Below are 57,671 nucleotides of genomic sequence, written 5' to 3' on the forward strand. Positions count from 1 at the left end.
GGTCTACAACTACGTGAACGAGCTGACGGGCCGAATCAAGCGGCATAGCAATCCGGGAATGGGGTGATTTCAGGGTAAACGTGCGGCCGTAGCCTGAGAAAGAAGGCCAGCGAAACGGATGATGAAAAGGAACGGCGGCAGCCTCACGGATTATCCACATTTTTGAGGTTTTGTCGTCGTTCAACACGCCGGCGGATTCCCAAAATCTTAGAAAGTTATCCACATAGTTATCCACTTCATTGGCGAAAGCCCGTGGATAACACTCGATTTTCCTGTGGAAAACCTGCGGATAAGCCGTTGATAAGTGGCCTCAAAATGTTGAAAAATCAAGGGTTCCTCTGCAACTGTGGATAACCCGGGTACTTATCCACATACCATTCGAAAGTTATCCACATTTCTGGAAAACTTTGAAAGCAAGCAACAGTAAGGACCAAACGAGTTATCCACATTATCCACAGGGCTTATTATTACGATTACTTGTTTATCTTCTTTAGATGACCATGATCGTCATAAGCAGACCTTGCCTTTGGGGATAACTCACCGACCGCACAGGTAGAATTGGGTTCATCAAGTTTTATCGTTCACCAACACGTTAGGGATAAGAATTCTTATGAAGGCAGAAGTCAACTCCGCGTCCCTCGCCGATGCAGTCGCATGGACCTCACGCGTGATTCCAGCACGTCCCGCAACTCCGATCCTCTCCGGCGTCAAGCTAGAGGCAATCGACGGAACGCTGCAGCTTTCGGCATTCGACTATGAGGTCTCCGCACGTCACCACATTGAGGCAGGCGTCGATGAGCCGGGAACGGCAGTGGTTCTGGGCAAGTTGCTTGCCGATATCGCCAAGAGTCTGCCGGCCGAGAAGGCATATCTGAGCACTGAGGGATCCAAGCTGACCGTGACGTCCGGAAAGTCGTCGTTCTCGCTGCAGCTTATGCCTGAGACCGAGTACCCGGATCTGCCGATCGTGCCGGCCAAGCTCGGTCAGGTCGATGCCAATGTCTTCGGCAATGCGATCACGCAGGCGTCGGTGGCCGTGGCCCGCGAGGAGAACCGTCCGGTGCTGACCGGTGTGAAGATGCAGTTCACGGGCGATCGCGTGGTGATGACCGCGACCGATCGTTTCCGTCTGTCTCGCGCCAGCTTCACTTGGACTCCGCAGGATCCCGAGCTCGACACGGTGGCGCTGGTGCGCGGTTCGCTGCTGCGTGATGTGGCGCGATCCCTTGATACGAGCCAGAATGTGGTGCTTGACTTCGACCAGGAGAAGCAGTCGCTGATGGGCTTCGAGAACGCCGGCCGTGTGTCCACCGCGCAGCTGATCGACGGCGAGTTCCCGGCGGTCGACCGTCTGTTCGCCGACGAGTATCCGATTCATGCGGTGCTCAACCGCGGCGATCTGATCGATGCGATCCGTCGAGTCTCCCTGGTGGCCGAGCGCAACGCCCCGATTCGCATGGTGTTCGCCGGAGACGAGGTGGTGCTCTCCGCCGGTGCCGCCGACGAGTCGCAGGCTACCGAGTCGCTGGCCGTGGATATGGATGGCGAGGAGATCACCGTGGCGTTCAATCCGAGCTACCTGGTCGACGGTCTGTCCGCGATCTCCGAACCGTACGTGCGCATGAAGATGACCACCGCCGTGAAGGCCGTGGAATTCAACGGGCAGAAGGAGGCCGACGGCGAGGAGTCGCTCGACTACCGTTACCTGCTCGTGCCTATGCGTTTCACCGACTGATCGCTTTCACTTCGTTGGGTGTAGNNGGCCGACGGCGAGGAGTCGCTCGACTACCGTTACCTGCTCGTGCCTATGCGTTTCACCGACTGATCGCTTTCACTTCGTTGGGTGTGACATGTAACATCGCGCCACACCCAACCAAACCAACCAAATTTCGAAAAAGGTAACATTTTTCATGTTCGTTTCTCGCTTAGCGTTGGATGACTTCCGTTCCTGGCATCAGCTCGTGCTCGATTTCGCGCCGGGACTGAACGTGCTGTTCGGTGCCAACGGCATGGGCAAGACGAACATCGTCGAGGCGATCGAAGTCCTCTCGACGGGCGGCAGCCATCGTGCCAACGGCTCGGTGCCGCTGGTCAAGGCCGGCGAGAAGACAGCCGTGATCCGCGCGAACGTGAACGAGACCGCGGCGGAGGTCACCGGCGTCGGCGCGGTCTCGAGGGCCGGCGCATCCGATGCGGAAACGGGCGACTCCCCCACCGAAACCGTTACCTACGAGGTGTCCATTCCGGTTCGCGGCGCCAATCGCGCCCGCATCAACTCCGGCAAGTCGCTGTACATGCGCGACGTGGTGGGCCGTGTGCCGTCGGTCACCTTCTCCCCCGAGGATCAGCGGCTAGTCTCCGCCGACCCCGCCACGCGTCGCGCGTTCCTCAATCAGTCGGCCAGCCAGTTGCGACTCGACTACTACGAGACGCTGCAGCGGTTCAATCAGACCGCCAAGCAGCGCTCCACGCTGCTGCGTCAGCTCAGCCAGCAGCAGATCGCCGGTCGTCCCGTGGACGCGGCGCTGAGCGGACTGGAGATCTGGACCGGGCAGTTCATCGAATCCGGTGTGGCGCTCACCCGCATGCGCCGGCAGATCGTGAAACAACTCAGCGAGCCGTTCTCGCGCATCTACCGCCAGCTGGCCGGCGATCGCAATCGGGTCCGACTGATCTATGCGCCGTCGTTCGAGGAGGTGCTGAGCATTCCGCAGGCGCTGGCGCAGGAGACGGATCATGTGTCAACGAACGTTGACAGCGATTTGCTTGGTGTCGCCGACTCTGGTAACGCCCCCGCCGGTAGCGGCGTCTCCCCCGATCTCGACATGCAGGTGCACGCGGCGATCAGCCGGCACTTCCAGCGCATCTACCCCGGCGAGGTGGCGCAGGGGCGGAACCTCATCGGACCGCATCGCGACGATCTGATCGTGGAACTCAACGGCATGACGGCGCGCGAATACGCGTCGAACGGCGAGATGTGGACGCTCGCGCTCGCCCTGCGCATGGCCGTGTTCGAGATGCTGTCCGCCGAACGGGGAACGACGCCGATCCTGATCCTGGACGATGTATTCGCCCAGCTCGACGACTCGCGGCGTCGTCAGATCGTTGATTTCGCAAGGAAGCAGAGCCAGGTGATCATCACCATGGCCGCGCGCGGCGATCTGCCGGACGGACTGGAGAACGGCGACGGCGATGCTGCCGACGGCTCCGGAAACGACGTGAACGGCGCGGTCAATCTGATCGACGTGGGTGAACTGGCAGAGCGCATGGAGGCCATGTTCGCCGTGCCCGACATCAGCCAGTTCATGACGAAGACGGATACGAACGGAGACGGGGCCGCTGGTGTTACGTCCCGTGAAACTGAGACCGGCAAGGGCACCGACCGATGAGCACCGCACCGATCGCCGAGATCCTCAAACTCGATCCGCGTCGACTCGAATCCGAGGTTTTTGAACGCTACACGCAGCGTGCCGCCGGCATCGCCAAGCGCAAGGAGCGCGCCGAGGAGGCGTGGCTGAACTTCGGCAAGCCCGGCCGTGACCCGAATACGCTCGGCGCGGTGCTCGCCGGCATCGCCAAGCGCGACCACTGGCGTCCGCATCTGATGATCGCGCAGCTCGGCCAGCACTGGGACCAGGTGGTGGGAGCCGGCATCGCACGGCACACGAGCGTGGCGTCGTACAACCGCGGCGTACTCACCATCCGCGCGGAATCGCCGGTCTGGGCCACGCAGCTCACGTACATGATCCCGCAGCTCAAGGAGAAGATCGCCTCGCGTCTGGAAGGCATGCCGATCGACCGCATCGTCGTCACCGGTCCCCGCGCCGACACCGTCCGCCACGGCTCCAACGACCGCCTCACCGGCCAATGGCGCCCCCGCGGCCGGTACTGAGGGTGAATTCGCAGTGTCAAATCCCCGTTATCGACGATTCGCAGCGCCAAACGGAGGAATTGGGGTGGAGGGAACTTCCGTTTCGCGCTGTGAAGAGCGGATTTCGGGTATTTGCCACTGTGAATCACGCAATATGGGCGGACGCGGTGCCGTCGATAGCGCAGGAAGTGAAGAGTGGGCGGATATTGCGGCGTAGAGGGGTGAGGGTCCTGAGATGGTAGTACCCTAATCTCAGTATGTAAAACGCGCGGAAGGCCCCATATTTCGAGATTTTGGGCATGGTGCCCTTAGGGGAAACCTCAAAACCTGTGGAAAACGTGAGAGCGGGCCCGTCGTGCGTCAGGGCTAGATGGAAAGGATAGTTGGTGGCAGACCAGACCCAGGATTCGCCCGAAGAAACCAACGAAGGCGTGCCAACGAACGCCGATCAGAACATTGACAATCCCGCCGGCGACGCCGCGGACGAGATCAGCGAAGCCGACATCAAGAACGGACAGCTTGACGACTCCCTCGCACCCCAGCACTACGACGCCAGCGACCTCAAGGTGCTCGAAGGCCTCGAGGCCGTGCGCATCCGCCCAGGCATGTACATCGGCTCCACCGGCCCGCGCGGCCTGCACCACCTCGTGTACGAGATCGTCGACAACTCCGTTGACGAGGCGCTCGCCGGATACGCCACGCATATCGAAGTGAGCATCCTGCCGGACAACGGCATCCGCGTGGTCGACGACGGCCGAGGCATCCCGGTCGACATCGTGCCGGGCGAGGGCATCTCCGGCGTCGAGACGGTCATGACCAAGCTGCACGCCGGCGGCAAGTTCGGCGGCGGCGGATACGCGGTCTCCGGCGGTCTGCACGGCGTGGGCATCTCCGTCGTCAACGCACTGTCCACCCGTGTGGACGTCGAAGTGCGCCGTCAGGGATTCCACTGGACCCAGACGTACATCGACCAGAAGCCGCAGGCCCGACTCAAGCAGGGCGCGGCCATGGGCCCCGACGAGCACACCGGCACGTCCGTGACGTTCTGGGCCGATCCGGCGATCTTCGAGACCACCGAATACGACTTCGAGACGCTGCGCTCGCGCTTCCAGCAGATGGCCTTCCTCAACAAGGGCCTGAAGATCTCGCTCACCGATCTGCGCACCGTGGACCAGGCCGGCGACGAGGTGACCGGCGAGGACTCCGAGACCCCGGTCGAGGAGCGCCACCAGAGCGTCACCTACCAGTACGTCAACGGCATCAAGGACTACGTGGACTACATGGTCAAGTCGAAGAAGGCCACGCCCGTGGTCGACGACGTGATCGACTTCGCCGCTGAGGACCTGAAGCTCGGCATCTCCGCCGAGGTCGCCATGCAGTGGACGAGCGCCTACTCCGAGTCCGTGCACACCTTCGCGAATACCATCTCCACCACCGAGGGCGGCACCCACGAGGAGGGCTTCCGCGCCGCGCTCACCACGCTCGTGAACCGCTACGCCCGCGAGAAGAACATCCTCAAGGACAAGGACGAGAACCTGTCCGGCGACGACGTGCGCGAGGGACTGACCGCCGTGGTGTCGGTGAAGCTCACCACCCCGCAGTTCGAGGGCCAGACCAAGACCAAGCTCGGCAACTCCGAGGCCAAGACGTTCGTGCAGCGCGTGATGACCGACAAGTTCGGCGACTGGCTCGACGCCAACCCCGCCGGCGCCAAGATGATCATCCAGAAGGGCATCGAGGCGTCCCGCGCCCGCATCGCCGCCAAGAAGGCCCGCGAATCGACTCGTCGCAAGTCCATCTTCGAGACCGCCGGTATGCCCGACAAGCTCAAGGACTGCCAGTCGAACAACCCCGAGGAATGCGAGCTGTTCATCGTCGAGGGTGATTCTGCAGGCGGTTCCGCCATCCAGGGCCGCAACCCGGAGACGCAGGCCATCCTGCCGCTGCGAGGCAAGATCCTCAACACCGAGCGTGCGTCGATCGACCGCATCATGAAGTCCGACACCATCGAATCGCTGATCACCGCGGTGGGCGGCGGCTACGGCGAGGACTTCGACCTGAGCAAGGTGCGCTACCACAAGGTCATCATCATGGCCGATGCCGATGTGGACGGCGCGCACATCGCCACGCTGAACCTGACGCTGTTCTTCCGCTACATGCGACCGATGATCACCGCCGGATACGTGTACGTGGCCATGCCGCCGCTCTACCGACTCAAGTGGACGCGCGGCGACCACGACTACGTGTACACCGACGCCGAGCGCGACGCCAAGCTCGCCGAGGGCAAGGCCGCGGGACGTCAGCTGCCCAAGGGCGAAGGCATCCAGCGCTACAAGGGTCTGGGCGAGATGACGTACCAGGAGCTGTGGGAGACGACCATGGACCCCGCGCACCGCATCCTCAAGCAGATCCACATCGAAGACGCGGCCGCCGCCGACGAGACGTTCTCCATGCTCATGGGCGACGACGTGGAACCGCGCCGACTCTTCATCCAGCGCAACGCGAAGGACGTTCGCTTTATCGATGCCTGATCGGCATCGATAAAGCGAACGTAGACGCCGGAGAAAGCTGAATGTCCGGTGGACATTCAGCCCGGCGTCCCGAGCGCTTCCGACGAAGCGCGAGGCCAGCCCAAACTTCTTTGGTTCCCCCTCGGCGAGGGGAGCCGAGCGAAACACGTCAGGGCCCGCACGGGTCCACATATGACAAAAGGACACTAATTGGCAGACGAAACCAACAGCAGCGGCAACGAGGCTGAGCAGAACGACGAGCGTGCCGAACGCTCGCTCGAGCCCACCAGCCCGCAGGCCGGAGAGAAGCTGGAACTCGACGAGAACCGCATCCAGCACACCGACATCCAGCAGGAGATGCGTCAGTCGTACCTCGACTACGCCATCTCCGTGATCGTGGAACGCGCCCTTCCGGACGTGCGCGACGGCATGAAGCCCGTGCACCGCCGCATCGTGTACGCGATGTACGACGGCGGCTACCGTCCCGATCGTGGCTATTCCAAGTGCGCGCGACCCGTCGCCGACGTGATGGGCAACTATCACCCGCACGGCGACGCCGCGATCTACGATTCGCTCGTGCGTATGGCCCAGCCGTGGTCCATGCGATACACGCTCGTCGACGGACAGGGCAACTTCGGTTCGGCCGGTGACGATCCGCCCGCGGCAATGCGTTACACGGAGTGCCGCATGATGCCGCTCGCCATGGAGATGGTGCGCGACATCGACAAGGACACCGTGGACTTCGTGCCCAACTACGACGGTCGCACGCAGGAGCCCACCGTGCTGCCTGCGCGCTTCCCGAACCTGCTCGCCAACGGTTCGTCCGGCATCGCCGTCGGCATGGCCACCAACATCCCTCCGCACAACATGCGCGAGCTGGGCGAGGCCGTGCACTGGGCGCTCGACCATCCGGACGCCAGCCGCGAGGAGCTGCTCAACGCGCTCATCGGCATCATCAAGGGACCGGACTTCCCCACCGGCGCGACGATCCTCGGCCACAAGGGCATCGAGCAGGCGTACCGCACCGGTCGTGGTCTGATCACCATGCGTGCCGTGGTGAACACGGAGGAGATCAAGGGCCGCATGTGCCTGGTGGTCACCGAGCTGCCGTATCAGGTGAACCCGGACCGTCTGGCCGCGTCCATCCGCGAAGGCGTGCGCGACGGCAAGATCCAGGGCATCGCCGACATGCGCGACGAGACGTCCGGCCGTACCGGTCAGCGACTCGTGCTCGTGCTCAAGCGCGACGCCGTGCCGAAGGTCGTGCTCAACAACCTGTACAAGCATTCGCAGCTGCAGCAGACGTTCGGCGCGAACATGCTGGCGCTGGTCGACGGTGTGCCGCGCACGCTCTCGCTCGACGCGTTCATCCGCCACTGGGTGAACCACCAGCTCGAAGTGATCGAACGCCGCACCCGCTACCTCAAGCGCGAGGCCGAGGAACGCGACCACATCCTGCAGGGCCTGCTCAAGGCGCTCGACGCGATCGAGGAGGTCATCCGACTCATCCGCTCCAGCCAGGGCCGTGAGGACGCCCGTCCGAAGCTGATGGAGTTCCTCGACATCGACCAGGTGCAGGCCGACGCGATCCTGTCCATGCAGCTGATTCGACTGGCCAACATGGAGGCGCAGAAGATCATCGACGAGCATGAGGAACTCATGCGCAAGATCGCCGACTACAACGACATCCTCGCCAAGCCGGAACGCCAGCGTCAGATCGTGGGCGACGAGCTCGACGAGATCGTCGACAAGTACGGCGACGAGCGTCGCACCAAGATCCTGCCGTTCAGCGGCGAGGTCAACATGGAGGATCTGATCGCCGAGGAGAACGTGGTGGTCACCGTCACGCACTCCGGCTACATCAAGCGCACCAAGGCCGACGAGTACCGCGCCCAGCACCGCGGCGGCAAGGGCATCAAGGGCGCCAAGCTGCGCGAGAACGACGTGGTGGACCACTTCTTCCTCACCAGCACGCACAACTGGCTGCTGTTCTTCACGAACGCCGGCCGCGTGTACCGCATCAAGGGATACGAGGTGCCGGAGGGCTCGCGCGACTCCAAGGGCTCGCACGTGGCCAACCTGCTGCAGCTGTCGCCCGACGAGAAGATCCAGCAGGTGCTGTCGATCCCGAACTACACGGTGGCCGACTACCTGGTGCTCGCCACGCGCAGCGGCAAGGTGAAGAAGACCCGTCTGGCCGACTACGATTCGCCGCGTCAGGGCGGCCTGATCGCCATCCGTCTCATGGAGAGCGAGGGTGACGACGGCGTGGTGGCCGACGAGCTCGTGGGCGCCAACCTGTGCAACGCGACCGACGACATCATCCTCGTTTCTCGCAAGGGCATGAGCCTCAAGTTCAAGGCCGACGACGAGCAGCTGCGACCCATGGGCCGTCAGACCGCCGGCGTGCAGGGCATGAAGTTCCGCGACGGCGACAGCCTGCTGGCCATGGACGTGGTGTCCGGCGACACCGACAAGGATCTGCTCGTGGTGACCGACGAGGGCTTCGCCAAGCGCACCGCGATCAGCGAGTACCGTCTGCAGGGCCGTAACGGCTTCGGCGTGAAGGCCATGCAGCTGGCCGAGGGCCGCGGTTCGCTGGTGGGCGCCGTGGTGGTGGCCGAGGACGATCAGATCATGGCCATCATGAAGTCCGGCAAGGTGATCCGCTCCGACGTGGCCGAGGTGAAGCGCACCGGCCGTAACACCCAGGGCGTCACGCTCGCCAAGCCCGACAAGGGCGACGAGATCATCTCCATCGCCCGCAACGAGGAGAAGGACGACGACGAGGAGTCGGAGGCCACCTCGGACGTGCAGCAGGCGCAGGATGCGGAGGCTCCGGCCGAGGCCTGACGTCATTCCTTAGGCTCCCCTCTCTGAGGGGAGCTGTCGGCATGGCCGACTGAGGGGAGTATTGGGCTTATAGCAAGTTGAGCCCTCCCCTCAGTCCGCCTTGCGGCGGCCAGCTCCCCTCCCTTGGAGGGGAGCCTGTGCCTCTTATTCTTGGCTCCCCTCTATGAGGGGAGCTGTCTGCGAAGCAGACTGAGGGGAGACCGGGTGATGAGTCAACGGTCTTACCCCCTATTTCCAGCCCCGCAAACGCACCGTGAGAAAACGGCAACGAAACGTGGGCGTTCCAATCGTCACGTCCCAAAAGGCTGGTAACCTCGGGGCAGCAGCAGGCAGCGCCGATCGACGATCGCGCTGCGACATTGCGTTAGCGAATTCCCAAAGGAGATTCAATGAGCGACGAACAGTCAGTGCCACAGGAGGAGACCGTGGCCGAGGCTCAGCCGGTGCAGCCGGGGCATCGTACGTCCCGCTCCGCGGCGTCTTCCCCCAAGCCGCTGATCAGCGAGGAGCAGGTGGCCGAGCATGAGGCCGGCGCCGAACCCGCTCCCGCGGCGTTCAAGCCCGCCGGCAGGCCCGCCAAGTCCAAGAACGAGCGCAAGTCCAGCGTTCCGCGCGCCCGTCGCATGAAGCTTTCCCTCACCAAGATCGACCCGTGGTCGGTCACCAAGGTGTCGTTCCTGCTGTCCATCGCCGGTGCGCTGATCCAGGTGATCGCCGTGGCCCTGATCTGGCTGCTGCTCAACTCCATCGGTCTGTTCGACAACATCACGCAGATCGTCTCCACCACCGGTCTCGACAGCGGCGGTCTTGACATCGCCAGCTTCTTCGGCATCGTCAAGGTGCTGAGCGCCGTGACGATCTTCTCGATCTTCGAGATCGTGCTGGTCACCGTACTCGCCACCATCGGCGCGTTCCTGTACAACGTGGTGAGCTCGCTTGTGGGCGGTGTGCACCTGACGTTGGGTGACGACTGATCTGTCGTATACGTAGATAGATAGCGTAAGGGCCTTTCCGAATATCTCGGAAAGGCCCTTACTTTTTGGTTGTCAGCCCTCCCTCAGTCGCGCAGGGCGCGACAGCTCCCTCCCTTGGAGGGAGCACAAAGGGTGGGCGGGACGGTCAGTAGTGGTCGACCATTTTCCAGCCGTGGGTGATGACCTCGGCGTACTCCTCGTCGGGGTCGAGGCGTCGCAGTTCCTCGCTCAGGCACTCGACCATGGAACGACGCGGCAGTGAGATGCGCTGCTCGGCCTGGCCCGGCTGGCTGATGATCGCCGTGGTATCCTCGCCGCGTTCCAGGCTGGTTACGCCGTCCTCACGGTGGAAGTACACGCCGATCAGCGTATCCTGCTCCGTGCGTTCGATGCGCGTCGGCGCCTTGAGCGCCACGGCCAGCCAGGAGGCCACCAGATCCACGCACAGACGGTTGCCGCCACGCACCACCACGGACTCGACGGGCAGGTACGGCGGCTGGTCGAGCATGGACGCGAGCACGCCGCGCCACACGGTCAGGCTCGTCCACGACATGTCGGTGTCTCGCGGCGACCAGTTGGCGCGCAATGCGGTGAACAGCGCCTCCGGATTCGGGGACTCCATCGCATCGGTCACACGGCTGGTGGCCATGCGTCCGATCGGGTCCTCGGCCAGATTCTCCGGGGCCTTGCCCGGCCACCACGCCACGATCGGCGAATCGGGCACCAGCAGCGGAATCACCAACGTGTCGAGATGACGGGTCAGGCCGTTCGTCGGTCGCAGCACGATCACCTCGCCCGCGCCGGCGTCGGCGCCGAAGCGCACCTGCGCGTCAAGACGGGATTCGCTGATCTCCGGGTGCGCGACCAGTGCGATCACGCGGCACGGATGCTCGCGGCTGGCGGTGTTGGCCGTCTCCACCACGTCTTCCAGATGATCCTCGTCGGTGGAGATCAGCAGTGTGAGCACACGGCTCTGCGCGGACTCGCCGCGCTCCTTATGCAGCTGGTCGATACGGCGCGAGATCTCGGCCGTGGTGCTGTTCGGCAGTTCAACGATCATTGTTCGCTCCTCGTTTCGTTCTCATGCATGTCTTGCGTTGCGGCGGATCGTCGATCACGGCAGTCGCCAGGCGCGGCCGTCGGCGGCGAGCATCTCGTCGGCCTCGGCCGGACCCCACGTGCCGGCGCGGTACTGCTGCGGCTGGCCGAGCGTGGACCAGTACTCCTCGATCGGGTCGAGGATGCGCCAGCTGAGCTCCACCTCCTTGGTGGTCGGGAACAGCGGCGGATCGCCGAGCAGCACGTCGAGAATCAGTCGTTCGTACGCCTCGGGGGATGCCTCGGTGAAGGAGCTGCCGTAGCTGAAGTCCATGTTCACGTCGCGCACCTCCATGGCGGTGCCCGGCACCTTGGCGCCGAATCGCAGCGTCACGCCCTCGTCGGGCTGCACGCGGATCACCACGGCGTTCGAGCCGAGCTCACGCGTGGCGGTGGACTCGAACGGCAGATGCGGGGCGCGCTTGAACATCACGGCGATCTCGGACACGCGCTTGCCGAGGCGCTTGCCGGTACGCAGGTAGAACGGCACGCCGGCCCAGCGGCGGGTGTCCACGTCGAGGCGGATGGCCGCGTACGTCTCGGTGGTGGACTTCGGGTCCACGCCATGCTCCTCGAGGTATCCGACCACCTTCTCGGAGCCCTGCCAGCCGCCCGCGTACTGGCCGCGCGCGGTGTGATGGCTCAGATCCTTGGGCAGGCGCACGGCGGAGAGCACCTTGGTCTTCTCGGCGGCCAGATCGGCGGCGGAGAACGAGACCGGCTCCTCCATGGCGGTGAGCGCGAACAGCTGCAGCAGGTGGTTCTGGATCACGTCTCGCGCGATGCCGATGCCGTCGAAGTAGCCGGCGCGCGAACCGATGCCGAAGTCCTCGGCCATGGTGATCTGCACGTGGTCCACGTAGTTCGCGTTCCACACCGGCTCGAACATCATGTTCGCGAAGCGCAGGGCGAGCAGGTTCTGCACGGTCTCCTTGCCGAGATAGTGGTCGATGCGGAACACCGAGTTCGGGTCGAACACCTCGGACACCACGCGGTCGAGCTCCTGGGCGCTGGCCAGATCATGACCGAACGGCTTCTCGATGATCACGCGACGCCATGCGCCCTCCGGCGACTTGGCCAGACCGGACGCGGCGAGCTGACGGGACACCACGGGGAACGCGCTCGGCGGCACGGACATGTAGAACGCGTGGTTGCCGCGGGTGCCGCGATCGCGGTCGAGTTCGGAGACGGTGTCCGACAGGCGGGTGAACGCGGCGGCGTCGTCGAACGCGCCGGAGACGAAGCGCAGGCCGGACGCGAGCTGCGCGAACGTGGCCTCGTTGAACGGGGTGCGGCAGCGGGCGCGCACGCACTCCTCCACGTAGTTGGTGAAGTGCTCGTCGGTCCAGTCGCGGCGGCCGAAGCCGATCAGCGCGAAGCCGGCGGGCAGCAGGCCGCGGTTGGTCAGATCATAGACCGCGGGCAGCAGCTTCTTCTTGGCGAGGTCGCCGGTCACGCCGAAGATGACCAGCGAGCACGGGCCCGCGATGCGGGGCAGACGCAGATCATGCGGATTGCGCAATGGGTTGGTGAAGTCTGGCATGACTCTCCTCCTTGAAAGCGAATGATGGCCGCTGCGTTGATTCAACACGGGCGTGGCTTCTGTCTAACAGAATCCACGCCGGTCGAATAGTCTGTTGCCGGGGTTTGGACGGTGACCGTCCCAAGCCGGCATGCGCCGAGCAGTCCGATATGCGTGCGCGTATCGGAGTATCTCATACGTGGCGGGTGTTCGCTGGGTTGGATGGTTCGATGTTCGGTTATGGTTCGTTTGGTTCAGTTGTACTGGTCTCGGTCGTGCTGCGACGTCGGTCATATTGTCTTGCCGGGCCGGCCGATCATGCGGGCCGCATGCTCCGATCGTGTCCGTTTCCATGAACGACGGCGTATGCCGACGCTGACGCGATCGACATGTCGATGATTGATCGAAGTCGTACGTGAAGCTGGGGCATGGATCATGTGGCTCGGACGGCTTCTGGCCCCCTAAGTGCATAAAGATACTACGAATCCGACCGTGATGGGAGGGATGATCCACGGTATGGAGGCCTTATTTGCTGCGGGCGATATCGGTGTATGGTGCGTGACATCTGCGGCGGGATGTGCGGGGTGGTGCCGCGGGGTGTATGGAGCGGCGCGGTGGGGTGTACGGAACGGAAGTGGTGGGGCGTGCGGAGATTTGCGTCATGCAACTGGTGGAAACGTTTCGTGTGTGCGAATGTCGTCGGGAATATGCTATATCCAACCGATATATCGGTTGGGAACTGTGGAAAGACCGCGGTCGCAACCGATCGATTGACGACGATAATCAAGGTTTTTCAAAGGAGAACAGCCATGAGCGTTGCACAGATGACCAGACCGACGATGAACGTGACCGTGCAGTCGAACATCGATGACGGACCGGCCGAGTCAGCGGCGGATCGCCATCGATACGATGCGCACGCGCTGCGCGATCTGACCAGCAGGATCGTACAGGGCTACGGACTGAGCGCGCACGACGGCGACGTGGTGGCCGACGTGCTCTCGTTCGCCGACACCCATGGCATCGACTCGCACGGCCTGCAGCGATTCCAGCTCTACGATGCGCAGATGGGCAACAAGATCGACCCGGCCGCGCAATCCGAGATCGTGGTCGATACGCCGGTGAGCACCGTGATCGACGGACACCGACGCATGGGGCAGCTCAACGGCCGGCAGGCCATGGACATGACCATCGCCAAGGCCAAGAAGACCGGCATGGCCATCGCCGCGGTCCGCCACTCCTGCCACTACGGTGCCGCCGGATACTACGCCAACCTGGCCGCCGAACAGGGGCTCATCGGCTTCTCCGTGACCAACACCGAACCCGCCGTCTACCCGCTGTACGCCAACGACGTATGGCTGGGCACCAACCCCATCGCCTGCGCGATCCCCACGCGGCCGCACGCGTTTTTCTTCGACGCGAGCACGTCCGTGGTGGCGTACGGCAAGGTGGAGCTCTACTCCAAGCAGCGCAAGGATCTGCCGGCTGCATGGGTGGTGGACCCGAACAACCAGCCGATCCACGACTCCACCGACGCGCTCGGCCGGCTCATGCGCTACGACAACGAGGCCGGACTGCTCGCCACCGGCGGCAACAGCGAATACACGGGCGGGCACAAGGGGTACGGATTCTCCGTGCTTGTGGAGTTCTTCTCCGGCATCGTCTCGCAGGGCGCGACCACCGACCGCACGGCGGTGGGAGATCCGGTGGAGGGCATCAGCCACGGATTCATGGCGATCGATCCGCGCATCTTCGGCGATGCCGACACGATCCTGCGCAACTTCTCCGAATACCTCGATCAGATCCGCGCCCTGCACGCCGTGCCGGGCAAGCGCATCTACGTGCACGGCGACAAGGAGGCCGAGGCGTACGAGGACCGCATGACGAACGGCGTGCCGCTGTACCACAAGACCGTGGCGGAGCTGCGGGGCATCTGCGACAGGCTCGGCATCTCGTACGCGGGCGTGCTGGACCACTGAGGAAAGAAGACTCGCTCGTATACTGAGAGGTCGGATATTTGCGGGATCGGTAACCGAGTGAGGCGGGCGGAATCATGGCGGAAAGCAAGCGCGACCGGGCGTACAACTACCTGCGCGAGCAGATCGTGCTGTGCCGCATCAAGCCGGGCGAGGCGCTGGACGAGAAGCGTGTGGCCGCAGAGCTCGGCTTCAGCCGCATGCCCGTGCGAGAGGCGGTGAACAAGCTCGCCGAAGAGCATCTGGTGAGCATCTTCCCCTCGCGCGGCGTGATCGTCAACCAGATCTCGCTGGCCGACTTCCAGGAGATGCTCGATGTTCGTTTGCTCATCGAACCATATCTGCTGCATCTGGCGATGCCGCGCGTGGAACGTTGCGATCTTGAGGAATTCCGGGCCGCGATGATTGCGCGCATCGACAATCCCGAAGTCGAGGCCGACTCGTTCGGGCATGACTTCGACTACACGTTCCACATGTACTTCGCGCACAAGGCCGGCAGTCGATACCTGACTTCTCTGATGAGCACGCTCATGACGCAAAGTCAGCGCATCCGGTTCTTCTCGGCCGTGGCGCCCGAACGCATCACCGAATCGTACCGGGAGCATGTGGCGATCATCGACGCCGTGCTCGCCGGGGATGAGGCGGCGGCCGCGGCGGCCATCCGGGTGCATCTCGACAACACCCGTGAAGGCTATCTGCGCATCTCCCGAACCCAGGAGAGCTTCTTCCGCGCGTAGGCGGGGGCGAACGGTTTCGGTGCGGTAGTGTGGTGCGCATGGCTGAGGCAAGGAAAAAGAAGATCCGCAAGTCCCCCGAGGAGCGTCGGGCGGAGATCGAGCAGGCGGCCGTCAGGCTCATCGGCGAACGTGGCTACAACGGCATCTCGCTCAAGGACGTGGCCGACGAGGTCGGTATCAGCCAGCCGGGGCTGCTGCACTACATCGGCAACAAGGAAGGGCTGCTGTCGCTGCTGATCACCGACGTCTACGACACGTCGGGCTCGCCCGAGGACTTTCTGGAATCCGGCCTGCCGGGAAGCGATCCCGAAGCGCCCCACTTCCCCGCCTACCTGCGCTATCTGGTGCGGCATAACGCCACGCGACGCGCCATGGTGCAGCTGTATATGGTGCTGGAGACCGAGTCGTTCAATGAATCGCATCCGATGCATGAATACTTCAGGGAACGTCCGGCCAGCGTGTGGGAGCATTATTCACGCTATCCGTGGAAGCTGCCGCCCGAGGTCGGCGACTGGGAGAACATGCGACAGACCGTGCGCATGGTGACCGAGATCATGGACGGCATCCAGCTGCGCTGGCTGCGTGAGCCGCCGATCGACTATTACGACGAATGGCTGTCGTTCGAGCGACTGCTGTTCCCATCGCCGGTGTGGGACTCGTATCGGTAGGCGGGTGTGCCGGACGGGCGGAGAGTTGAGGCATCGGCTGAGGCCGATGCCGTTTTTTTATTTGTCACCTCATCAGTCGACTGTCGTCGACAGCTTCCCCTCGAGGGGAAGCCGGCATTATGCGCTTCACGTCTCCGGCCGCAGGCCGGGCTTCCCCTTGAGAGGAAGCTGTCAGCGAAGCTGACTGATGAGGTGATTATGCTCCAATATTGAGTAGATATCGAATTGCAGTTAGATATATAATATCACGCTGTTTTCTAGCAATTATTTGCCATATATCGTTGCTATATCAACGATTTATACACACTAATACACTCTATGTCGCTTTATTTATCCATTTGACATACTATCTTGGCGTGTCGTATAGTATGCTTATCTAATGAACGTTCGATAAACATTGCGAACAAGCAAAGGCGAAGGTTGCCGGTCGGACGTTCGGACGTCATACGCGCGCCGCAGACGCGCTGAGCACATGTCGGTCCGTCAAGGAAGACACGGAAGACTGAAGAACAAACAAGGTCGTTTAGAAAGGCTCGAATTCAAATGGCCGCAACCGCAACCCTGTCCAAGGAAGAACGGCTCGCCGCGCACAACGCCGCGATCGCCGCCGCCGACAAGGATCCCTCACTCTCCCCCGAAACCGGCAAGCCGGTCTCCAAGTCCACGCTGTTCCGCTTCGGCGCCGGATTCCTGGTGTTCGGCATCCTGTGGATGAGCGGTCTTGGCATCGTCTCCTCGGTGCTGCTGCCCGAACACTACAAGGCCATTGAAGGCGCCGACCCCGAGGCTCTGGTCGGCATCGTCAACTCGTTCACCGCTGTCGCGTCGCTGGTCTCCAACCTGCTGTTCGGCAACTTCTCCGACCGTTCCCGCTCCCGCTTCGGCCGCCGCACCCCGTGGATCGTGTTCGGTGCGTTCCTCGGCGGCGTCATGCTGTTCCTCACCGGCACCACGCACAACGCCGTGCTGCTCATCATCTTCTACTGCGCCTGCATGTTCGGCCTCAACTGCATGATCGCCCCGCTGGTCGCCATTCTCTCCGACCGTGTGCCCTCCGGCGTGCGCGGCACCATGAGCGCCTTCTATGGTGCCGGCTCCACCATCGGCGCACCCATCGGCACCATGATCGGCGCCCTGTTCATCACCAACCTGATCCCCGGCTTCGCCGTCGCCGGCGTGCTCATGTTCCTTGGCGGCGCGGTCGCCGTGATCATCATGCCGCGCGAACAGTCCGCCGACTACCTGCCCAAGGAGGAAAGCTCCGTCAAGGACGTTCTCGCAAGCTTCCGCCCGCCGAAGTTCTCCACCGCCCACGACTTCTACAAGGCGTTCGCAGGCCGCTTCTGCATGCTCGTCAGCTACCAGATGATCAACGTGTACCAGCTGTACATCATCCAGAACTACATCGGCCAGAGCGTGAAGCAGTCCGCCGTCACGATTTCCGTGGTCTCCTCGATCATCATGGTCGTCTCGCTCGTCGGCTCGTTCATCTCCGGCCCGGTCTCCGATCTCATCGGTCGCCGCAAGGTGCCCGTCATCGTCGCATCCGTGCTGTTCGCCGTCGGCATCGCCATGCCGTGGATCTTCCCCTCCTCGATGGGCATGTACCTGTTCGCCGGCATCGCCGGTCTCGGATACGCCGTCTACTCCGCCGTCGATCAGGCGCTGCTCGTCGACGTGCTGCCGAACAAGGAGGAGGCCGGCAAGGATCTCGGCATCCTCAATCTGGCCACCACACTCGGCCAGATGTGCGGACCGATCATCATGAGCGCCATCGTGGTGAACGCCGGCTACTCGTTCGCCTTCCCGGTCTCCATCGCGCTGGCCATCATCGGCTGCTTCTTCATCCAGATCATCAAGGGCGTCAAGTAGACCGCAACCGCTCGTCACCCGCCGCCAAAATCACCCATCGGACATCCACGAAAGGAAACGAACGATCATGACCACATGGATCGCCACCACGCAAAACGACAAACTCGTCGACCGCAGCGCCGACGTCAAGCACACCAACGCCACCGCCGCGTTCGATCTCACGCTCGACGGCACCGAACACCAGACGCTGCGCGGCTTCGGCGGCTGCTTCAACGAACTCGGCTGGCTGCCGCTGCAGACCGTGACCGGCGAGGAACGCGACCAGATCATCAAGGAACTGTTCAGCCCCGACGAAATGAACTTCACGTTCAACCGTGCACCCGTCGGCGCCAACGACTTCGCCGACCACTGGTACAGCTACGACGAGGTCGAAGGCGACTACGAGATGGAGCACTTCTCCGTGGAACGCGACGAGCAGACGCTCATTCCCTACATCCATCGCGCGCAGGAATGGCAGCCGAACATGCAGCTGTTCTCCAGCCCGTGGAGCCCGCCCACGTGGATGAAGCGCCCCAAGGCCTACAACTACGGCCGTCTGGTGCAGACCCCGGAAAACCTCGCCGCATACGCCAAGTATCTGGTCAAGTACGTGCAGGCGTACGCCGAGCATGGCATCGACGTGACCCAGCTGCATGTGCAGAACGAGGTGTTCGCCGACCAGAAGTTCCCGAGCGCCCTGTGGGATTCCGACGCGCTCAAGACGTTCATCCGCGACTACCTCGGCCCCGCGTTCGAAGAGGCCGGACTGAACACCGACATCTGGCTGGGCACGCTCAACGGCCCGGAAGACATGGCGTGGACCGGCGGCGGCTACGGCATGAAACTCAACAACTACAACCGCTTCGTCGACAACATCCTCTTCGATGAGGGCGCGCGCCGGTTCATCAAGGGCATCGCCTACCAGTGGGCCGGGCAGAACTGCATCGCCCGCACGCACGAATCATGGCCGGAGATCGAACTCATCCAGTCCGAATCCGAATGCGGCGACGGACAGAACACGTGGGAGTACGCGGAATACGTCTTCCACCTGATCAACCACTATCTGCGCAACGGCGCCACCGCCTACACCTACTGGAACATGATCCTCGACGATCAGGATTCCACATGGGGCTGGTGGCAGAACTCGCTGTTCACCATCACCGCCGACACGCACGAGGTGCGTCGCAACCCCGAATACTACGTGATGCGCCACTTCTCGAAGTACGTGAAGCCCGGCGCCACGGTGCTCGGCACCACCGGACACTTCAACTCCATGGCCATCGCCTTCCGCAACCCGGACGGCACGATCGCCGTGGTGGCGCAGAACGCGCTCGACTACGAGATGCCGTTCACGTTCGCCGATCCCGCCGACGCTTCGCGCGGATTCGAGGTCACCCTCGCCCCGCGGTCGTTCAACACGTTCGTGCTGTGAGGCGGGGCTGGTTCACGATTTGAGGGGGTCTTCGGATCGTGAACCAGACCTGGCGTGGCCTCCCATGGAATGCGGACTTTTCCGGTGACGTGAAAGCGTTAGGATTTCAAGGAAAAGCGAGAAGCCGCCGATGAGCGGCTTTGGGAGAGGCCGGTTCACGATTTGAGGGGGTCTTCGGATCGTGAACCGGAAATGAGGCGTTCGGGAGGCGACATGACCTACATGCAGGCGTTATTGGGGTTCGCGCTGGTGGCGGGATCCATGGCTTTGGTGCCGGGACTCGACATGATGATGGTGCTGCACGAGACGATCAACACCACGCGTGCCCGCGGACTCGCCGCCGTATGGGGCATCTCCTGCGGCGTGCTGGTCTGGGCCGTGGCCGCGGCGGTCGGGCTGGCGGCGCTGATCAGCGCGTTCCCCATGGCGTATGACGCGATCCGCGTGCTCGGCGGACTGTACCTGTTCTATCTGGCGTTCAGCATGGCGCGGAAGAAGAAGGGCGGGGACGGCAAGACCGAGCCCGTTGAAGTCAAGACCGACGGCGGTTCCGCTGCCGGAATGATGAAAGCACTGCGCGGATCGACGTTCAGGGAATGCGCGCAGTCGTTCTGGCGCGGCTTCCTCACCGACTTCTTCAACCCCAAGATCGGCGTCTTCTACATCGCCATCATCCCGCAGTTCCTGGTGCCCGGCGTGGGCAATCTGGAAATGGGCATCTCGCTCGGCATGGTGCACTTCGTCGAAAGCGTGATCGTGCTCACCACCGTGGCCTACGCGGCGTCGTTCTTCGCCGGCCGGCTGCGCAATGAGCGTTCGCAGCGCATCCTCGGGCTGGTGTCCGGCGGCATCATGGCCATCCTGGGCGGCGTGACCATCGCCGACGTGGTCAAAAGCCGACTGTAAGAGTTAGTTCAACGGTTGTTCAAACGAAGACTCCCGTCGGGTGAATCCCCGGCGGGAGTCTTCGTATAACCTCGTATAATGATCAGTTCAATGACATAACTATCGATTCGGCCGACAGCTCAGTGAACGAGAAACGAGCGATCACTTGCCGCCGAACGCGCCCTTGAACGGGTCGTCGGTGTCGAAGACCGGCTTCTCGGTGAGCGGGTAGAGCTCGTCGAGCGTGTACGTCTTGTATTCGGTGGGGCTGACGGCCAGGATGATCTGGAAGTCGCGCTCGCAGAACTCGCACAGGAACTCACGGCACATGCCGCACGGCGAGCAGTACGCGGTGATCGGGCCCTCGGCGCTGCCGACGACCACGATGCGCGTGAACTCGCGGTGGCCCTCGGACACGGCCTTGGCGCAGGCCGTGCGCTCGGCGCAGATGGTGGGGGCGAAGCCCATGTTCTCGATGTTGCAGCCCGTGTACACCGTGCCGTCCGTGGCCTCGAGCGCCGCGCCGACCTGGAAGTGCGAGTAGGGCGTGTACGCCAGCTTGCGCGCCTCGATGGCCTTGGTGATCAGTTCCTCGGTGGTGATCGTGCTCATGTCATGCTCCTTCGTTTGCTTCATCGCAGTTGGGATTTCGGTTCCGCGCTCATTGTACGTGCCGGAGATAGCGGTGAAACGCTGTGCATTGGGAAAGTGAACGGACGTGCAGGGCGCGGCGGCGGTGAGGTGAACGGATGCGTGGGGGTGGTGGCGTGGGGCGATGACGGTGTGGGGCGAGGTGCGGAGCCCTCCCTCAGTCCGCCTGAGGCGGACAGCTCCCTCCCATGGAGGGAGCACGATGGGAGGGAGCATTATGGGTTATTGCGCGGCGGCGTATCGGGCCAGTTCGTGGCCGAAGCGGTAGGCCTCGGGATCATAGGTGGCGTCGCCCTGCAGGCGGATGGCGCCGTAGGGATGATCGTCCACGGTCGGGCGGGACAGGCGCCCTGTCGCGATGAACTCGGCCCAGAGCCCGTTCATCACCGACGCGAGATATTGCGACGGATGATGGCCAAGCACCTGCTCCACCTTGACCGCGTCCAGGTTGCCGAAGAAGTACGGAATATCCGCGCAGTGCGTGCACGCGTTGTCGGCGGACGACTGCTGCGCGAAATCGTACAGCCACGTGCGATCGCCGACTCCGGCCATGCGGCGGGCGTTCGCGATGCTCGCCAGTCCCACGTAGAAGGTCATGGTCGTCATGATCTGGCCGGGAATGTATTCTTCGCCGCCGAGCTTGTCGATCTCCGCAGTGAAGTGCCCGATGGCGTCGTCGCTCAGTCCGGCCTTCTTGAACGCGCTTATCGTGTCGGCCAATGTCGGACCGTTCGGCATGGTGAACTTCATCTCGTTGCGGGTCGTGCCCATGAGCACCGACACGTCATTGCCGGCGCCGGCGGTCTGGGATGCGGCGATCGGTCGGGTCAGCACTTCGCCATCCACCACGGGAACGTAGATCATGCCGCTCTTGTCGAGCAGCCCGTCGTGCAGCACGCCGAGCAATGTATCGGCGTCGAGCACCGCCGACGGCACGCCCTCGGTGTGATTGGTCTTGCGTTCGTTGTCGAGAATCGTGTCGTGATCGATCGTACGGAAGCCGTCGATGGTCGGTTCGACGCCGAGCCGTTCGGCCAGTTTGCGCCCGCCGATCATCGCGTCCTCGACGGTGGGCGTGCCGAACGATCCGGATTCGCTGATCACGCCGCGGAACAGGCCTCGTGCTTTGGGCGACGACGCCAGCACCATCACATTGCCGCCGCCGGCCGATTGCCCGGCGATGGTCACACGATCCGGGTCGCCGCCGAACGCCGCGATGTTGCTGCGCACCCATTCCAACGCCTTGATCTGGTCGAGCGTGCCGCGGTTGAGTGGGGCGCCCTCCATCCAGCCGAAGCCGTCGAAGCCCAGACGATACGACACCGTGACCGTGACGATGCCGCGCGCGTTGAACGTGCTGCCGTTGTACCACGGCGACGCGGGCGAGCCGGCGAACCAGCCGCCGCCGTGAATCCACACCAGAACAGGCAGCTTGGCCGAGCGGTCGCGCGGCGCCGGAGTGAACACGTTGACGTTCAGCACCGATTCGCCGGGAATGGACGGCTCGGGAATCGTGACCAGATCGCCGAACGGGCGACGCTGCGGCGTGGGGCCGTAGTCCACGGTCTGCCTGACGCCGTCCCACGGTTCGGGGTCGACGGGCGCGGTGAAGCGGTGCTCGCCGAACGGCGCCGCTGCGAACGGAATGCCGAGGTACGCGGCCGATGTGGCGTTCTGCCATCGGCCCTGCACCTTGCCGTGCGTGGTCTGCACGACTGGCGCCGGGGTCAGCGGTTCGTAGAGGAATGTCTGAGGCATGATCGTTTTCTCCTTTGCAAACGATGATGTGATGCGTGTTCCTCAGTCGGGCAGAGCCAGGCGAGCTGCGGGCTGGCTCAGCGGTAGCCCTCCCAGAGAGGAAGCGGGAAGAGAACATCTTCGCAGCGGGCCCACATCTTCTGGAAGTCCTGGCCGGGGGTGCGCAGCCAGCGCAGCTGCGCGCCGTCCATCATGCTGAAGCCGGCGAGCAGCACGTCGGCCGGATCCACGCCGTCGGGCACGGCCCAGTCGATCTTCAACGCCTGCTCCACGCCGTTGCGCTCGCGCTGGGCGAAGTAGTCGTGGGCCGGATGATTCGGGTCCAGGGCCTCCGCGCTCAGCGTGGAGAACATGTGCACCAGCTGGGGGCGCTTGACGTTGATGGCCACGTTCTCGCGGAACATGGCGGCGATCGACGGCTTTTCGGCGTGCTCGAGCGAGGCGAGCAGCTCGTTGGTCTCCTTGTCGTACATCTCGGTGAGCACGAGCTCGAGCAAACCCTCCTTGCTGCCCACATAGTGCAGCACGCCGGCCTTGGTGAGCCCCACCTTGGTGGCGATCTTCTGGATGGAGGTGCCGTAGTAGCCGAAAGTGCCGAAGTATTCCACGGTGGCGGCGAGGATCTTCTCGCGGCGGTCGGGTTCGCGGTTGGTGGTGCGGTGATGCGTGTTGGTGGTGGCCGTCGTTGCTGAAGTCATGGCCTTCTTCCTTTCCTCTGCCGACTGATCTTCGCCGATTGATCGGTGCCGACTGAATCTCTGCCGACTAAATTACTGCCGACCGAATCTTCGCCGGCGTGCGCCTGTCGCGTCTCTCGTCTCTCCGTCGGAGCATTTGAGACAGGCCGTCTGCGTCGCTGCCTATCCATCATAATCAATACCGTTCGGTCGGTAGACCGGCGGTGTGCTTTTTGGCGCAGATGTTATGGAATGCCGAGTTTTGTGGTTTCTTCATCCCGTGAAGAGCTTGTTGCGTATTGCAAACATTGGGATCTCAATGGAGACCTCTGCCAGTGCGACAAGAAAAACCACAAAACTCGGGGTTCTACGTCGTGGGATGGTGAAAATCGGGACGGCGAGAGCTGGAGGCGGCCGGTGTGATGCAGATCGTGACGATGGGAATGAGCCAAATGGTGTCGAACGGTGTCGAAAAGTCGGACTGAAGTTAGCGTGTCGTAAGTTTCGTCATGATATATTATTGCTTACCGACCGGTTGGTTCAAGATTTCGTCGTCGAGATCGGAATCAGCCAGGGGTCCACGTTTACCAACAAACCAACGCAACCAATGCATCCACGACGGCGGCATGGCGGCCGACGTCAGACAGGAAACGAGGCACAATGAGCGAGAGCACCTACCCCAGCGTCAACGACCTGACCCTCGAGGAGAAGGCCAGCCTGACTTCCGGTGGCGACGCCTGGCCAGCCTGACTTCCGGTGGCGACGCCTGGCATCTGCAGGGCGTTGAGCACAAGGGCATCCCCGGTTACATGATCACCGACGGCCCCCACGGACTGCGCAAGGCCAACGCCTCCAGCACCGGCGAGACCGACCTCAACGATTCCGTGCCCGCCACCTGCTTCCCGCCGGCGGCCGGCCTGTCGAGCGCATGGAACCCGGATCTGGCCTTCCAGGTGGGCGAGGCCATGGGCGAGGAGTGCATTCAGGAGAAGGTGGCCGTCATCCTCGGCCCCGGCGTGAACATCAAGCGCAACCCGCTGGGCGGCCGCTGCTTCGAGTACTGGTCCGAGGACCCGTTCCTCGCCGGCCATGAGGCCGCCGGCCTGGTCAAGGGCGTGCAGTCCAAGGGCGTGGGCACCTCCCTCAAGCACTTCGCCGTGAACAACCAGGAGACCGACCGTCTGCGCGTCTCCGCCAACGTCTCCCAGCGTGCGCTGCGCGAGATCTACTTCCCGGCCTTCGAGCACATCGTCAAGGACGCTCAGCCGTGGACCATCATGTGCTCCTACAACAAGATCAACGGCGTGCACTCCGCCCAGAACCACTGGCTGCTCACCGACGTGCTGCGCAACGAGTGGGGCTTCAAGGGCATTGTGATGTCCGACTGGGGTGCCGACCACGACCGCGTCGCCTCCCTGAACGCCGGCCTGAACCTGGAGATGCCGCCGAGCTACACCGACGACCAGATCGTGTACGCCGCGCGCGACGGCCGCATCCAGCCCGAACAGCTCGACCGCATGGCCCAGGGCATGATCGACCTGGTGAACAAGTCCCGCGCCGCCATGAGCATCGACGGCTACCGCTTCGACGTGGACGCCCACGACGAGGTGGCCCGTCAGGCCGCCGTGGAGTCCATCGTGCTGCTGAAGAACGACGACGCCGTGCTGCCCGTGGCTGCCGACGCCAAGGTCGCCGTGATCGGCGAGTTCGCACGCTCCCTGCGCTACCAGGGCGGCGGCTCCTCGCACATCACCCCCACCAAGATGACCGGCTTCCTCGACACTCTCAAGGACCGTGGCATCGACGCCGCCTTCGCCCCCGGCTTCACCTTCGCCGATGAGCCGCAGGATCCGGCCCTGACCGCCGAGGCTGTGGAGACCGCCAAGGGCGCCGACGTGGTGCTGCTGTTCCTCGGTCTGCCCGAGGCGGCCGAGTCCGAGGGCTTCGACCGCGAGACCCTCGACATCCCCGCCAAGCAGGTGGAGCTGCTCAAGGAGGTGTCCGCCGCGAACAAGAACGTCGTGGTGGTGCTGTCCAACGGCTCCGTCGTCTCCGTGGCTCCGTGGCGCGACCACGCCAAGGGCATCCTTGAGACCTGGCTGCTCGGCCAGTGCGGCGGTCCGGCCATGGCCGACGTGATCTTCGGCGTGCAGAGCCCGTCCGGCAAACTGTCCCAGACCATTCCGATGAACATCCTCGACGATCCGTCCATGCTCAACTGGCCCGGCGAGGAGGGTCACGTGGACTACGGTGAGGGCGTGTTCGTCGGCTACCGCTACTACGACACCTACGGCAAGGAGGTCGCCTACCCGTTCGGCTACGGCCTGAGCTACGCGAGCTTCGAGATCTCTGACGTGACCGTGGCCAAGACCGGCGCCAACACCGCGTCCGTGACCGCCACCGTGACCAACACGTCCGACGTGGACGGCGCCGAGGTCGTGCAGGTGTACGTCGCGCCGGGCAAGGCCGACGTGGCCCGTCCGAAGCACGAGCTCAAGGGCTTCGTCAAGGTGTTCCTTGCCGCCGGCGAATCCAAGACCGTCACCGTTGACCTCGACGAGCGTGCGTTCGCCTACTGGTCCGAGAAGTTCAACGACTGGCACGTGGAGTCCGGCGAGTACACGGTCGAGGTGGGCGTGAGCTCCCGTGACATCGTCGCCACTGGCGTGGTTGATCTCGACGGCGACGGCAAGACCGCGCCGCTGACCGAATGGTCCACCTTCGGCGAGTGGAAGGCCGACCCGGTCGGCTCCAAGATCGTGGCCGACCTGGTCGCCAAGGCCGACGCCGGTGAGCTTCCCAAGCTGCCGCAGAACGACATGATGGACATGTTCCTCAACTCCATGCCGATCAACAGCCTCACCACGCTGCTCGGCGAGCCCGGCAAGCAGACCACCGCCTTCCTGCTCGACGAGTACGCCAAAGTCACCGCCTGATTGCCTGACCGTCGTCATACTTTTTCCTGATCCTTCCCCTCGAGGGGAAGGTGGCCGACGCAGTCGGTCGGATGAGGTGACCGACATCTTCAGCAGGTGATCGACATATTGCAGTGCTCCCTCCCCTGGAGGGAGCACTTTGCGTTTAGGGCGGTCGGGGGCTGTGCGACAATCGGACGTGAAATATGAACGTTGCCGAAAGACAAGAGGGGGAATCGTGGCTGAGTCGACCGGCGGAAAGAAGAGGGTGCGCAAGAACCCGGAGGAGCGCCGTAGGGAGATCGCAGAGGCCGCCGCGAAACTGATCAGCGAACGTGGCTCCAACGCCGTGTCCATCCGTGATGTTGCGGATGAAGTGGGCATGAGCCATTCCGGCTTGCTGCACTACATCGGCGACAAGAACGGTCTGATCCGTATGGTGATCGACGATGTATATGCTGGTGGCGGTACGGTCGACGATTTTCTACGATCGGGGCTTCCGGGTTCCGACCCTGAAGGACCGCTGTTTCCCGCCTATCTGAGATTCCTGGTTCGGCATAATGCGCAACGGCGGTCGATGGTGCGACTGTTCTCGGTGTTGTCGGTTGAGTCGCTGTCGGTCTCGCATCCGCTGCATGAGGATTTTGAACGTCGTTTTGACGATATCTGGCAGGATTACCTGCCGTTTCCGTGGCGTATCCCGCCTCAGGTCGGCGACTGGGGGACGGTGATGCGTCCGCGTGTGCGGCTGTGCATGGAGACCATGGATGGAATCCAGCTGCGTTGGCTACGTGATTCCCCGATCGATCTGTACGATGAGTGGCTGCAGTTCGAGTCGATCATGTTTCCCTCCCCTTTGTGGGACGGGTATAAGTAGAGGTTCAAAACCTATATCTGGATCCAGAAATTTTATATTTATCGACCGGTATGTCGATAAATTATCTCGCTAAAGAATCAGCGTTTTTCTCGGCATAATCTCTTTCGACACTCCGTTATCTACCAAGTTGACGATAGTGTGCTGCCTGCTTATAGTTTTCCTTACCGGACAAGTGGTCGATAAGGTGTCGGCGCTGATGGCCTTGCCTGCTGATCGCCCATCTGTCTACTTCGTAATCGATGAGGATAAAAAGGAGTATCATCATGGATTCGTCATACACTCCATCCGTGAATCTGTCCAAGGAGAAGCGTCTGGCCGCCCATAACGCTGCTGTCTCTGCCGCCTCGGAAAATCCCGTGCTCAGCCCGGAAACCGGTCGTCCTGTATCCAAGCTGACCTATGCGAGATTCGGTGCTGGATTCCTGCTGTTCGGCGTGTTGTGGATGAGCGGTCTGTGCGTCGTCAGTGCAGTGATCTTGCCGCAGCATCTCAAGGAGATCAACGCCGGATCGCCTGAAGCGCTGATGGGTGTCATCAATGCGTGTACGGCCGTTGCATCATTGCTCGCCAATGTGATCTTCGGCAATTTCTCCGATCGGTCGCGTTCCCGTCTGGGCCGCCGTACTCCGTGGATCATCGCCGGTGGCTTCCTTGGGGGTGTGACGCTGTTCTTGACCGGAATCATGACCAATCCGGTTTTGCTTACGATCTGCTACTGCCTCTCCATGGTCGGTCTGAACATGATGATCGCTCCGTTGGTTGCCGTGATCTCGGATCGCGTGCCGCAGGGTACCCGTGGAACCATGTCCGCGTTTTATGGTGGTGGTTCGGCCATAGGCGCGCCTATTGGCACCATGCTCGGTTCGCTGTTCATCACCAACATGTTCCCCGGCCTGATCGTGGCCGGCGTGCTTATGGCGCTGTCGGGCGTCGTTTCGGTGGCGATCATGCCCCGCGAGGAGTCCGCGGACTACCTGCCTCAGAGCGAGGGTGGTCTCAAGGACGTGCTGGTAAGTTTCCGACCTCCGAAATTCGGTGACAATCATGACTTCTACAAGGCATTCGGTGGCCGCCTGTGCATGCTGCTGAGTTATCAGATGATCAGCGCCTATCAGCTGTACATCGTGCAGGATTATGTGGGAATGGGGGTGCAGGAGTCCGCGGTGGTCGTCTCCGTGATGTCGACCATCACGCTGATCGTCGGTCTGATCGGTTCCCTCGGCGGAGGCCCGATCTCTGATCTCATCGGTCGTCGTAAGGTGCCGGTCGTCGTGGCGTCGCTCTGCTTTGCCACGGGTGTCGCTATGCCGTTGGTCATGCCGAGCGCGATGGGCATGTATCTGTTCGCCGGCATCGCTGGTTTGGGGTATGCCGTGTATGGTTCCGTGGATCAGGCGCTGAATGTCGATGTGTTGTCCAGCAAGGAGGAGGCCGGCAAGGATCTGGGCATTCTGAATCTGGCCACCACTCTTGGTCAGATGGCCGGCCCCATCATTACGTCGTCCGTCGTGGTAGCCACCGGTACATACATGCCCGCGTTCTTCATCTCCATCGCCTTCGCCGTGCTCGGATACGTGTTCATCATGGCGATCAAGGCCGTGAAGTGATGTGCTGAAGAAGTCGGGGCACGCATGAGATGTTTGTCTCCCGACTTGTGGAACGTTGTAAAAGACTGTAGTATTTATCTACCGAATGGTTAGTAGATAATTATGTGTGATTTTTAGACTTCGATGAGGAAGGAAACCTATGACCGACAACAAAACCAAGGATCAGAACAAAACGTCATCCGTAATGCCGGAGGACACCTCCGCCATGCCGTTCCGCGATCCGTCGCTGAGCGTGGACGAACGCATCGCCGATCTGCTGGGCCGCATGACGCTCCGCGAAAAGATCGGCCAGATGATGCAGCTCGACGCACGCGGCGATCTTGACGACGAGATCCTGCGCGTGAACGTCGGCTCGATCCTGCACACCAGCCCCGAGAACCTGTATCGCGCCGCCGATCTGGTGAAACGGACGCGACTGCAGATCCCGCTGATCATCGGCGAGGATCTGATCCACGGCTACTCGTTCTACCCCGGCGCCACCATCTTCCCCGAACAGCTCGGCATGGCCGTTTCGTGGAACCCGTCGCTCGTCGAGAAGGCTGCGCGCGTGACCGCCGAGGAGGGCGCGTCCACCGGCGTGCACTGGACCTTCTCCCCCGTGCTGTGCATCGCGCGCGACACCCGTTGGGGGCGCGTCGGCGAGACGTTCGGCGAGGACCCGCACCTGATCGGCGAGATGGCATCGGCCATGGTCCGCGGCTATCAGAAGGGCCCGGCCACGGCCGGCTCGCTCGACAAGGACGCCATTCTGGCCACGGCCAAGCACTTCGCCGGATACTCCGAGACGCAAGGCGGTCGCGACGCGTCCGAGGCCGATCTCTCGCACCGCAAGCTCGCATCCTGGTTCCTGCCGCCGTTCGAGCGTGTGGCCAAGGAAGGCTGCGGCACGTTCATGCTCGGCTACGAGTCGATCGAAGGCGTGCCGGTCACATTCAACAAGTGGCTACTGTCCGACGTGCTGCGCGGCGAATGGGGCTACAAGGGCACGCTGATCACCGACTGGGACAACGTCGGTCGTTCCGTATGGGAACAGAAGGTGCAGCCCGACTTCGCGCACGCCGCTGCCGCCGCCGTAAAGGCCGGCAACGATCTGGTCATGACCACGTCGCAGTTCTACGACGGCGCGTACGAGGCGATCGCAGCCGGCATGCTCACCGAGGCGGAGCTCGACTCCGCTGTTTCACGCATTCTGGCGCTCAAGTTCCGTCTGGGCCTGTTCGAGGATCCGCGTCTGCCGAACGCCGAGCGCATCAAGGCGGTCATCGGGTCTGCCGAGCATGGCGAGACGAATCTGGAGCTGGCCCGTCAGTCGGTGGCGCTGTTGCGTAACGATGGCGCGTTGCCGTTCGCGGTCGGCGGTGCGGATGGTGCGAACGGCGCGGCTAACGCGGCTGCCGGCTCTCCGAAGCGTATCGCGCTGATCGGCCCGCTTGCCGACGATGCGCAGAACCAGCTTGGCGACTGGGCCGGCAACTCCGGACAGGTCACGTGGATGCCGGACGGGCACCCGCGCGAGACCATCACCACGGTGAAGGACGCCTTCGAGGCGCTGGTGCCGTCCGACTGGACGGTGACGTATTCGCGCGGTGCAAACGTGGTCGATCTGGTGACCGATCCCGAAGGCGAGTTCTATCCCGACGGCCAGCCGCGTCCGAAGATCGGCGTTTCCGCGGCGGTTGATCAGGCGCTGATCGACGAGGCCGTGGAGAACGCATGCCGGTCCGATCTGATTGTGGCCGTGGTCGGCGATGTCGTGCAGCTGGTCGGCGAGACGTGTTCCACGGCCACCCTTGATCTGCTCGGCGGTCAGAATGCGCTGCTCGATGCGCTTGCCGATGTTTCACGTGAAACAAACAAGCCGCTGGTCGTGGTGCTCATGAGCTCCAAGCCTCAGATCCTGCCGGCGAGCATCGTCGGCGAGAACGGCGTATTTGCCAAGCGCGTGTCCGCCCCCGCGACCGGCACAGGCTCGATCCTGTGGGCGCCGAGCCCGGGCATGAAGGGCGGTCAGGCGATTGCCGAGATCATTCTCGGCATCACCGACCCGAGCGGTCGACTGCCGATCACGTTCCCGCGTCACGCCGGACAGCTGCCCGTGTACTACAACCAGATTCGCGGACAGCACGGCAACCGGTACGCCGACCTGACGCAGGATCCGGCGTTCGCATTCGGCGAGGGACTGTCGTATACCACGTTCGCATATGGCGATGTGGTGATTGGTGACGGCGTTGGTGGCTCCGATGGTGGCGTGACGTTCGGCAAGGACGATGTGATCCGTGCCCACGTGGACGTGACGAACACCGGTGATCGCGCCGGCGTGGAAGTCGTGCAGGCGTACGTGGGCGACGTGGTCACTTCGGTGAGCTGGACCGATCGTGAACTCAAGACGTTCCGTCGCGTTGAGCTCGAGCCGGGCGAAACCAGGACGGTCGAATTCGAGATCCCCGTCGCCGACTGTTCGATCGTCGGCCCGGACGCACGACGCATCGTCGAACCTGGCGAATTCGAGCTCCTCATCGGCCACTCCAGCCGCCGCGAAGACCTCAAACGCGCCACCTTCATCGTGAAGTAGCCGGAGAGGTGCTTTCTCGGCTCCCCTCTCTGAGGGGAGCTGGGAACCCTTTGTCCGGTAGGCTATTTCCCCCTCCGGCTCCCCTCCGAGGGAGGGGAGCTGTCTGCCTTCGGCAGACTGAGGGGAGGGATCGATTCCGACATGAAACACTCGCCCATATCACCCTGCACTCTTCGCTGTTTCACGTGAAACAGCGAAGAGTATACCGTCGGACATGTATTGATTACGCGGAAACCAGCGGCTTGATATCTCCCACGCTCGATGCGTCGAATGTCAGCAAATCATAATCGCTCTGAAGCGAGATCCAGAATTCCGGGGTAGTGCCCAAAGCCTTGCTGAGTCGTACGGCCATGGGTGTGGTGATACGTCTTTTGTTGTGGACGATCTCTCCCACCGCGGTTTCGGATACGCCGATGGTTTTAGCCAGCCGATAGTTGCTGATGTTCAGCGGCTCCAGAAATTCCTCTTTGAGGATTTCGCCAGGGGTGCTGTAGAAGCCGTCAGCTGTGGTAGTCGCAGAAATAGACATCAATAGCCTCCTTGGCCTCATCGTCCCAAAGGAATACGAGACGATACTGTTGGTTGACGCGAATACTCCAATGTCCGAGAAGATTTCCGGATAACGCTTCGAGTCGGTTTCCCGGCGGTACTTTTAGATCCTGCAGTGCGTGCGCAGCCTTGAGCATCTGTAACTTGCGCATAAGCTGTTTTTCGCAGCCTGTCGGATATCCTTTGGGATACCGACCGCCGTACAGGAACTCGGTGAGCTCGGAATCTCGCGTTCTCATATTCATATACTAATGTGAAACGTTACTATCGTCAATCGATAGTATATTGGGCGATTGTTTTATGCCTTATAGGGGCGCGTCATCTTCTTTGACTTCTCCGGTCGTAGCGGTACACAAATCGACGATACCTGATGGGGAGGGTTGAGTTTTCAACGGTGAAAGTTGGGTATCTTCGTTTTGTGTACCGTTTATCCAAGTATCCCGGTACACAAAACGAAGATACCCAACTATGACCCGCGGAATCTCAACGCTTCGAGTCCGTATCGTCGATTTGTGAACCGCCATACAACAAGAAAGGGCCCGACGCGATGTCGGGCCCGGAAAAGGAAGGGAGGTGGGCGGAGGACTCGGTGCGCGAGCCCTCCGCGAGAAGACTACTTGGCCTTCTTGATGAAGAGGATGATCACGGCACCGGCCATCACGGCGGCGATGGCGCTCGGGAAGGCGAGGGCGTAGGAGCCGGTGGCGATCACGATGGAGGAGGTGGCGATCGGGGCGATGACCTGGCCGAGGGTGTTGGCGAGGTTGAGGATGCCCAGATCCTTGCCGGCGTCGTCCGGGTTCGGCAGCACGTCCACGTTCAGCGCCTGATCGACGGCCATGTAGATGCCGTAGCCGACGGCCATGATGGCGGAGAAGATCAGCATGCTGGTGCGGGTGGGGGCGAGCCACGGCACGACCAGGCCGATGGACATGATCGCGGAGGCGACGAACACGGGCAGCTTGCGCTTGCCGAGCTTGTCGGAGATCGGGCCGCCGGCGAGGGCGAAGATCAGGGAGACGACCATGACGATGGTGGCCATGGTGGATACGGTGGCCGCGGCGTCGGTGGTGCTCAGACCGATGTACTTCTGGCAGACGTAGAGCTGGTAGCCCATGATCATGTTGTAGCCGAAGATCATGAGCAGGCGGCCGATGAGCGCGAGGTAGAAGTCACGGGCGCCCTTGACCGGCGGGCGGAACTGCATGACGATCTGCTTGACGCTGAAGGACTCGCCTTCCTTGGCGACGGTGGGCAGCTCCTTCGGAATGATGATGATGGTGACGATGCCGGTGAGGACCCAGATCACCACGCCGACGAGGAAGCCGGGGCGCGGATTGGTAACGAACGCGGCGCCGATGATCGCGCCGAGGGACTGGCCGACGATCTGGCCCACGCCGTAGAAGGCGGAAAGGGTGCCGCGGATCTTCTGCGGGATGCGGTCGGAGAGGATGGCGACGCACGGGGCGATCATCATGTTCAGGCCGATCTGCAGCACGGACCACCAGGCGACGATGCCGGTGAGGGTCACGGCCACGGAGGTCATGTAGTAGCCGATGCCGGCGATGATGCCGCCGGGGATGATCCACGGGGTGCGCTTGCCGAGCTTGCCGTGGGTGGCGTCGGACAGCGCGCCGAAGACGACGTTGGAGATCAGGGCGAAGATGATGCCGATGGAGTTCATCGAGGCGAGGATGGCCTCGGGGGTCATGCCGATGTTCAGATCGTTGAAGCGGTTCGGCAGCAGCACGGACGATCCGGCGCTACCGGCCATCATCCACATGATGTTGAAGATGATGAAGCCTGCTGCGAAGCGGATCATCTGGGACTTCGGCATCGGCTTGCCCGTGTCGGGCGCGATGTCATCACCGATGGCGACGGTCTTCTCTTCCATAACAACACCTTCCTTGGCGTGTGTCATATCGACGATATTGACGTTATTGGCGGTTGCAGTGGTCTGCAGGGTCTATGAGAGCTCCATCTCATAGGGGTTGGTCCGATATAACTTCATTGTTCCGGTGCGGCAACCAGCAGTTACCGTTAAGTAACTTATAAGTTAGTGCGCGGTAACTTGCCTGTCAAATTCGTTGGAATTTGAGTCGTGTCGAGATTTTTGTGAGCGCTGACATGAAGAATTTCGTCGGTTTTCCCTACCTCTTTGCGGTTTGCCGCGGCCTTAGTGTGATCACACCGAGGATGGATCGGACCATTTTCTGGTGTGATCGCATTGAGAGGGAAGTCCGTCTTCTTCCTCGTTCCTTGGCGTGGTCGCACTTGAGGGACGAGGCGGCTGGCCGTGGCGTGAGTGCGGTGCGGTCGACAGGGCGACCCAGACCGGTGGTCTGTGTTTTGTGACGATGAACACGCATGTACATGTGTACAAGGGGGTGTTCGGGTACGATAAGTGCTCGATTGCGGACGACAGATCCGAGAAAATCCGACACCATCAGCAAGAAACAACAGGGGATGAGACTATGGCGAGCACAAAAGGCACGCCGCGCATGAGTGCCGAGGAACGACTCGAGCAGATCCTGGACGTGGCCGTACGACTCATCGGCGAGAAGGGCTATAACGGCTTCTCTCTGCAGGACGTGGCCAGTGAGATCGGTGTTTCACAGACGGCCGTGATCCATCGAATCCTCAACAAGCAGAACCTGCTCATGCTGGTGCTCGAACGGTACTACGACAACACCGGTGCCGCGAACGACTATCTCAAGCAGTTCCAGCCGGGCGGCGCGCGTGAGGGCGACAAGCCGCGTATTCCCGAGGTCATGCAGGTCGTGGTGGATCAGAATTCCAAACAGCCCGAACTGGTGCGGCTGTTCGAGATGCTGAACACCGAGGCCATGTCCCCCGATCATCCCGCGCACAACTACTTCGTGCAGCGGACGAAGAAGATCTCCGGCGAGTACTACGACACCGACTGGCTGGTGCCGGACGGCGTGGACGGGCATCTGGTCTACATGCTCGCCTACGCGGCCATGTACGGTCTCGAGGGACGATGGCTGGCCAATCCCGAGATCGACTACCCCGCCGAGTGGCAGCGCTACGCCGACTACCTCTTCCCCTCCCCCACTTGGGACGGCTACCGCTGACCTGCGAGACTTCCTTCCCCTTCCCTGTTGAGCGGCCGCGCCCTGCCCGACCTGCTGCCCGCCTCTTTCCTTCCCCTCGAGGGGAAGGTGTCGCGCAAAGCGCGACGGATGAGGTGCCGCCTGAAACCTTTGCTCTCGCATCTCCACGAGCGGCCGGCTGAAGGACTCTTGACATTCCCGTCCGGCATTGCCGTCCACCCCAACCGGCGTGTCGCCGATTCCCCCACGGTTATAGTGGGTCTCAACTTCATTGCTCCCCCATAATCCGAACGTGACCGGCCGCGCCGGAACGCTGTCATGCCGTGTTGCCGTGTGCGCATCGTTGTGATCACGTTTGGATACGACCATCGAATACGAAGTGGTATGCGAACCGCACGTCAGCGTGCGAAGGAGTGATGCAATGATGACTAACGCAACCCAGACCGTCGAACAGTCCATCTCCCGACTGCGCGTCGAGCATGCGCATGGCGATGTCATCGGCCTGCCCACCGGCACCCCGCGTCTGTCGTGGGATTACGCCGTCGAACCGCCGTCCGATTCGGAAATCGTGTTTCACGTGGAACGCCGAACGCTGGGTGCCGCCGAACCCGTCGTGCAGGAGGCCCGCGTTCCCGCCGCGGACAACACCCTGTGCGCATGGCCGCTGCCCGCGCTCGCATCCTTTGAGTCGGCCGTTGCCACCGTGCAGCTCGTCGACGCCAATGGAGAGCCCGTCTCCCCCACGTCATCCCCCGTGCGATTCGAGGCCGCGCTGCTGGAGAACTTCCAGCACTTCGCCGACTTCGTCGGTCCCTCCTGGGTGGAGCCGGAAACCGATCATCGTCATCTGCCGCTCGTTCGCGCCGAAATCAATCTGCGTGACAAGCCGGCCGCCGCACGCCTGACCCTGACCGCGCTCGGCGTGGTCGAGGCGGAGATCAACGGCGTGAAAATCGCCGACGATGCACTGCTGCCTGGCTGGACCGTCTACTCCGACCGACTCGACTGCTGGACCTTCGACATCACCGACCGACTCGTATCCGGCGCCAACGCGCTCGGCTTCTGGCTGGGCGACGGCTGGTGGCGCGGCCGACTCGGCTTCGACGGCGGCTGGGTCAACTTCTACGGCGATAGGATCGGCGTGGCCGCACAGATCGACCTCGTCTACCCCGACGGCGGCACCGAGCGAATCCTGTCGAACTCGTGGGATCGCACGTGGAAGGTCACGCCCGGACCGATCGTCTGCTCCGACCTGTACGAAGGCGAGCACTACGACGCGCGCCTCGAACAGCCCGGCTGGTCCATGCCCGGATTCGACGACTCGTCATGGAAGCCCGTCGCCGAGGTCCACTACGACACCACCAAGCTCGTCAACGCCGAACTACCGCCCGTCCGCCCGATCGAACGCGACGAGCCGGTGTCGATCGTCAAACGCGACGACGGCAGCTGGCTGATCGACTTCGGGCAGAACTGCTCGCAGCGCATGCGCGTCCATATGCGCGGACTGGCCTCCGGCGACACCGTCACCATGCGCCACGTCGAAGTGCTTAACCCCGACGGATCGCTCGCCACCCGCACCCTGCGCCGCGGCCAGCAGTGCGACGTCTACACGTCCAACGGCACCGACGCCTGGTGGGAGCCACGCTTCGCCATGCACGGATTCCGCTACGCCAGCATCGAAGGCTACAAGGGCGAACTCACAGCCGACGACATCGACTGCCGCGTCTACCACACCGACATGGAACGCACCGGCTGGTTCGACTGCTCCAACCCCATGGTCAACCAGCTGCACAGCAACGCCGTATGGTCCATGCGATCCAACTTCGTGTCCATCCCCATGGACTGCCCACAGCGCGACGAACGCATGGGCTGGACCGGCGACATCTCACTGTTCTCCCCCACCGCCACCTACCTGTATGACGCGCAGAGCTTCCTCGCCAACTGGCTCGAGGACGTACGCGGCGAACAGCTGCGATACGGCACCGTGCCGTTCTACGTGCCGTTCATTCCGATCGGCGCGTGGGGCACCGCCGCGGCAATCGCCATTTGGGGAGACTCGGCGGCGATCGTGCCGTGGGCGCTCTATATGGACGGCGGCGACACCGAACTGCTGCGCCGCTCCTACCCGCTCATGACCACGTGGATCGACGAAGTGGCCGGATATCTCTCCGAGGACGGCGTGTGGGAGCGTCGCCCCGAATTCGCCATCGGACAGCTCGGCGACTGGCTCGACCCCACCGCCCCGCCGGACGATCCGATGCTCGCCATGACCGACAAGGTGCTCGTCGCCACCGCGTTCTTCGCGCAGAGCTGCCGCATCGCCGCCGACGTGGCGCGCGTGCTCGGCGAACCTGAGGATACGCTGCGGTTCGGCCGACTGTACGACCACGTGCGTGGCGGATTCATTGGCCGATACGTGGGAGAGAACGGCATCATGACGTCCGACACCCAGTGCGCGTACGCGCTCGCCATTGCGCTCGGCCTGCTTGACGACGACGATGCGCTGCGCGCCGCGGCCGGTGATCGTCTGGCCCAGCTCGTGCGCGAATCCGGCGGCAAGGTGGCCACGGGCTTCGCCGGCACTCCGTACGTGCTGCCCGCGCTGAGCCGCACCGGCCACGACGAGGAGGCCTACTCGCTGCTGCTGTCTACCGAATGCCCGAGCTGGCTGTATCAGGTGAAGATGGGTGCCACCACCACCTGGGAACGTTGGGATTCGATGATGCCCGACGGCACGGTGAATCCGGGCGGCATGACCTCGTTCAACCATTACGCGCTCGGCTCGGTGGCGCACTGGCTGCACGCGCGCATCGGCGGACTTGAGCCGATCGAGCCTGGTTGGCGGCGATTCCGCGTGGCGCCCATGCCCGGCGGCGGCATCGATCATGCTTCCACCTCGCACATGACCCCGTACGGTCTGGCCGCCTGCTCGTGGAGTGTTGCCGATGGTGCCGGTGCCGACGCCACTGTGACCGATTCCGACGCGGCCAATGCAGGACGTGTGATGACCGTGGAGGTCGACGTGCCCGTGGGCACCGTCGCCTCCCTCGAGATCGGTCCCGCCCCGCAGGAGCTCGCCCCCGGCCACCACACCCTCACCATCCGCCTCTGACCGCATGCGCCCCGCCTTTCCTTCCCCTTGAGGGGAAGGTGGCCGCCGAAGGCGGACGGATGAGGTGACCGACGCATGACGACTGAAGGCGGGTTGACTTTGGCCGTGGGGCGGGACGATGGGCGGGAATCGACACACTCGGGCCGTTTGGCCTCGCTCCGGCGATTTGATTGCGAAGCATATCAAATCACCTCCGCTGATACAGTCGATTCCCGCCCATCGTCCCACCTCACTCAGCGCTCATGACTACCATCCCATTCCCACCCCGTGGCTCCGTGTGCCTCTGTGCTGGCGCTGTGAACCTGATGGCTGCCATCCCCGTCACCTCATCAGTCACGCTGCGCGTGACAGCTTCCCCTCAAGGGGAAGCCCACCATTCCTCTTCGACACGCCGAGTGGACGAATTTCGCAACTCGGATTAAGTTACTAGGTAGTAACTTGAGTTGTTCGACGATGAATGTTCCGGTTTCGTCAAATGATCTAAGTTACGCCCACTTTCTGATTCGGGCTTCTTCCCCTCACCCTTGAGAAGCCCGAATCACAAAGCCTTGATCGCCCATCGCGATCCGCCATAACCACAACCAAACATCAGTCGCACGTCGAGGAAATCGCAACAGCGCAACCTTTTTCGACAAACGCATCCGTTGATGTCCGTCGCCGTACATCGACGCCAGGCCCCACCCACACCCATCCACCGGCATCAGCAGGAGGAACCCATCATGACCACCACGCCGACCGCAGCCAACAACACCGCCGTCCCCATCGATCCGATCGCTATCGTGCGAGTTTCCCCGCAGTCCGCGCTCGCCGAAGCGTCCGCCGTCACCGCAAAGGCCCCTCACGTCGAACGCTACGGACTCTTCGAGATCGCGCTCGCCGGCACGGCCGACGGCAATCCGTACGTCGACGTGGACCTGTCCGCCGACTTCACTTCCACTGCGACCGGCGAAACCGTCACCGTCGGCGGTTTCTACCGTGGCAACGGCGACTACGCCATCCGATTCATGCCGCTCGAGGAAGGCGAATGGCGCTACGTCACGCACAGCGCCGCCGACCCGTCGCTGAACGCCATCTGCGGCACCCTGATCGCCGATCCGGCCGGCGAGAACAATCACGGCCGCGTTCTGCGCGCCACCGACGTCCACCGCGCCGCCGCCGAACCCGAGACCGACCCCGCCGGCAGCGAGCTCAAGTTCCAGTTCAGCTACGAGGACGGCACCCGCTACATGCCCTTCGGCACCACCTGCTATGCGTGGACCAGCCAGAGCCAGGCCGTGCAGGACCAGACCGTGGAGACCCTCGCCGCCGCGCCGTTCAACAAGATCCGCATGTGCGTGTTCCCCAAGTTCTACGACTTCAACAACGCCGATCCCGACGTCTTCGCCTACGAGGGCAGCATGGAGAACGGCTTCGACCACACGCGCTTCAATGAGGAGCTGTTCGCCAACCTCGATCGTCGCATCGGCCAGCTGTGCGCGCTTGGTATCGAGGCTGACATCATCCTGCTGCACCCGTACGACAAGCCCGAGTGGGGCTTCTCCAAGATGAGCCGCGAAGCCGACATCATGTATCTCACGTACATGGCCCGCCGCTACGGCGCCTACCGCAACGTATGGTGGTCGCTCGCCAACGAATACGATCTCATGCCGCAGAAGTCGCTCGAGGACTGGCGCACGTACGCGCGTGTGGTCATGGCCAACGATGCGTTCGGTCACCTGCGCTCCATCCACAACTGCGTGACCGTGTACGACTACAACGAGCCGTGGTGCACGCACTGCTCCATCCAGCGCGTGGACGTGACCCGCACCACCGAATGCATCGCCGACTGGCGCAGGGAATACGGCAAGCCCGTGGTGTGCGACGAACCCGGCTACGAAGGCAACATCTACTGGGGCTGGGGCAGCCTGCCCGCCACCGAGCTCATGCGCCGCTACTGGGAGGGCCTGATGCGCTGCGGCACCGTGACGCACGGCGAATCGTTCATCGACAAGGGCGACCAGATCTGGTGGGCGCACGGCGGCACCCTGCACGGCGAAACCCCCGCGCGCATCGCGTTCATGCGCGGCATCTTCGAGACCGCGCCGCGCGCCGCCAGTCCGCTGGACGCCGACACCGCGCCGGAGGACGTGTGGAGCGTGAACCCGGTCGACGTCTCGCAGCCGCTCAACGGCGCCATGGAAAAGGCCATGAAGTTCTGGGACGTGCCCGTGCTGCGCGCCGGCACCGACTGGCAACTCGTGTACTTCGGCTGGTATCAGCAGCTCTACCGCGAGTTCGACCTGCCCGCCGGCGGCGAATACACGGTCGACGTGATCGACACGTGGAACATGACCATCGATCGTCTGCCCGGCACCTACACCGGCACCGTGCGCGCCGACCTTGGCGGCAGGCAGTACATGGCCGTGCGCATCCAGCGCGCATAGTCGTTGCGTGGAGCGCTCCTAGTGTGATCCCACCAAGGCATGAACGGCCCGATCTTGCTGACGGATAAATCCGGAAACGAGCGGGCCGTTTGTCATGAACAAGAGTAGAGTACTTGCGTCGGTCAAACAGGTGACCGACGAACCGACCCGTGCACGATGACCATGCGATGACAGCGGCGGCATGCGCTCCGGCCACATCCGGCCTCACGACAACGACTGCTCGGAAACGCACGACGACAGACGCCGACGGATCGGCGCAAGAGGCGGCAGACAGGCAGACAGGGAAGGTGAGACGGCATGACGACCGATGGGCGCAACGAATTCCATGGCCGCGACGATATCAATGACCGCGACGAATATTCCACGGAACAGGTGGGGTCAACCGCAAACGAGACATCGGCAGTCGAAACGCCAACGTCGAACAACGATCGCAGTGCATCCCGCACCCTCACCAGCGAGGAATCCTACCGGGACGGCCATCTCACGCACACCGCATTCATGTCGCTTGCGATCCTCACATTCATCACGTTCATCGGCAACTTCACACAGCTGCAGCTCAGCTCCGCGCTGCCGTCGATCGTCACCGAATTCCACGTGAGCGTGACCACCGGACAGTGGCTCACCTCCGTGTTCCAGCTCGTCATGGGCGTGATGGTGCCGCTCACCGCGTTCCTCACCAAACGCTTCTCCACACGGCAGATCGTCATCACATCGATGGTCGTGTTCACGATCGGATCGGCGCTCGCCTGGACCGCGCCCACATTCCTGCTGCTGCTGGCCGGACGCGTGCTTGAGGCCATCGGCACGGGTGTGATGTGGCCGGTGCTGCAGATCACCGTGTTCTCCATCTACCCGCTCTCCCGACGCGGCATGGCCATGGGCACGGTGGGCCTGGCCATGAGTGTGGCTCCGGCGCTCGGCCCCACGCTCGGTGGCTGGCAGACCGATATGGGCGGCTGGCGTTCCATCTTCCTCACGCTCACCGTGATCGGCGTGCTCAGTCTCGCCGCGTCCGTGCTGGGGCTGCGCAACTTCGGTGCGCACGACCCGTCGGTCAAGGCCGACTTCTTCTCTGTGATGCTGTCGATCTTCGGATTCGGCGGGCTCATGTTCGGCTTCACGAACATCGAGGCCTTCCCCATCACGCATCCGATGACCTGGCTGCCCATGACGATCGGCGTGCTCGGCATCATCTGGTTCGTCACGCGCCAGCTGCGTCGTGACAAGCCGCTGCTCAACCTGCGCGTGCTGAAGAACCACGGGTTCATGATCGGCACGATCATCGCGTCCATCGCGTTCTTCGCATTCAGTTCGATCATGGTGATCATGCCGCTCTACATTCAGAACGACCGCGGCTACTCCGCCACGCTCAGCGGCCTGATCATGATGCCCGGCGCTATCGGCATGGCCATCACGCAGTTCTTTGGCGGCAAGGCGCTCGACAAGTTCGGAGCCCGTCCCGTGGTGATCACCGGTAGCGTGATTCTGACGCTCGGCACGTTCGCCATGAGTCTGATCTCCATGCATTCGTGGATCTGGTGGGTGTCGATCTGCCAGTTCACGCGTCAGATCGGTATGGGTTTCGTGCTCATGCCCGTAACCACGTGGTCGTTGAACTGTCTGGACCCGGAGGACGTGTCGGCGGGGTCGTCCGTTACGAACACGGCCCGTCAGATCGCCGGCGCCATGGGCGCACCGGTGCTGGTCATCCTCATGGAGACTATGGCGGCCGCGCGCAAGGCGGCGCTTGGAGGAGGTGCGGATGTGGCCGTGGCCGCAAGCATCTTCGGCATCCAGTGGGTACTGCGCATCAGCGGCATGCTGTGCATCGCCATGGTGCTGATCGCCGTGTTTGGGGTGCGAGGCCAGGGTGCCGGCACCGCGCATGGCGCCCTGCAGCGCATTCGCGAGGTCCGCGTGCGGGCTCGTCACTGACCGTTCTGGCTGTTATACGAAAAACTTGCCGGCGCCGGGGTGATGACAACCGGTGCCGGGAGCATTGTGCCGTATTCCAAGCCGCGGAATGCGGCTATTCCCCGTTTTGGAGGTCCTTTCGAGCTGTTGCAGGATCATAACCTTCGATTTGGAGGTCCTTCGCCAAGTAGCCGGACTCTGGAATCGCGCATTATTGTGCAAGAATTAATTGTTTGCGGCTACTAACTGCTGAATAGGGCCCTGGGCGCCATATTGTCTGCAAACGGAAAGACCTCCAAATCGGTAGATAGCATCTCGTCGAACCGGCAAAGAACTACACGACTTCACGATAGGTGGTAAAACCGGTGAAAGCGTGGGCCTGAAAGTCGGCGCATGCACCGTATGCGGCTCCCGAGGCGGAAGCGATCCCGGAAAAAGAGAACCCCGGCGGGTTGGGCGCCGGGGTAGAGAGAGGAAGAGAGAAGAAGGGTTCAGTTATCAGGTTCCTAGTGGAACCTCACCAGCGGTTGTATCCGTTGACAGTTCTTATATAACCGCATGACTCTTGGCACAAGGATGTCAAAGCCTTGGATTTCTCTGGGCAATTCGTGGCGATTGTGTGACGTCGCTTTCGAGGCCGTCACATTTGGTTTTGCTTCCGCTGGTCTTGGCGCACTCCTCCGAAGAGCTTCAATTATGGAAAATAGTGGTTACCGTCGTGCCATCGGGGGTGTATCGGTATACCGTATTACTGTCTGGATCACCGTCCGGCCCACGCCCCACAGACGGGACGCCCGACCGGGATGATCGGTCAGGAAGAACGACTGAGACAATGCGCAACGCAACGAATGACGAACGACGAACTGCGTGCGGACCGTGGGAGGCTATATGGAGAAGATCATTGAGCCGGTGGTGTTCCTATGCATCATCTTGCTGGGCTACGCGTTCAAACGCATCGGCTGGGTGAAGTCCGACGACTACAAGGTCATGCAGAAGATCGTGTTCAATCTGCTGCTGCCGGCCGCCGTGGTCGTGTCGTTCATCAACAACGAGCATGATCTGCGACTCCTGTGGGTGGCGCTGTTCGGCTTCTGCGCGTCGGTCATCCCGATTCTCACCATCTACCTGTTCACAGGCAAGACCCCGCTCGGCAATCGCGCGTTCTATATGCTCAATGGTTCCGGCTTCAACATCGGCTGTTTCGCGCTGCCGGTGGTGCAGGCGCTGATGGGCCCCGGACCAGCCGTGGCCGTGGTCATGTTCGATATCGGCAATTCGGTGATGATGTCGGCCGGCATGAACGCCGTGACCACGCAGCTGCTGCGCATCGACGACACCAGTCCGCTCACCCCGGAGGAGCAGTCCCGTCCGCTTGGCCCGCGCCCGCCGCGCAAGGTTCTAGACAAGGATGCGCGCCGACTCCAGCGCAGGGCGAACTTCCGCCGCATCGCCCGAAACTTCTACTCGTCCGCCGCGTTCATGACGTATATGCTCATGCTGGTGTTCATGATCTCCGGCTTCGCGATTCCGCACTGGGTGGGTACGGTGCTGCAGCCGTTCTCGAACGCCAACGCGTTCTGTTCCATGTTCATGGTGGGCATGCTGATGGATGTGCCGCACGGCATGAAGGACGTCAAGCCGCTGGCCACCGTGATCGCATGGCGCTGGGCGTTCGCGTTCATCTTCTCGGTGGCGGCCTGGTTCATCCTGCCGGTGGATCCGGAGATCCGCAAAGCCGTGATCTTCGTATGCTTCGCTCCCGTGGGCGTGTTCTCCACGCTGTTCACCGACCGTGTGCTCGGTAACGCGCGACTGGCCGGTCTGTGTCTGGCGAGCACCGGCACGCTCGGCCTGGTCGCCATGACCGTCGCCAACCTCGTGATTCCCGTGTGATCATCCTTCCTCGGGCTCCCCTCTGAAGGAGCTGCTGCAATGGAATTGGCTCCCCTCCCAGGGAGGGGAGCTGTCAGCGTCAGCTGACTGAGGGGAGGGCTCCAGCACCTTCGCCTCCAATAACCATCCCACTGGTCACACGCTCTTGGGCCACGTGCCTTGGGCCATGCAATCCAAATTCATCCCTCCCGCCCTGCTGCCGCCGCGCACCTGCACCGTCCGTGCACCGTTGCGTGCGATATCCGTGCTATAAGACCGGCAAAAACAACCGCTCGATCCGAACACGGGCGGAGCGCGTAGAAACAGAAAAAGGCTTGAAATCACAACGATTTCAAGCCTTCACATATGTGGAGCATGCCGGGTTCGAACCGGCGACCCTCTGCTTGCAAAGCAGATGCGCTACCAGCTGCGCCAATGCCCCAGTTTTTTGGGAGAAAAAAAGCGGCCCGAAAAGCCGCTGTCTTCTCTGTGTGGGCCCGGGAGGACTTGAACCTCCGACCTCATCCTTATCAGGGATGCGCTCTAACCACCTGAGCTACGGGCCCGATCCATGTGCAATCTCGAAATCGCACAAGCAATTACTATAGCGGTAGGTTGTCAGTCTGTCCAATATCGGCGTGTCGCGTTATTCTATGCGGGTTTGAGGGTGAAATCTCGGTCCCTGCGTCGACGATTCACCGTCCCGGTACGTACCGAAAAATCGGAAAGGAGTCCGCGATGGCCGGTCGTCGAACGCTTGCCGTGGAGATCCTGGACATGGGCGACCTGCATATCCGGGTCGCGCGCAAGGCCGTGAAGAACATGTATCTGCGGATCAAGCCGCCGGACGGTCGTGTCGAGATCACCGCTCCGGTGCGGATGAGTCATGCACAGATCGAGCAGTTCGTGCGTTCCCGACGACCGTGGATCCGAAAGGCTCGGCAGCGGATCCTTGATCACGCCACGGTTTCGCCGCCCCAGACCCGTCCCCCGTTCGGCGCGCCATGGAGCACGGAACGCAAAACCTGGGCCAAAACGGTCATCAATGCGCGTCTGCCGGAGCTGCTGCGCAAGTGGACACCGATCGTCGGCAAGACCCCGACGAACGTCTCGCTGCGTGCAATGACGTCGCGATGGGGGTCGTGCACGCCGGCGACCGGCCGCATCCGTCTCAATCTCGAACTGGCGTATCTGCCCGAACGGTATCTGGAATACGTGCTGGTGCACGAACTGACGCATCTGTGGGAGCACGGGCATGGCGAGGGATTTCGCCGCCGCATGACCGCATACCTGCCCGAGTGGCGGCGATTGCGGCGCGAACTCAACCAACTGGTGTGATGCGCGGTATATGACTCGTTCATCGACGGACGGCGTTCACGCGCATTCGGTTACGTTCGGTTGCCCGATGAAAACGAAACGTAACCGAAAGCGGTTCGACAATTCCGTTCTGTACAGCATCGGTAATGAAACGTACTCTGACGACGGCTTTCCGTTACGTTCCGTTTTGATGGCGGAACGAAACGTAACCGTGGAGGCGTGGCCGGTTACGTTCTGTTTCGGCGCCGAAGCGCAGCGTAACGGGGTTTTCCGCCACCTCCGGCCGTTCGGCGCGGGTATACCGCGTGCGTGCATCAGACCCGCGGTGAAAGACGCCGCACGGTATGGGTTTGTTGTGCGGATACGACGAACCCGCAGCGGGGAACGTGCTCCGCTGCGGGTTCGTTACAAGTGCGAGGGTTCCGGCAGCTCCATACGCCGCCGATCGGCCCCTACGCGATGTGGCTGCGCAGGAACCACTGGAACAGCTCCAGCGCCTGCACGTGGTCCTGCACGATGTTGGAACTGACCACGTCCAGTTCGTCGAGCTCGGCGATGGCTTTGCGGTCGTCGGTGATGAACACGTCGTAGTAGTCGATCAGCGCCTTGATGTAATCCTCGGTGGAGGCGCGGCCCTTGAGATCCAGCCCCTTCCACGAGCGGTTGCGCACGATCGCGTCGGGCGTGCCGTCGGGCGAGCCGCCCAGCGTGGCGATGCGTTCGGCGGTCTCGTCGGCCTGGGCGAGCACGACCTCGACCTGCGGGTCGAGCATCTCATGCACGGCGATGAAGTTCGGTCCGGTCACGTTCCAGTGCGCGTGCTTGAGCACCAGAGCGGCCTCCTGCTCCTGGCTGAGACGGTTCTGCAGAATGGCGATCGCCTTTTCCGCCTGCTCGTCGCTCAGGCCGGGGACGGTGAATTGAAGCGTCATGATGATTCCCCTTTGCTGATGTGCTGATATCGATTGGTTGTGGATCGGCGTGCCGGTCAGTCGAATCACCGCCGATGCGCGGACCATCGTGGTCCGTTGCTGATTCAATTCTAGGCCCGCACGACGGCCAATCGTTCAGCGACGGGCGTAGATGCGACTCGCCGTGATATCGCGGTCGTGCGTGCGTCGATCGCGACCGTTCACGGCGAGTCGTTCCCACGCTGATGCAGAGGTGATGTCGTTGATGCCGATGCGGCAGACGGTGTTCGGCGGGATCACCCGGAACCGCCCAGGGACTACCTGACGAGTCCGTCCGGCCCGACGAACGGTGATCCGTCGTCGTGTGTGGCGTCGCCGCCGGCACGATCCGTGGAGGCCGTGGTACCGCCTTCGCCGTGTCCATGACCGTGTCCGTCCTTCTCGCCGCCGTTGCCATTACCGGCGCCATGGCCGTCATCATTGCCGTCGGCGTCGCTGCGTTGCACCTCGATCGTCTGAATACGACGACCGTCCACTTCGGTGATGACCATGTCGTATCCGTCGTCGGAGTGCAGCACGGCGCCCACCTTGCCCATTTCGCCGGTCTTCGCGAGGAAGTATCCGGCCACGGTCTCGTACGGGCCGTCCTCGAGCTCGATGCCGGTGAGCTCGTCGAAGTCCTCGATCGTCATGCCGCCGTCAATGCGCGCCACGCCGCCCACGAACGCCGAACCGGGCTTCTTGCCGCCGGCCTCCTCGGGCAGATCGTATTCGTCGCGGATGTCGCCCACGAGCTCCTCGGTCATGTCCTCCAGCGTCACGATGCCGTCGGTGCCGCCGTATTCGTCGATCACGATGGCCAGGTGGATGCCACGTTTGCGCAGCAGCGACAGGCTGGGCAGCAGTTTCGACGTGCCGGGCAGTGAGATGCCCTCGCGCGTCACGTCGGCCACGGTCTTCGCCTCCTTGTTGCGCACGTCGAGCAGATCGCGCACGTGCACGAAGCCGAGTACGTCGTCGAAGTCCTTGCCGATCACCGGGTATCGCGAGTACGGCATGTCGTGCACGAAGTCGGCGGCCTTGTCGAGTACGGCATGTCGTGCACGAAGTCGGCGGCCTTGTCGAGCGGCATGTCGCCGTCGATGAACACGACGTCGGCGCGCGGACGCATGACCTCCGCCACGATCGTCTCGGACGCGTCGAACACGTCGTCGAGGATCACACGCTCGTCCTTGCTCAGGTTCGTGTTCGACGACACGAGCACGCGCAGCTCGTCGTCGGACACTTCGGATTCGGTTTCGTTCGGATCAAAGCCGAGCAGACGCACGATGCCGTTCGTGTTCTTGCCGATCAGCCAGATGATCGGACGGCAGATCGTGGCGAACACGTCGATCGCGGGGACCACGGCGCGGGCGATCGCCTCGGTCTTCTGCATGGCGATGCGCTTGGGCACCATTTCCGAGATGACGATCGAGCAGTAGGAGATGACGAGCGTCAGGCCGATCGTGATGAGCGGATTGGCTACGAACGTGGGTACGCCCCAGCTTTCGACCAGCGGGATCAGGAACGGCGCGATGGACGATGCGCCGAACGATGCCGAAAGAAAACCGGACAGCGTGACGCCGATCTGCACGGTGGATAGGAACGTATTCGGGTCGCGGGCGATCTTCGCCACGCGGGCGCCTCGGGCATCCTCCTGCTCCATCTGTTCGATCTGCGAGCCGCGCAGACTCACCAGCGCGAGCTCGGTGCCGGAGAACATGGCGCCGATGACCAGAAAGACGAAAATCAGTAGGATATTCAAACCAAGTGACATGCTTCCACCCTAATGGGAGCCCTACCTCCCCCACTCAGAACGACAGCACCTCCACCTTGCCGTCATCGAGCTTGTAGCGCGCGCCCACCAGCGACACCGCGCCGGAATGCACGGCCTCGCGGATCACCGCGGAATCGGTGACCAGCGCCTCGAGCGTCTGTGCCACATGGATGCGCTCCACATCCTCGGCGGTATCCAGATCGGAATCCATCGCGAGCCGTGCGGACGCGCCCACCTCGCGCATGAGGATCGAACGGAATCCCTCGTCCTCCGCGTTCTCGTCGCCGGCCAGCACCTTCATGGCCGCGGCCACAGCGCCGCAGTTCTGATGGCCCATCACCACGATCAGACTCACATGCAGATGCAGCACCGCGTATTCCAGCGATTCGAGCACGGCGTCGTCCACCACTTCGCCGGCGGTGCGAATGGTGAACAGATCGCCCAGCCCCTCGTCGAAGATGATCTCCGGGGGCACACGCGAATCGGAGCAGGACAGGACCGCAGCGTCGGGCGTCTGCGCGTCGATCAGCGATTCGCGGGTCTCACGGTCCTGCCACGGGTGTTCGGCCTTGCCCTCGGCGAAACGACGGTTGCCCGCCAGCATACGGCTCCATGCCGCGTCGGCGCGGGTTCGTCCGTCAAGTCCGTCATGCTCATTCATCTGTGCCATGCTGCACCTCCATCGACGATGATCCGTCACCAATGAAACCCGCGCGCACCGACAAGCCTGTGGGTGTCGGCCATGCAAATCGAATCTGGGTATAACCGCATCATGAAGACGGTCGAAACGGTGCTCTCATGATGCGGATATACCCAGAACTCAGATACACCCGGATACGGAAAGGGCCCGCCATGGGTATCCGAAATCGGATATCCACGACGGGCCCTCTCACCCCTTACGGCCGGGAATCCCGGCGGCGGATCAGCCCGTGTTCTGCAGGCCTGCCGCCACACCGGACACGGTGCAGAGAATCAGATAGATGAAGTCCGCGGTCTGGGACTCGCTCAGCTCGTTCTTCTCGTCGCGACGACGGACCGAACGCAGCGCGCGCACCTGCGTGACCGACAGAGCGTTCACGTACGGCGAGCGGATGCGGATGGCCTGGCCGAGCACGTGACGGTGCTGCAGCGGCCACTCGTCGCCCACGATCTTCAGAACCCACTTGCGGGTGAGCGCCATCTCCTTGAGCACCTTGTCGCGCAGATCGTCACGATCGCCGAGAGCCAGATACAGCTTGGCGATGCGCTCGTCGGTCTTGGCCAGCGACATCTCGATGTTGTCGATGAAGGTGCTGAACAGCGGCCACTCCTCGTACGCCTTGCGCATGGTGGCAAGGTCGCCGAACTGCTCGCATGCGGAACCCAGACCGTACCAGGCGGCCAGGTTGATGCGGGCCTGGGCCCAGGAGAACACCCACGGGATCGTGCGCAGATCGTCGAGCGACTTCGCGCCCAGACCACGCTTGGCCGGACGGGAGCCGATCGGCAGCAGGCCGACCTCGGTAAGCGGGGTGACGATGGAGAACCACGGTGCGAAGTCCGGCGTGTTCAGCAGGTCGAGGAAGCGCGCGTGAGACGCGTCGTCGAGCTGCTTGGTCATGTCGGCGTACTTCGCGGTCATCTCCGTGTTCGTCTTCTCCACGCTCGGAGCGGACTGCAGCAGCGTGGCCGAGGCGACGGACTCGATGTGGCGCACGGCCAGCACCGGGTTGCCATAACGGGCGAAGATGACCTCTCCCTGCTCGGTGAGCTTGAAGCGGCAGTTCACGGAGCCACGCGGCTGGGCGAGCACGGCACGGTTGGCCGGGCCACCGCCACGACCGACGGCGCCGCCACGACCGTGGAACAGCGTCAGATCGAGGTTGTTGGCCTCGGCCCATTCCACGATGCGCGCCTCGGCGGAATGCAGGGCCAGCGTAGCGGTGGTCGGGCCGGCGTCCTTCGACGAATCGGAGTAGCCGAGCATGACCTCGAGCTTGCGGCCGGTGGCCTTCAGGCGAGCCTGCACCTCCGGGATCTTCAGCATGGCGTCGAGTACGTCCACGCAGTTCTGCAGATCCTCAAGCTGCTCGAACAGCGGAATCACGTCGATGATCGGCGCATCCTCCGGGTGCTCGAACGCCAGACGGTTCAGCTCGTACACATCCTTGATGTTCTGAGCGGACTTGGTGAACGAGATGATGTAGCGGCGGGCGGCCTTGATGCCGTTGCGACGCTGGATCGAACCGAGCGCGCGGAAGGTGTCGAGCACCTCGCGGGTCATCGGCTGCAGTTCGCCGCGTTCGCCGTGCAGACCATGCTCGCGAATATCGGCGAGGGCACGCGAATGCACCACGGAATGCTGACGGAACTCCATCTCGACCATGTGGAATCCGAACGTCTCGGCCTGCCAGATCAGCGTCTGCAGCGGGCCGTACGCGCTACGCGGAGCGCCGGCGTCGGCCAGCGACTTCTGCACGGTCTTCAGATCGGAGATGTAGTCCTCGCAGGAGTGGTACATCAGATCGGTGTCACGTTCGATGGTGGCGTGCAGACGGTCGGCGATCACCAGCATGACGGCGCGATGCGGCTCCTTGGTGGAGATCAGCTCGGCCTTCTCGGTCAGACGCTCGCTCATCTCGCGCTGGTGGCTCCACAGGCTCAGCAGGCCGGCGCACGGCTTGGTGTCCTTGGACTCCAGCGTGAGGTTGCGGCCCACCTCACGGGTGGCCTCCTCGAGCTTGGCGATCACGTGGTCGCTGAACTTGCGGGCCACCTGACGGCTCACACGGGCGGTCACGTTCGGGTTGCCGTCACGGTCGGAGCCGATCCAGCTGCCCGGGTGGAAGAATGCGGGGCATGCCGGCGGAACCTTGCCCGCCTTGTCGCCCAGCACCCAGTCGTCGAAACGACGGTAGACCTTCGGCACGGTGTCGAACAGCGTGTTGTCGAAGATGTCGAGGATGGTGTCGGCCTCCTCGACCGGAGTCGGCTTCTTCAGCGCGATCGGCGAGGTGCGGAACATGGCGTCGATCTCGTTGAGCATCATGCGCTCGTTCTCCGCCAGATCGGAGCCGCCCAGACGCGGACGCTCCTCCAGCAGTTCGGCGATGCGACGGATCTTGCCTTCCACGGCCTTGCGACGAGCCTCGGTCGGGTGTGCGGTGAACACCGGATGGAACTCCAGCTTCTCCAGCAGCTCCTTGGCCTTGGCCGGTCCGCACTCCTCGATCATGCGCTTGTAGGCGCCGGTCATTTCGTTGATCGGATCGGTGGGGGCATCGACCGGAACCTGCTTCTCGCGCTCATGCAGAACGCTGACGCGGTAGTTCTCCTCCGACAGGTTCGCCAGATGGAAGTATGTGGTGAACGCGCGGGCCAGCAGGGTGGCATCGTCAACGGACACCGAATCAATGAGCTTCACGGCCTTTTCGAAACCGGCCTGCTCAGGATCGTCGTCCTCGTATTCCGCGCTTGTGCCGCCGAACTCGCCACTGGTCGCCTCGTTGGCGTAATCCAGCAGCTGATCGAAGTTCTCCAGCAGATTACCGTCGTACTCCTTCAGCACCGTACGCAGCAAACGAAGGAACAAGTCCATGTTGTTGCCGAGGTTGGCAGGAAGATTCTGCTCCTCGGGTCCCTTCGTGCCGGTTCCGGTGCTAACGATTCCCGAATCGGCGGCTTTGATCGTCTCGTCTGTCATTCAGACCTCCTTTGCCTCGTCACCGGTTGCTCGTCTATCGGCGTTCTGCGGCTCCTCCGCAGTTATTGATGCCGACCGTTCCAAACCCAAAGCCGGTGAACAGACGCCCCACCATTGTATTGCGTCAAAACCTGCGTTTATTACGGGGAGTTTTCATGATGGACGATTCCGGCCGTCGATCGCAGATTCTCCGACCTCAGTTCTGCCCGACGGAGTACAAATGGAGTCGTGATTTTCGGGAAGAAGCATGACAACAACGGAACGCTCCACGGCGCCGCCATGCCGGCCGGCGTGGAAAAAGTGACCAAATTCCACACCCATTCCATCCCGCTCGACATGGAAGACATCGAACGGGACTACGACAAGCCGATCGTCGAGGCCGGAATCGCCGCCAAGGCCAGCGTCATCGTACGCGTCGGCATGCTCGACCTCGGCGCCGGCACGGGAAGCTTCCGCGTGCGACAGATGATGCACCGCATCGCCTACCCGCTCGGCGTGCACGTGCGCGCCGACGTCAACCTCACCGACATCGAGGCCTCCTGCACCGACCACAAGGACCGCGTCACCGAAGTCATCGATCTGCCCACCACAGGTGTCAACACCGAACGCATCTGGCTGCTCGAACACTTCGCCGACTGGTTCAGCGTGAACCTCGGCCACTCCGCCGTCTACCACAACCACGGCGTCGAGCTCTCCGACAGACTCGTGGAGAACCTCAACGTGCGCGACGTCTCCCAGCTGTCCGCCGAAGCGGCCAAGGAGCTGCGCGAAGCCGAGAAGGCGGCCAAGGCACGCGGCGGCGATAACGCGCATGACGTCGATGCGCATGACGTCGCCGAACTGCCCGACAACGCACCCATGCAGTCCACGTCCGCCGCCACCCGGCAGGAACGCATCGACGAAATCGATCGGCAGCGCGAGATCGACGCCGACGACCCCATCGTCAAGCAGATGCAGAACAACGGTAAGAACGAGCCGACCGCAGACGCCAAACCAGGCAAAGCGGCCAAGACGCGCAAGCCGCGAGAGCATCATCCGCCACGCGGACAATACGCCCAGCACTTCGACCATGTCGGCAAGCTCGCCCCCAACGCGACCGACCCGAACTTCAAACCCATCACCGTGCGCGAAGCCCACGAACGACTCGACCTCATCGAACACCGCAAACCGCTCTACAGCGCTGAATTCGCCGGCTTCGCCTCCGCCATCGCCTGCGCATCCTTCGTCTTCCTCCTCGGCGGCGGACTCTACGACATGATCGCCGCATTCGTCGGCGCCGGCATCGGCCACTGGCTGCGCCGCAAACTCTTCGCCAAACACCTCAACCAGTTCTTCGTCACCTTCGTCGCCGTCTTCGTCGCCGCGCTCGCCTGCACCGGCACCCTACGACTCATCGGCTTCTACGATCCGATAGCCCTCGCGCACGACACCGCCTACATAGGCGCCATGCTCTTCGTGATCCCCGGCTTCCCGCTCATCACCGGTGGACTCGACATCGCCAAAATCGACTTCCCCTCCGGCATCCAACGACTCACCTACGCGCTGTCCATCATCCTCATGGCCACGCTCGCAGGCTGGGCCGTCGCCCGCATCGTCTTCCTCAACCCCCAGGGATTCGAACCCCAGGGGCTCAGCCCCCTCATCACCGGCATCCTGCGATTCGTCTTCGCCTTCATCGGAGTCTGGGGCTTCTCCGTCATGTTCAACTCCCCCCAGCGCATGTGCCTCGTCGCCGCCCTCATCGGCGCCATCACCGACACCATGCGACTCGAATTCCAGGACCTTCTCGGCATGCCCCCGGAAGCCGCCACCTTCATCGGCGCCTTCCTCGCCGGTCTCCTCGCCGCCGTCTGGCGCTCCTCCGTCCGCCACGGCTGGCTTCCCCCACACCTCGGCTACCCGCGCATCTGTCTCACCGTGCCGTCCATCGTCATCATGGTCCCCGGAATGTACATGTACCGCGCCATGTTCTACCTCGGCCAGTTCGACACCCAGAACGCCCTCGACTGGGCCTTCCGCGCCTTCATGGTCATCATCTGCCTGCCCATCGGCCTCGCCATGGCACGAGTGGTAACCGACAAATCCTGGCGCTACGACATCTGAAAATCATTGGATAACGGAGTGTCGTCTGCGTTGCGGAAGACTCGACGTACCTTCGTACGCCTTCGTCTTCCGCGCCTTGACGACACACGCGTTATCCAATGATTTTGGAGTGAACGGGATGGGGCATCATCCGCGTTGCTCCTCAGTCGACGTACCTTCGTACGCCTTCCTTCGGTGCGCCTTGGCGACGCACGCATCATGTGAATAATTCGGGCTGGACGGTGTCATCCGCGTTGCTGCGGACTTCGACGTACCTTTGTACGCCTTCGCCTTCCGCGCCTTGACGACACACGCGTTATCCAATGATTTTGGAGTGAACGGGATGGAGCGTCGCCTGCGTTGCTCCTCAGTCGACGTACCTTCGTACGCCTTCCTTCGGTGCGCCTTGGCGGCGCACGCATCATGTGAATAATTCGGGCTAGGCGGGGTGGCGCATCCGCGGTTGGGTCATTTCTCTCCGGCTCCCCTCGCTGACGAGGGGAGCTGTCCGCCGCATGGCGGACTGAGGGGAGGCAGTCATACGCAACTGCTCCCCTTTCACCGCGCACCTCTGCGTGGTTTCCAGCAACTTAGACACGCGTGCACCCCAACTTGGTAGTCCAAACCCAACTTGGTAGTCCAAACGCGACGTTCCTCCCACCTTGTTAGGGGTCACACCGTCCCGTTTCGACTACCAAATTCGTTTCGACTACCAAAATGTCACGTCTCGACTACCAAGATGTCTCATCCGGACCACCGAATCCGGTCACGCAGCGCCGGCCGATCGGCGTCGACTACTTCCCCGCCGCGATCTCGTCGATGCGGCGCAGCTCGTCGTCGCTGAACTCGGTGTTCTTCAGCGCGCCGATGTTGTCGAGAATCTGCTGCGGCTTGGAGGCACCCACCAGCACGGTCGTCACCGCCGGATGATGCAGCAGCCACGCCACCGACATCTCCGCCAGCGTCTGCCCACGGTCGGCGGCCAGATCATTCAGTGCGCGGATCTGCGCCAGACGCTCCGGAGTCAGCGCGTTCTCCTGCAGGAACCGGCCATCGGCCTTGATGCGGCTGTCGTCCGGCACGCCGTTGAGATACCGGTTCGTCAGCAGACCCTGCTGCAGCGGGCTGAACGTGATCACGCCCTTGCCGAGACGCTCGGCCGAATCCAACAGACCGTTCTCCGCCGTCCTGCGATCGAAGATGTTGAACTTGTTCTGATTGATGATGAACGGCACGTGCATCTCCTGCAGGATCGCCGCCGCCTTCTCCATGGTCGGCCCATCATAGTTCGACAGACCCACGTACAGCGCCTTGCCGCTGCTCACCGCCTGCGCCAGCGCTCCCATCGTCTCCTCGAGCGGCGTCTCCGGATCCGGACGATGGTGGTAGAAGATATCCACGTAATCCAGTCCCAGACGCTCCAGACTCTGATCCAGGCTCGCCAGCAGATACTTGCGGCTGCCCCAGTCGCCGTACGGTCCCTGCCACATCTCGTAGCCGGCCTTGGTGCTGATGATCAGTTCGTCGCGATGTCCGCGGAAGTACTCGTGCAGCAGTCGGCCGCAATTCCGTTCCGCAGCTCCCGGCTCCGGACCGTAGTTGTTCGCCAGATCAAAGTGCGTGATGCCGTTGTCGAACGCCGTGAACACCAGCTGCTTCATGTGCTCGTACGGCGTGATGTCGCCGAAGTTGTGCCAGAATCCCAGCGACAGCGCTGGCAGCTTCAGTCCGGAATTGCCGCAGCGGTTGTAGGTCATGCCGTCGTAGCGGGTGGGGGCGGGCGTGTATGTGGTGGTGGGTTCGAACATCGTTGCTCCTTGTCGTATGCCTTTGGAATCGTCGCGGATTCCGTGTCGTTGATTCCATGGTTGCACTTCAAGTACGCTTGAATGCAAATCCATGGAATCCCGACGTTTTCGCCGACGCCATCCGGCGGTTGCCTGGAGGCTGTCTTGTGACATGCCGTCGGTTACGGCGGCGATGACATCGCCGAAGGTGATTCCACGATCGAAACGAGGCTGACTCATGACGAAGAACAATGACGGGAACGTCGAACACCTTGCCGATGACGACACATCCTCTATCGGCTACACCATCCGACAGGTCGCCACGATGTTTCACATGCCGCCGTCCACGCTGCGCTACTACGAGGACGCCGATCTGCTCACCAATGTGGAGCGTGACCTGGCAGGGCAGCGCGTATACCGGGAATGTCATATCAACCGTCTGCGCACGATCTGCTGCTTCAAGCACGCCGGCATGAGCATCGGCGAGCTTCAGCGGTTCTTCGCGTATGAATCCGACGAGCCCGGACACATCGACGAGATCATGGATCTGCTGAACGAGCGACACGAGGCGCTTGACGAGCAGCGCCGTGCGCTTGAGGAGGCTCACGCGCATCTTCTGCGCAAACTGCACTACTACGGTGACATTCAGAAGGCGGTCCGCGCGAATCGTCCACTTCCCGAATGGGGTGAATACCGCAATGCGGTGTTCAGGGAAAGGCCAGTTTCCTCATCCGGTGAATAGATGCACAAAACCTTACATTTCCTAGATTTTTTGAGTGTGAAGAGAACGCTATTCGCTCAGATTGCACAATAGTGGACACCGCTCCGGCAAGACCGGTTCACAAATCGAAGATACCCTGATCCGAGCCGCGAAATTCCGCGGCCGGCAGGCGGGTATCTTCGATTTGTGAACCGCTTTCAGCCAAGAGGACGCCCCTCGGCGATCGCGCGCAACGCCGCCATGTGCGCGGCGAAGGCGTGCGCTCCGGCCGGCAGCATGCGCACCAGCGTCACCTTGTGCCGGTTGAGAATACCCGGCCGCTTTTCCAACGCCACGTACCCGCTCTCCGCCAAAGCCTTGAGATGCTTGGAACAGGCGGCGTCGCTGATCTCCAATGTGTCGCGAATCACGGAGAACTCCAGTGGGTTGCTTGCGGCCAGCAGCCCGCAGATGCGCAGGCGATTGGGCTCATGGATGAGCTCGTCGAAGCGCGGAGTGGCATCGCCGCTCATGGCGTGACCCCATCGCCGGGATTATGCCGGCTTGCGATGAGCCGGCTGATCTCGCGTTCGCGCATCCAGGTGAGCAGTATGATCGCCGTCGCGCCGAGAACAGGCAGAACACCGTACCGCACGATCGTCAGCGAGAGGGGTTCTGCGCCGCCGAGCAGCCGAGCCTGCTCGCGCATCGCGCCTTCGGCCAGAAGCACGATCACCGCCAAGACCGTGGTGAGCGTGTAGTTGAGGACAATGGCGCGATTGCCCATCCACGCGGTTCTGCGCACGCGCTTGCGGCGCTCGTCGGGAATGATGGTGATCGCTTCGAACAGAATGAAGACGGCCAGCAGCTTCATGGTGATGGACGGATCTGAGATCCCCATGCCGGCGAAGAACGCGCCCCATGCGATGCCATGCGCCACGCTGACCCACAGGGGCCAGGCGGCCTTTTTCCCGAGTCTGGCACTGTCCTTGTTGAGTTGC

The 57,671-nt window shown here is 62.5% G+C and carries 38 protein-coding genes, 2 tRNA genes and 2 pseudogenes (1 of these 42 running past the window's edge); 24 read left to right on the forward strand and 18 right to left on the reverse strand.

Translation table 11 applies throughout. From position 1 onward, the window contains the following. A partial coding sequence (locus Tam10B_RS13615; protein ID WP_233133690.1) for a hypothetical protein occupies positions 1 to 223 on the reverse strand: 223 nt, incomplete at its 3' end. A 387-nt stretch (positions 224 to 610) separates the two neighbouring features. On the opposite strand from Tam10B_RS13615, the gene dnaN reads away from it, so the two are divergent. The 6 genes from dnaN to Tam10B_RS09935 all read left to right on the forward strand — a co-directional run bounded on the left by dnaN (position 611) and on the right by Tam10B_RS09935 (position 10,208). Further along, entirely contained in the window at positions 611 to 1,735 is a 1,125-nt protein-coding gene (gene dnaN / locus Tam10B_RS09910; RefSeq protein ID WP_093961091.1) for a DNA polymerase III subunit beta, read from the forward strand. Between the two features lie 175 nt (positions 1,736 to 1,910). Next, positions 1,911 to 3,389, forward strand: coding sequence for a DNA replication/repair protein RecF (gene recF / locus Tam10B_RS09915; RefSeq protein WP_093961092.1), 1,479 nt, complete (start codon positions 1,911 to 1,913; stop codon positions 3,387 to 3,389). Next, positions 3,386 to 3,892, forward strand: a complete 507-nt coding sequence (locus tag Tam10B_RS09920) for a DUF721 domain-containing protein (RefSeq protein WP_093961093.1) — start codon at positions 3,386 to 3,388, stop codon at positions 3,890 to 3,892. The genes recF and Tam10B_RS09920 overlap by 4 nt, the downstream gene beginning before the upstream one ends. A gap of 434 nt (positions 3,893 to 4,326) precedes the next feature. Then, on the forward strand, positions 4,327 to 6,402 hold the full coding sequence (gyrB, locus tag Tam10B_RS09925; protein WP_408606660.1) for a DNA topoisomerase (ATP-hydrolyzing) subunit B: 2,076 nt from the start codon (positions 4,327 to 4,329) through the stop codon (positions 6,400 to 6,402). A 189-nt stretch (positions 6,403 to 6,591) separates the two neighbouring features. Further along, on the forward strand, positions 6,592 to 9,234 hold the full coding sequence (gyrA, locus tag Tam10B_RS09930) for a DNA gyrase subunit A (protein ID WP_093961094.1): 2,643 nt from the start codon (positions 6,592 to 6,594) through the stop codon (positions 9,232 to 9,234). Positions 9,235 to 9,731: 497 nt separating this feature from the next. Beyond that, entirely contained in the window at positions 9,732 to 10,208 is a 477-nt protein-coding gene (locus Tam10B_RS09935; RefSeq protein ID WP_408606661.1) for a DUF3566 domain-containing protein, read from the forward strand. Between the two features lie 145 nt (positions 10,209 to 10,353). Here the strand turns inward: Tam10B_RS09935 and Tam10B_RS09940 are convergent, their stop codons facing one another. Both Tam10B_RS09940 and zwf read right to left on the reverse strand, forming a co-directional pair. Further along, complete coding sequence (locus tag Tam10B_RS09940; protein WP_093961096.1) at positions 10,354 to 11,268, reverse strand: glucose-6-phosphate dehydrogenase assembly protein OpcA; 915 nt, start codon at positions 11,266 to 11,268, stop codon at positions 10,354 to 10,356. A 54-nt stretch (positions 11,269 to 11,322) separates the two neighbouring features. Continuing rightward, positions 11,323 to 12,849 carry a glucose-6-phosphate dehydrogenase gene (zwf, locus tag Tam10B_RS09945; protein ID WP_093961097.1) on the reverse strand — a complete coding sequence of 509 codons (1,527 nt, stop codon included), beginning with the start codon at positions 12,847 to 12,849 and terminating at the stop codon, positions 11,323 to 11,325. A 788-nt stretch (positions 12,850 to 13,637) separates the two neighbouring features. Between zwf and Tam10B_RS09950 the strand changes: the two genes are divergently transcribed. The 6 genes from Tam10B_RS09950 (at position 13,638) to Tam10B_RS09975 (ending at position 20,395) form a co-directional block, all read left to right on the forward strand. Then, positions 13,638 to 14,804 carry an Ldh family oxidoreductase gene (locus Tam10B_RS09950; protein WP_158214201.1) on the forward strand — a complete coding sequence of 389 codons (1,167 nt, stop codon included), beginning with the start codon at positions 13,638 to 13,640 and terminating at the stop codon, positions 14,802 to 14,804. 74 nt (positions 14,805 to 14,878) lie between these two features. Beyond that, positions 14,879 to 15,538: a GntR family transcriptional regulator gene (locus tag Tam10B_RS09955; protein ID WP_093961099.1), complete on the forward strand. Its 660-nt coding sequence runs from the start codon at positions 14,879 to 14,881 to the stop codon at positions 15,536 to 15,538. A gap of 38 nt (positions 15,539 to 15,576) precedes the next feature. Further along, positions 15,577 to 16,206 (forward strand): TetR/AcrR family transcriptional regulator, encoded by a 630-nt coding sequence (locus Tam10B_RS09960; protein WP_093961100.1) that lies wholly within the window; start codon positions 15,577 to 15,579, stop codon positions 16,204 to 16,206. A gap of 543 nt (positions 16,207 to 16,749) precedes the next feature. After that, entirely contained in the window at positions 16,750 to 18,078 is a 1,329-nt protein-coding gene (locus tag Tam10B_RS09965; RefSeq protein ID WP_093961101.1) for an MFS transporter, read from the forward strand. Positions 18,079 to 18,145: 67 nt separating this feature from the next. Continuing rightward, complete coding sequence (locus Tam10B_RS09970) at positions 18,146 to 19,489, forward strand: glycoside hydrolase family 30 protein (protein WP_093961102.1); 1,344 nt, start codon at positions 18,146 to 18,148, stop codon at positions 19,487 to 19,489. 213 nt (positions 19,490 to 19,702) lie between these two features. After that, entirely contained in the window at positions 19,703 to 20,395 is a 693-nt protein-coding gene (locus Tam10B_RS09975; RefSeq protein ID WP_093961103.1) for a LysE family translocator, read from the forward strand. A 141-nt stretch (positions 20,396 to 20,536) separates the two neighbouring features. Here Tam10B_RS09975 and Tam10B_RS09980 read toward each other — a convergent pair whose 3' ends face one another. The 3 genes from Tam10B_RS09980 to Tam10B_RS09990 form a co-directional block, all read right to left on the reverse strand. Further along, a complete protein-coding gene (locus Tam10B_RS09980) occupies positions 20,537 to 21,241 on the reverse strand; it encodes a cytidine deaminase (protein WP_456297854.1) in 705 nt (234 codons plus the stop codon). 6 nt (positions 21,242 to 21,247) lie between these two features. After that, the gene (locus Tam10B_RS09985) at positions 21,248 to 22,783 is read right to left on the reverse strand and encodes a carboxylesterase/lipase family protein (protein WP_093961105.1); all 1,536 of its coding nucleotides are present in this window, start codon (positions 22,781 to 22,783) and stop codon (positions 21,248 to 21,250) included. Between the two features lie 77 nt (positions 22,784 to 22,860). After that, a complete protein-coding gene (locus tag Tam10B_RS09990) occupies positions 22,861 to 23,481 on the reverse strand; it encodes a TetR/AcrR family transcriptional regulator (protein ID WP_093961106.1) in 621 nt (206 codons plus the stop codon). 639 nt (positions 23,482 to 24,120) lie between these two features. Between Tam10B_RS09990 and Tam10B_RS13040 the strand changes: the two are divergent. From Tam10B_RS13040 to Tam10B_RS10015, 4 genes and pseudogenes are all read left to right on the forward strand, one after another. Then, positions 24,121 to 26,396 (forward strand): annotated as a pseudogene (locus Tam10B_RS13040) (exo-alpha-(1->6)-L-arabinopyranosidase). Positions 26,397 to 26,643: 247 nt separating this feature from the next. After that, positions 26,644 to 27,252, forward strand: coding sequence for a TetR/AcrR family transcriptional regulator (locus tag Tam10B_RS10005; RefSeq protein ID WP_408606658.1), 609 nt, complete (start codon positions 26,644 to 26,646; stop codon positions 27,250 to 27,252). Positions 27,253 to 27,515: 263 nt separating this feature from the next. Then, a complete protein-coding gene (locus tag Tam10B_RS10010; protein ID WP_093961109.1) occupies positions 27,516 to 28,859 on the forward strand; it encodes an MFS transporter in 1,344 nt (447 codons plus the stop codon). A gap of 139 nt (positions 28,860 to 28,998) precedes the next feature. Beyond that, on the forward strand, positions 28,999 to 31,431 hold the full coding sequence (locus tag Tam10B_RS10015; RefSeq protein WP_408606659.1) for a glycoside hydrolase family 3 N-terminal domain-containing protein: 2,433 nt from the start codon (positions 28,999 to 29,001) through the stop codon (positions 31,429 to 31,431). A gap of 223 nt (positions 31,432 to 31,654) precedes the next feature. Here Tam10B_RS10015 and Tam10B_RS10020 read toward each other — a convergent pair whose 3' ends face one another. From Tam10B_RS10020 to Tam10B_RS10030, 3 genes are all read right to left on the reverse strand, one after another. Beyond that, positions 31,655 to 31,960: a HigA family addiction module antitoxin gene (locus Tam10B_RS10020; RefSeq protein ID WP_093961110.1), complete on the reverse strand. Its 306-nt coding sequence runs from the start codon at positions 31,958 to 31,960 to the stop codon at positions 31,655 to 31,657. Continuing rightward, positions 31,932 to 32,225 (reverse strand): type II toxin-antitoxin system RelE/ParE family toxin, encoded by a 294-nt coding sequence (locus Tam10B_RS10025; protein WP_332881267.1) that lies wholly within the window; start codon positions 32,223 to 32,225, stop codon positions 31,932 to 31,934. The genes Tam10B_RS10020 and Tam10B_RS10025 overlap by 29 nt, the downstream gene beginning before the upstream one ends. A 368-nt stretch (positions 32,226 to 32,593) precedes the next feature. Beyond that, positions 32,594 to 33,874 carry an MFS transporter gene (locus Tam10B_RS10030; protein ID WP_093961111.1) on the reverse strand — a complete coding sequence of 427 codons (1,281 nt, stop codon included), beginning with the start codon at positions 33,872 to 33,874 and terminating at the stop codon, positions 32,594 to 32,596. Positions 33,875 to 34,454: 580 nt separating this feature from the next. On the opposite strand from Tam10B_RS10030, the gene Tam10B_RS10035 reads away from it, so the two are divergent. The 5 genes from Tam10B_RS10035 (at position 34,455) to Tam10B_RS10055 (ending at position 44,396) form a co-directional block, all read left to right on the forward strand. Continuing rightward, positions 34,455 to 35,075 (forward strand): TetR/AcrR family transcriptional regulator, encoded by a 621-nt coding sequence (locus Tam10B_RS10035; protein ID WP_093961112.1) that lies wholly within the window; start codon positions 34,455 to 34,457, stop codon positions 35,073 to 35,075. Positions 35,076 to 35,475: 400 nt separating this feature from the next. Next, the gene (locus tag Tam10B_RS10040; protein ID WP_093961113.1) at positions 35,476 to 38,166 is read left to right on the forward strand and encodes an alpha-L-rhamnosidase; all 2,691 of its coding nucleotides are present in this window, start codon (positions 35,476 to 35,478) and stop codon (positions 38,164 to 38,166) included. Positions 38,167 to 38,885: 719 nt separating this feature from the next. Then, positions 38,886 to 40,589 carry a DUF5605 domain-containing protein gene (locus Tam10B_RS10045; protein WP_093961114.1) on the forward strand — a complete coding sequence of 568 codons (1,704 nt, stop codon included), beginning with the start codon at positions 38,886 to 38,888 and terminating at the stop codon, positions 40,587 to 40,589. A 297-nt stretch (positions 40,590 to 40,886) separates the two neighbouring features. Continuing rightward, on the forward strand, positions 40,887 to 42,524 hold the full coding sequence (locus tag Tam10B_RS10050; protein WP_093961115.1) for an MDR family MFS transporter: 1,638 nt from the start codon (positions 40,887 to 40,889) through the stop codon (positions 42,522 to 42,524). An 867-nt stretch (positions 42,525 to 43,391) separates the two neighbouring features. After that, a complete protein-coding gene (locus Tam10B_RS10055) occupies positions 43,392 to 44,396 on the forward strand; it encodes an AEC family transporter (protein WP_093961116.1) in 1,005 nt (334 codons plus the stop codon). A gap of 348 nt (positions 44,397 to 44,744) precedes the next feature. Here the strand turns inward: Tam10B_RS10055 and Tam10B_RS10060 are convergent. Further along, positions 44,745 to 44,817 (reverse strand) — tRNA-Ala (locus tag Tam10B_RS10060). A 50-nt stretch (positions 44,818 to 44,867) separates the two neighbouring features. Next, positions 44,868 to 44,941 (reverse strand) — tRNA-Ile (locus Tam10B_RS10065). A gap of 172 nt (positions 44,942 to 45,113) precedes the next feature. Between Tam10B_RS10065 and Tam10B_RS10070 the strand changes: the two genes are divergently transcribed. Then, complete coding sequence (locus tag Tam10B_RS10070) at positions 45,114 to 45,713, forward strand: M48 family metallopeptidase (RefSeq protein ID WP_093961117.1); 600 nt, start codon at positions 45,114 to 45,116, stop codon at positions 45,711 to 45,713. 431 nt (positions 45,714 to 46,144) lie between these two features. Here the strand turns inward: Tam10B_RS10070 and Tam10B_RS10075 are convergent, their stop codons facing one another. The 4 genes and pseudogenes from Tam10B_RS10075 to Tam10B_RS10090 form a co-directional block, all read right to left on the reverse strand. Then, the gene (locus tag Tam10B_RS10075) at positions 46,145 to 46,624 is read right to left on the reverse strand and encodes a Dps family protein (protein ID WP_093961118.1); all 480 of its coding nucleotides are present in this window, start codon (positions 46,622 to 46,624) and stop codon (positions 46,145 to 46,147) included. 467 nt (positions 46,625 to 47,091) lie between these two features. Beyond that, positions 47,092 to 48,419 (reverse strand): annotated as a pseudogene (locus Tam10B_RS10080) (hemolysin family protein); the annotation flags it as partial. Positions 48,420 to 48,453: 34 nt separating this feature from the next. Continuing rightward, complete coding sequence (locus Tam10B_RS10085) at positions 48,454 to 49,080, reverse strand: carbonic anhydrase (RefSeq protein WP_408606662.1); 627 nt, start codon at positions 49,078 to 49,080, stop codon at positions 48,454 to 48,456. A 261-nt stretch (positions 49,081 to 49,341) separates the two neighbouring features. Continuing rightward, entirely contained in the window at positions 49,342 to 52,101 is a 2,760-nt protein-coding gene (locus Tam10B_RS10090; protein WP_093961119.1) for a phosphoenolpyruvate carboxylase, read from the reverse strand. 279 nt (positions 52,102 to 52,380) lie between these two features. On the opposite strand from Tam10B_RS10090, the gene Tam10B_RS10095 reads away from it, so the two are divergent. After that, positions 52,381 to 54,204: a threonine/serine exporter family protein gene (locus Tam10B_RS10095; RefSeq protein ID WP_233133693.1), complete on the forward strand. Its 1,824-nt coding sequence runs from the start codon at positions 52,381 to 52,383 to the stop codon at positions 54,202 to 54,204. 773 nt (positions 54,205 to 54,977) lie between these two features. Here the strand turns inward: Tam10B_RS10095 and Tam10B_RS10100 are convergent. Beyond that, the gene (locus Tam10B_RS10100) at positions 54,978 to 55,991 is read right to left on the reverse strand and encodes an aldo/keto reductase (protein ID WP_093961120.1); all 1,014 of its coding nucleotides are present in this window, start codon (positions 55,989 to 55,991) and stop codon (positions 54,978 to 54,980) included. A 274-nt stretch (positions 55,992 to 56,265) separates the two neighbouring features. Between Tam10B_RS10100 and Tam10B_RS10105 the strand changes: the two genes are divergently transcribed. Then, the gene (locus Tam10B_RS10105) at positions 56,266 to 56,712 is read left to right on the forward strand and encodes a MerR family transcriptional regulator (RefSeq protein WP_093961128.1); all 447 of its coding nucleotides are present in this window, start codon (positions 56,266 to 56,268) and stop codon (positions 56,710 to 56,712) included. Between the two features lie 176 nt (positions 56,713 to 56,888). On the opposite strand, the gene Tam10B_RS10110 is transcribed toward Tam10B_RS10105, so the two are convergent. After that, positions 56,889 to 57,203, reverse strand: a complete 315-nt coding sequence (locus Tam10B_RS10110; RefSeq protein WP_093961121.1) for a transcriptional regulator — start codon at positions 57,201 to 57,203, stop codon at positions 56,889 to 56,891. Next, positions 57,200 to 57,671: the 3' portion of a hypothetical protein gene (locus tag Tam10B_RS10115; protein ID WP_093961122.1), read on the reverse strand. Its footprint extends 125 nt past the window's final position; 472 of the gene's 597 nt are visible here — the last part of the coding sequence; its start codon lies off the right edge, out of view; it ends in the stop codon at positions 57,200 to 57,202. The genes Tam10B_RS10110 and Tam10B_RS10115 overlap by 4 nt, the downstream gene beginning before the upstream one ends.

Source organism: Bifidobacterium vansinderenii (assembly GCF_002234915.1).
Taxonomy (GTDB): domain Bacteria; phylum Actinomycetota; class Actinomycetes; order Actinomycetales; family Bifidobacteriaceae; genus Galliscardovia; species Galliscardovia vansinderenii.

What these genes read in the sequence shown, in the direction of transcription:
- Tam10B_RS10025 (WP_332881267.1), bottom strand. Translation starts at nt 32,225, where the DNA reads ATGAATATGAGAACGCGAGATTCCGAGCTCACCGAGTTCCTGTACGGC.
- dnaN (WP_093961091.1), top strand. Translation starts at nt 611, where the DNA reads ATGAAGGCAGAAGTCAACTCCGCGTCCCTCGCCGATGCAGTCGCATGG.
- Tam10B_RS09940 (WP_093961096.1), bottom strand. Translation starts at nt 11,268, where the DNA reads ATGATCGTTGAACTGCCGAACAGCACCACGGCCGAGATCTCGCGCCGT.
- Tam10B_RS10030 (WP_093961111.1), bottom strand. Translation starts at nt 33,874, where the DNA reads ATGGAAGAGAAGACCGTCGCCATCGGTGATGACATCGCGCCCGACACG.
- Tam10B_RS10055 (WP_093961116.1), top strand. Translation starts at nt 43,392, where the DNA reads ATGGAGAAGATCATTGAGCCGGTGGTGTTCCTATGCATCATCTTGCTG.
- Tam10B_RS10040 (WP_093961113.1), top strand. Translation starts at nt 35,476, where the DNA reads ATGATGACTAACGCAACCCAGACCGTCGAACAGTCCATCTCCCGACTG.
- Tam10B_RS10015 (WP_408606659.1), top strand. Translation starts at nt 28,999, where the DNA reads ATGACCGACAACAAAACCAAGGATCAGAACAAAACGTCATCCGTAATG.
- zwf (WP_093961097.1), bottom strand. Translation starts at nt 12,849, where the DNA reads ATGCCAGACTTCACCAACCCATTGCGCAATCCGCATGATCTGCGTCTG.
- Tam10B_RS10035 (WP_093961112.1), top strand. Translation starts at nt 34,455, where the DNA reads ATGGCGAGCACAAAAGGCACGCCGCGCATGAGTGCCGAGGAACGACTC.
- Tam10B_RS09960 (WP_093961100.1), top strand. Translation starts at nt 15,577, where the DNA reads ATGGCTGAGGCAAGGAAAAAGAAGATCCGCAAGTCCCCCGAGGAGCGT.
- Tam10B_RS10095 (WP_233133693.1), top strand. Translation starts at nt 52,381, where the DNA reads ATGCCGGCCGGCGTGGAAAAAGTGACCAAATTCCACACCCATTCCATC.
- Tam10B_RS10020 (WP_093961110.1), bottom strand. Translation starts at nt 31,960, where the DNA reads ATGTCTATTTCTGCGACTACCACAGCTGACGGCTTCTACAGCACCCCT.
- Tam10B_RS09950 (WP_158214201.1), top strand. Translation starts at nt 13,638, where the DNA reads ATGAGCGTTGCACAGATGACCAGACCGACGATGAACGTGACCGTGCAG.
- Tam10B_RS09990 (WP_093961106.1), bottom strand. Translation starts at nt 23,481, where the DNA reads ATGACTTCAGCAACGACGGCCACCACCAACACGCATCACCGCACCACC.
- Tam10B_RS09980 (WP_456297854.1), bottom strand. Translation starts at nt 21,241, where the DNA reads ATGCTCCCTCCCATCGTGCTCCCTCCATGGGAGGGAGCTGTCCGCCTC.
- Tam10B_RS10045 (WP_093961114.1), top strand. Translation starts at nt 38,886, where the DNA reads ATGACCACCACGCCGACCGCAGCCAACAACACCGCCGTCCCCATCGAT.
- Tam10B_RS10085 (WP_408606662.1), bottom strand. Translation starts at nt 49,080, where the DNA reads ATGAATGAGCATGACGGACTTGACGGACGAACCCGCGCCGACGCGGCA.
- Tam10B_RS10110 (WP_093961121.1), bottom strand. Translation starts at nt 57,203, where the DNA reads ATGAGCGGCGATGCCACTCCGCGCTTCGACGAGCTCATCCATGAGCCC.
- Tam10B_RS10075 (WP_093961118.1), bottom strand. Translation starts at nt 46,624, where the DNA reads ATGACGCTTCAATTCACCGTCCCCGGCCTGAGCGACGAGCAGGCGGAA.
- recF (WP_093961092.1), top strand. Translation starts at nt 1,911, where the DNA reads ATGTTCGTTTCTCGCTTAGCGTTGGATGACTTCCGTTCCTGGCATCAG.
- Tam10B_RS10100 (WP_093961120.1), bottom strand. Translation starts at nt 55,991, where the DNA reads ATGTTCGAACCCACCACCACATACACGCCCGCCCCCACCCGCTACGAC.
- Tam10B_RS10010 (WP_093961109.1), top strand. Translation starts at nt 27,516, where the DNA reads ATGGATTCGTCATACACTCCATCCGTGAATCTGTCCAAGGAGAAGCGT.
- Tam10B_RS10050 (WP_093961115.1), top strand. Translation starts at nt 40,887, where the DNA reads ATGACGACCGATGGGCGCAACGAATTCCATGGCCGCGACGATATCAAT.
- Tam10B_RS09975 (WP_093961103.1), top strand. Translation starts at nt 19,703, where the DNA reads ATGACCTACATGCAGGCGTTATTGGGGTTCGCGCTGGTGGCGGGATCC.
- Tam10B_RS10090 (WP_093961119.1), bottom strand. Translation starts at nt 52,101, where the DNA reads ATGACAGACGAGACGATCAAAGCCGCCGATTCGGGAATCGTTAGCACC.
- Tam10B_RS09970 (WP_093961102.1), top strand. Translation starts at nt 18,146, where the DNA reads ATGACCACATGGATCGCCACCACGCAAAACGACAAACTCGTCGACCGC.
- Tam10B_RS10070 (WP_093961117.1), top strand. Translation starts at nt 45,114, where the DNA reads ATGGCCGGTCGTCGAACGCTTGCCGTGGAGATCCTGGACATGGGCGAC.
- Tam10B_RS09955 (WP_093961099.1), top strand. Translation starts at nt 14,879, where the DNA reads ATGGCGGAAAGCAAGCGCGACCGGGCGTACAACTACCTGCGCGAGCAG.
- Tam10B_RS09965 (WP_093961101.1), top strand. Translation starts at nt 16,750, where the DNA reads ATGGCCGCAACCGCAACCCTGTCCAAGGAAGAACGGCTCGCCGCGCAC.
- Tam10B_RS09985 (WP_093961105.1), bottom strand. Translation starts at nt 22,783, where the DNA reads ATGCCTCAGACATTCCTCTACGAACCGCTGACCCCGGCGCCAGTCGTG.
- Tam10B_RS09920 (WP_093961093.1), top strand. Translation starts at nt 3,386, where the DNA reads ATGAGCACCGCACCGATCGCCGAGATCCTCAAACTCGATCCGCGTCGA.